The organism is Shewanella sp. SR1, assembly GCF_020447145.1.
GTDB classification, from domain to species: Bacteria; Pseudomonadota; Gammaproteobacteria; order Enterobacterales; family Shewanellaceae; genus Shewanella; species Shewanella baltica.
Genome location: NZ_JAJAEF010000021.1, coordinates 1 through 57,671, shown reverse-complemented (window position 1 = coordinate 57,671; position 57,671 = coordinate 1). Strand labels below are relative to the sequence as shown.

General features: G+C 47.1%; 45 protein-coding genes and 1 pseudogene (1 of these 46 running past the window's edge). 25 read left to right on the top strand and 21 right to left on the bottom strand.

Features of this window, described 5'->3' with window-relative positions; all coding sequences use genetic code 11:
• Positions 1–14, bottom strand: the 5' end (the start) of a protein-coding gene (locus tag KV201_RS17300; RefSeq protein ID WP_226060034.1) for an SDR family NAD(P)-dependent oxidoreductase. 769 nt of this gene lie to the left of the window's left edge; the window shows 14 of its 783 coding nt (coding positions 1–14); its start codon is at positions 12–14; its stop codon lies beyond the left edge, outside the window.
• Between the two features lie 102 nt (positions 15–116).
• Here KV201_RS17300 and KV201_RS17295 point away from each other — a divergent pair, with 102 nt between their 5' ends.
• The gene (locus KV201_RS17295) at positions 117–452 is read left to right on the top strand and encodes a helix-turn-helix domain-containing protein (RefSeq protein ID WP_006082956.1); all 336 of its coding nucleotides are present in this window, start codon (positions 117–119) and stop codon (positions 450–452) included.
• A gap of 113 nt (positions 453–565) precedes the next feature.
• Positions 566–976 carry a GFA family protein gene (locus tag KV201_RS17290; RefSeq protein ID WP_012586879.1) on the top strand — a complete coding sequence of 137 codons (411 nt, stop codon included), beginning with the start codon at positions 566–568 and terminating at the stop codon, positions 974–976.
• Between the two features lie 84 nt (positions 977–1,060).
• Here KV201_RS17290 and KV201_RS17285 read toward each other — a convergent pair whose 3' ends face one another.
• Both KV201_RS17285 and KV201_RS17280 read right to left on the bottom strand, forming a co-directional pair.
• A complete protein-coding gene (locus KV201_RS17285) occupies positions 1,061–1,522 on the bottom strand; it encodes a TIGR02444 family protein (RefSeq protein WP_226060033.1) in 462 nt (153 codons plus the stop codon).
• 54 nt (positions 1,523–1,576) lie between these two features.
• Positions 1,577–3,490, bottom strand: a complete 1,914-nt coding sequence (locus KV201_RS17280; protein WP_226060032.1) for an ABC transporter ATP-binding protein — start codon at positions 3,488–3,490, stop codon at positions 1,577–1,579.
• Positions 3,491–3,743: 253 nt separating this feature from the next.
• On the opposite strand from KV201_RS17280, the gene KV201_RS17275 reads away from it, so the two are divergent.
• The 5 genes from KV201_RS17275 to KV201_RS17255 all read left to right on the top strand — a co-directional run bounded on the left by KV201_RS17275 (position 3,744) and on the right by KV201_RS17255 (position 9,521).
• The gene (locus KV201_RS17275) at positions 3,744–3,947 is read left to right on the top strand and encodes a YheV family putative zinc ribbon protein (protein ID WP_012088350.1); all 204 of its coding nucleotides are present in this window, start codon (positions 3,744–3,746) and stop codon (positions 3,945–3,947) included.
• 816 nt (positions 3,948–4,763) lie between these two features.
• The gene (locus tag KV201_RS17270) at positions 4,764–5,111 is read left to right on the top strand and encodes a hypothetical protein (RefSeq protein ID WP_226060031.1); all 348 of its coding nucleotides are present in this window, start codon (positions 4,764–4,766) and stop codon (positions 5,109–5,111) included.
• Positions 5,112–5,570: 459 nt separating this feature from the next.
• Positions 5,571–6,428 (top strand): pirin family protein, encoded by an 858-nt coding sequence (locus KV201_RS17265; protein WP_226060030.1) that lies wholly within the window; start codon positions 5,571–5,573, stop codon positions 6,426–6,428.
• Between the two features lie 333 nt (positions 6,429–6,761).
• Positions 6,762–8,138, top strand: coding sequence for an ATP-dependent RNA helicase DbpA (gene dbpA, locus KV201_RS17260; RefSeq protein WP_226060048.1), 1,377 nt, complete (start codon positions 6,762–6,764; stop codon positions 8,136–8,138).
• Positions 8,139–8,423: 285 nt separating this feature from the next.
• The gene (locus tag KV201_RS17255) at positions 8,424–9,521 is read left to right on the top strand and encodes a hypothetical protein (RefSeq protein ID WP_226060029.1); all 1,098 of its coding nucleotides are present in this window, start codon (positions 8,424–8,426) and stop codon (positions 9,519–9,521) included.
• A gap of 221 nt (positions 9,522–9,742) precedes the next feature.
• On the opposite strand, the gene KV201_RS17250 is transcribed toward KV201_RS17255, so the two are convergent.
• On the bottom strand, positions 9,743–11,290 hold the full coding sequence (locus KV201_RS17250; RefSeq protein ID WP_226060028.1) for a DEAD/DEAH box helicase: 1,548 nt from the start codon (positions 11,288–11,290) through the stop codon (positions 9,743–9,745).
• A 582-nt stretch (positions 11,291–11,872) separates the two neighbouring features.
• Here KV201_RS17250 and KV201_RS17245 point away from each other — a divergent pair.
• The 4 genes from KV201_RS17245 (at position 11,873) to cyaB (ending at position 17,632) form a co-directional block, all read left to right on the top strand.
• Positions 11,873–12,919, top strand: a complete 1,047-nt coding sequence (locus KV201_RS17245) for a DUF3626 domain-containing protein (protein ID WP_226060027.1) — start codon at positions 11,873–11,875, stop codon at positions 12,917–12,919.
• A gap of 331 nt (positions 12,920–13,250) precedes the next feature.
• On the top strand, positions 13,251–15,203 hold the full coding sequence (gene cydD / locus KV201_RS17240) for a cysteine/glutathione ABC transporter permease/ATP-binding protein CydD (RefSeq protein WP_226060026.1): 1,953 nt from the start codon (positions 13,251–13,253) through the stop codon (positions 15,201–15,203).
• Positions 15,200–16,951, top strand: coding sequence for a cysteine/glutathione ABC transporter ATP-binding protein/permease CydC (cydC, locus tag KV201_RS17235; RefSeq protein ID WP_226060025.1), 1,752 nt, complete (start codon positions 15,200–15,202; stop codon positions 16,949–16,951). Before cydD ends, cydC begins: the two co-directional genes overlap by 4 nt.
• Before the next feature lie 93 nt (positions 16,952–17,044).
• Positions 17,045–17,632, top strand: coding sequence for a class IV adenylate cyclase (cyaB, locus tag KV201_RS17230; RefSeq protein ID WP_226060024.1), 588 nt, complete (start codon positions 17,045–17,047; stop codon positions 17,630–17,632).
• Positions 17,633–17,970: 338 nt separating this feature from the next.
• Here the strand turns inward: cyaB and KV201_RS17225 are convergent, their stop codons facing one another.
• Positions 17,971–18,147: a helix-turn-helix domain-containing protein gene (locus tag KV201_RS17225; RefSeq protein ID WP_006082937.1), complete on the bottom strand. Its 177-nt coding sequence runs from the start codon at positions 18,145–18,147 to the stop codon at positions 17,971–17,973.
• Positions 18,148–18,240: 93 nt separating this feature from the next.
• A complete protein-coding gene (locus KV201_RS17220) occupies positions 18,241–18,984 on the bottom strand; it encodes a DUF599 domain-containing protein (RefSeq protein ID WP_226060023.1) in 744 nt (247 codons plus the stop codon).
• A 630-nt stretch (positions 18,985–19,614) separates the two neighbouring features.
• Between KV201_RS17220 and KV201_RS17215 the strand changes: the two genes are divergently transcribed.
• From KV201_RS17215 to KV201_RS17205, 3 genes are read left to right on the top strand one after another with little or no spacing between them, the layout of a single operon-like run.
• Positions 19,615–21,174, top strand: coding sequence for an OmpA family protein (locus KV201_RS17215; protein WP_226060022.1), 1,560 nt, complete (start codon positions 19,615–19,617; stop codon positions 21,172–21,174).
• A gap of 22 nt (positions 21,175–21,196) precedes the next feature.
• Positions 21,197–22,807, top strand: coding sequence for a hypothetical protein (locus tag KV201_RS17210; RefSeq protein ID WP_226060021.1), 1,611 nt, complete (start codon positions 21,197–21,199; stop codon positions 22,805–22,807).
• The gene (locus KV201_RS17205) at positions 22,807–23,667 is read left to right on the top strand and encodes a hypothetical protein (protein WP_226060020.1); all 861 of its coding nucleotides are present in this window, start codon (positions 22,807–22,809) and stop codon (positions 23,665–23,667) included. Before KV201_RS17210 ends, KV201_RS17205 begins: the two co-directional genes overlap by 1 nt.
• 193 nt (positions 23,668–23,860) lie before the next feature.
• Here KV201_RS17205 and putA read toward each other — a convergent pair.
• From putA to KV201_RS17185, 4 genes and pseudogenes are all read right to left on the bottom strand, one after another.
• Positions 23,861–27,056: pseudogene (gene putA / locus KV201_RS17200) on the bottom strand (bifunctional proline dehydrogenase/L-glutamate gamma-semialdehyde dehydrogenase PutA).
• Positions 27,057–27,313: 257 nt separating this feature from the next.
• The gene (locus KV201_RS17195) at positions 27,314–27,862 is read right to left on the bottom strand and encodes a TIGR04211 family SH3 domain-containing protein (RefSeq protein WP_226060047.1); all 549 of its coding nucleotides are present in this window, start codon (positions 27,860–27,862) and stop codon (positions 27,314–27,316) included.
• A 227-nt stretch (positions 27,863–28,089) separates the two neighbouring features.
• Positions 28,090–29,379, bottom strand: coding sequence for an inorganic phosphate transporter (locus KV201_RS17190; protein ID WP_006082932.1), 1,290 nt, complete (start codon positions 29,377–29,379; stop codon positions 28,090–28,092).
• A gap of 25 nt (positions 29,380–29,404) precedes the next feature.
• Positions 29,405–30,085: a TIGR00153 family protein gene (locus tag KV201_RS17185; RefSeq protein WP_006082931.1), complete on the bottom strand. Its 681-nt coding sequence runs from the start codon at positions 30,083–30,085 to the stop codon at positions 29,405–29,407.
• Positions 30,086–30,316: 231 nt separating this feature from the next.
• Here KV201_RS17185 and KV201_RS17180 point away from each other — a divergent pair, with 231 nt between their 5' ends.
• Entirely contained in the window at positions 30,317–31,813 is a 1,497-nt protein-coding gene (locus tag KV201_RS17180) for an inorganic triphosphatase (protein WP_226060046.1), read from the top strand.
• Between the two features lie 145 nt (positions 31,814–31,958).
• Here the strand turns inward: KV201_RS17180 and KV201_RS17175 are convergent, their stop codons facing one another.
• From KV201_RS17175 to KV201_RS17140, 8 genes are all read right to left on the bottom strand, one after another.
• Positions 31,959–32,783, bottom strand: coding sequence for an ion transporter (locus KV201_RS17175; protein WP_126491239.1), 825 nt, complete (start codon positions 32,781–32,783; stop codon positions 31,959–31,961).
• Between the two features lie 155 nt (positions 32,784–32,938).
• Positions 32,939–33,268 (bottom strand): hypothetical protein, encoded by a 330-nt coding sequence (locus tag KV201_RS17170; protein ID WP_006082928.1) that lies wholly within the window; start codon positions 33,266–33,268, stop codon positions 32,939–32,941.
• Positions 33,269–33,369: 101 nt separating this feature from the next.
• Positions 33,370–34,023 carry a hypothetical protein gene (locus KV201_RS17165; RefSeq protein ID WP_006082927.1) on the bottom strand — a complete coding sequence of 218 codons (654 nt, stop codon included), beginning with the start codon at positions 34,021–34,023 and terminating at the stop codon, positions 33,370–33,372.
• A gap of 162 nt (positions 34,024–34,185) precedes the next feature.
• Positions 34,186–34,875 (bottom strand): PspA/IM30 family protein, encoded by a 690-nt coding sequence (locus tag KV201_RS17160; protein ID WP_006082926.1) that lies wholly within the window; start codon positions 34,873–34,875, stop codon positions 34,186–34,188.
• An 11-nt stretch (positions 34,876–34,886) separates the two neighbouring features.
• Positions 34,887–35,300, bottom strand: a complete 414-nt coding sequence (locus KV201_RS17155; protein WP_006082925.1) for a YjfI family protein — start codon at positions 35,298–35,300, stop codon at positions 34,887–34,889.
• Positions 35,301–35,378: 78 nt separating this feature from the next.
• Entirely contained in the window at positions 35,379–37,103 is a 1,725-nt protein-coding gene (locus tag KV201_RS17150) for a polyamine aminopropyltransferase (RefSeq protein ID WP_226060019.1), read from the bottom strand.
• A 4-nt stretch (positions 37,104–37,107) separates the two neighbouring features.
• Positions 37,108–38,007, bottom strand: a complete 900-nt coding sequence (locus KV201_RS17145; protein ID WP_012586899.1) for a DUF350 domain-containing protein — start codon at positions 38,005–38,007, stop codon at positions 37,108–37,110.
• Between the two features lie 13 nt (positions 38,008–38,020).
• Positions 38,021–38,995 carry a hypothetical protein gene (locus KV201_RS17140; RefSeq protein ID WP_226060018.1) on the bottom strand — a complete coding sequence of 325 codons (975 nt, stop codon included), beginning with the start codon at positions 38,993–38,995 and terminating at the stop codon, positions 38,021–38,023.
• Between the two features lie 238 nt (positions 38,996–39,233).
• Between KV201_RS17140 and glnE the strand changes: the two genes are divergently transcribed.
• Both glnE and KV201_RS17130 read left to right on the top strand, forming a co-directional pair.
• A complete protein-coding gene (gene glnE, locus KV201_RS17135) occupies positions 39,234–42,089 on the top strand; it encodes a bifunctional [glutamate--ammonia ligase]-adenylyl-L-tyrosine phosphorylase/[glutamate--ammonia-ligase] adenylyltransferase (protein ID WP_226060017.1) in 2,856 nt (951 codons plus the stop codon).
• A 105-nt stretch (positions 42,090–42,194) separates the two neighbouring features.
• Complete coding sequence (locus KV201_RS17130; protein WP_226060016.1) at positions 42,195–43,166, top strand: diguanylate cyclase; 972 nt, start codon at positions 42,195–42,197, stop codon at positions 43,164–43,166.
• A gap of 119 nt (positions 43,167–43,285) precedes the next feature.
• Here the strand turns inward: KV201_RS17130 and KV201_RS17125 are convergent, their stop codons facing one another.
• Positions 43,286–44,245 (bottom strand): sodium-dependent bicarbonate transport family permease, encoded by a 960-nt coding sequence (locus KV201_RS17125; RefSeq protein ID WP_226060015.1) that lies wholly within the window; start codon positions 44,243–44,245, stop codon positions 43,286–43,288.
• A 138-nt stretch (positions 44,246–44,383) separates the two neighbouring features.
• On the opposite strand from KV201_RS17125, the gene KV201_RS17120 reads away from it, so the two are divergent.
• The gene (locus KV201_RS17120) at positions 44,384–45,382 is read left to right on the top strand and encodes a LysR family transcriptional regulator (protein WP_226060014.1); all 999 of its coding nucleotides are present in this window, start codon (positions 44,384–44,386) and stop codon (positions 45,380–45,382) included.
• A 183-nt stretch (positions 45,383–45,565) separates the two neighbouring features.
• Here the strand turns inward: KV201_RS17120 and KV201_RS17115 are convergent, their stop codons facing one another.
• Both KV201_RS17115 and zapE read right to left on the bottom strand, forming a co-directional pair.
• The gene (locus KV201_RS17115; protein ID WP_226060013.1) at positions 45,566–47,191 is read right to left on the bottom strand and encodes a methyl-accepting chemotaxis protein; all 1,626 of its coding nucleotides are present in this window, start codon (positions 47,189–47,191) and stop codon (positions 45,566–45,568) included.
• A 691-nt stretch (positions 47,192–47,882) separates the two neighbouring features.
• The gene (zapE, locus tag KV201_RS17110; RefSeq protein ID WP_226060012.1) at positions 47,883–49,193 is read right to left on the bottom strand and encodes a cell division protein ZapE; all 1,311 of its coding nucleotides are present in this window, start codon (positions 49,191–49,193) and stop codon (positions 47,883–47,885) included.
• Positions 49,194–49,475: 282 nt separating this feature from the next.
• Here zapE and KV201_RS17105 point away from each other — a divergent pair, with 282 nt between their 5' ends.
• The 7 genes from KV201_RS17105 (at position 49,476) to KV201_RS17075 (ending at position 57,552) form a co-directional block, all read left to right on the top strand.
• Positions 49,476–50,279 carry a polymer-forming cytoskeletal protein gene (locus tag KV201_RS17105; protein WP_226060011.1) on the top strand — a complete coding sequence of 268 codons (804 nt, stop codon included), beginning with the start codon at positions 49,476–49,478 and terminating at the stop codon, positions 50,277–50,279.
• Positions 50,280–50,891: 612 nt separating this feature from the next.
• Positions 50,892–52,175 (top strand): OprO/OprP family phosphate-selective porin, encoded by a 1,284-nt coding sequence (locus KV201_RS17100; protein WP_226060010.1) that lies wholly within the window; start codon positions 50,892–50,894, stop codon positions 52,173–52,175.
• Between the two features lie 12 nt (positions 52,176–52,187).
• Positions 52,188–53,141: a tripartite tricarboxylate transporter substrate binding protein gene (locus KV201_RS17095; protein WP_226060009.1), complete on the top strand. Its 954-nt coding sequence runs from the start codon at positions 52,188–52,190 to the stop codon at positions 53,139–53,141.
• 10 nt (positions 53,142–53,151) lie between these two features.
• The gene (locus KV201_RS17090) at positions 53,152–53,619 is read left to right on the top strand and encodes a tripartite tricarboxylate transporter TctB family protein (protein ID WP_006082912.1); all 468 of its coding nucleotides are present in this window, start codon (positions 53,152–53,154) and stop codon (positions 53,617–53,619) included.
• Between the two features lie 2 nt (positions 53,620–53,621).
• Positions 53,622–55,142: a tripartite tricarboxylate transporter permease gene (locus KV201_RS17085; protein WP_011623841.1), complete on the top strand. Its 1,521-nt coding sequence runs from the start codon at positions 53,622–53,624 to the stop codon at positions 55,140–55,142.
• A gap of 15 nt (positions 55,143–55,157) precedes the next feature.
• Positions 55,158–56,771 (top strand): sensor histidine kinase, encoded by a 1,614-nt coding sequence (locus tag KV201_RS17080; protein ID WP_226060008.1) that lies wholly within the window; start codon positions 55,158–55,160, stop codon positions 56,769–56,771.
• A 100-nt stretch (positions 56,772–56,871) separates the two neighbouring features.
• Positions 56,872–57,552 (top strand): response regulator, encoded by a 681-nt coding sequence (locus KV201_RS17075; protein WP_012088376.1) that lies wholly within the window; start codon positions 56,872–56,874, stop codon positions 57,550–57,552.
• Positions 57,553–57,671 lie beyond the last annotated feature (119 nt).

Below are 57,671 nucleotides of genomic sequence, written 5' to 3'. Positions count from 1 at the left end.
GTATTAAATTGCATTTTCTACTCCTAAGTATTATCAAGGTGGTAATCTTAAGAACTCAATAACTGTTTGAACAGTAAGTACAAATAGGTAAGGCAGATACTTTTTGGTACATCTTTATGAATAACAATGAAAAAATTATTTCACGCAAATCGCCACCTGAGCGTTCCGCCCGTATGGTCGAGACGATTTATGGCTGTAAATGGTCATTAACGGTTTATCAGCTGTTGGCCAGTGGGGTACAAAGACCGGGGGAAATGGTGCGCTCCGTTGAGGGGCTCTCAACTAAGGTATTGAATCAATGTTTAAAAAAGAACATAGAATTTGGCATCTTAGATAAGGTCATTTATAACGAGCTGCCGCCGCGTGTCGAGTATCAAGTGACTGAGTTTGGCCAAAAATTTCTGCATATTTTGGATGAGCTGGAAAAGTTACAGCAAGAAATCGATGCTTAATTAACTTTCCTTTGTAGCGGTTCAATGTCGGTAAGGTAAATCGCAGCGGTTTATTTTATCGAGATGAAGCGCTACTCAAGGGAGCGTGCGGGTAGTCGGAAATAGGAGTGTGTATGCCTAAAAATACATTACGGGAAGGTGGCTGCTTGTGCGGCGCGATTCGTTATCAGATTGAAGGTGAACCCTTTGATGCGGATTATTGCCACTGCCGTTCGTGCCAAAAGAGTACGGGCTCTGCATTTGGGGCTTGGATGGATTTTAAAACAGGCCAAGTTAGATGGTTGAAAGGTCAGGTAACTGAGTTCGCATCGTCCGAGCTTATCCGCCGTGGATTTTGTGACCAATGCGGTACATCGTTAACCTACCGACATATTCAATATCCCGATTACTCGACCTTGAGCATAGCGAGTCTGGATGACGCCAACCAAGTTCAGCCTAAGTACCATATTTATACTGAGAGTCAGTTGAATTGGTTGGTGATCAAGGATGACTGTCAACGCTATCCACAAGGCCGCAGCTGTTAGCGGCTCAGATGATCATAGTGTTAATTTGATTGAGCTCGATCTAACTTAGCTGTGCTTGATTTAACGTGATTTGTTTGGATTAGATCAGGGCGCGATGAGGCCGATTTCGTTGGCGTCCATGTCACTGAGTCCAAACAAGCTTAAGTAGCTCACCAGATTCGTTGCTTGGCCGCTTGGGCTGAGTTCATTGAGTTTATTTAAGATAGTTCGCTGCGCTTTACGTTCCATCATCAGCTCAACGGCGAGCATTTGTTGATACTCTTGCTCATTCAGGCTGGACTTAGCGAGTTTGCGTAATTTGCGGTAGGGCATGAGGAATCTTTCATCCCATTCACCTACGGCATTCATCAGCGTCTGCCATTGGTCTGTGCTGTATTGCTGCGGCCCAGACACATCCATAGTGATATCTAAATATTGTGCCAGTAGCAGTAGATTGACGTTCACCTGACAGCTATTTTGCAATTCGAGGCAGAGCGCTTTGTTTTGCGCATAGCTCATATCACACCATTGCCAGAGTTGACTGTCGAACTGGGTTAAAACCGCCATACTATTTCCTTGTATTGCCGCTGCTACTGACTTTTATGTAAAAGAACGCTGGAGTTATTGTTGCTCCATGATCTCAAGTTCCATTGCATCTATTTCTTCTTGCAACTCGAGCCATTGCATTTCACTGTCTTCTAAGGTTTGCGTCAAGCTCGTTCGCTCAGTTAATACCGAGGTTAGCTTGGCTTTGTTATCTTGATCATACAATTCGCTATCGGCCAGCAAGTGTTCTAGCTCGGCGAGGCGTTCGCTCAGCTTTTGCTGTTCGGTTTCTAACTTAGTTTGTTTGCGCTTGAGCGGCGATACCTTTTGGCGGATTTCGGCCTCGAGGCGTTTTTGCTGCTTTTTATCGGCGGCAGGTTTGAGCTCGTCGCTGGTGCTGTTTTGATTCGAGTTGGCTTTCGCCGCATCGAGCAACCATTGGTGATAATCGTCTAAGTCACCGTCGAAGGCGCGCACTTCACCTTGATCGACCAGATAATAATCACTACAGGTTAAACGCAGTAAATGCCTATCATGCGAGACGACAACCATAGCACCTTCAAAGGTTTGCAGTGCCATCGTTAGAGCGTGGCGCATCTCTAAGTCTAAATGGTTGGTGGGTTCATCGAGCAGCAATAGGTTAGGGCGTTGCCAAACTAATAGCGCCAACACTAAACGGGCTTTCTCGCCGCCGGAAAAGGGGCGTACAGGTGAGAGCGCCATATCGCCGTTAAAACCAAAACCGCCTAAGAAGTTGCGCAACTCTTGTTCTCTGGCATTAGGCGCCAGCCGCACTAAATGCTGCATCGGCGTGTCGTCGAGGCGTAAAAATTCGATTTGATGCTGGGCAAAGTAACCGATATTGACGCCAGGGTTAGGCTCATACAAACCCGTCATTGGCGATAATTGACCCGATAACAGCTTGATTAATGTCGATTTACCTGCGCCGTTACGGCCGAGTAAACCAATGCGTGCACCCGGCACTAAGTTTAAATGCACTTTGCTAAGGATTGGCTTATCGCTATAACCGATCGCGACTTGCTCCATCTTAATCAGTGGATTGGGCAGGGCTTCTGGAGCACGAAACTCCATATAAAATGGGCTGTCGGCTTGAGACGGCAACAACTCAGTCATGCGCTCTAGCGCCTTTAAGCGGCTCTGCGCTTGTTTGGCTTTACTCGCCTTATAACGGAAACGGTCAACGAAAGACTGCATATGTGCACGTTCTTTTTGTTGACGCTCGAAGGCAACCTGTTGCTGTGACATGCGTTCGGCACGAATGCGCTCAAAGGCACTGTAATTGCCTTTGTAGAAATTGAGTTTTTGATTTTCAACGTGGACGATTTCATCAACGATTTCATCGATAAAGTCCCTATCATGGCTGATTAAAATCAGCGTGCCTTGATAGGACTTAATCCAACCTTCGAGCCAGTACATGGTATCTAAGTCTAAGTGGTTGGTGGGTTCGTCGAGGAGCAATAAGTCAGAGCGGCACAGTAACGCTTGGGCTAAGTTGAGGCGCATACGCCAGCCGCCCGAAAAGCTTTTCACTGGATTACTTTGATCGGCTTCACTAAAGCCCAGACCCGCTAACAATGAACCCGCGCGCGAATGAATCGCATAACCACCGATAGCGTCGATTTTGCCGTGTAAGAGTGCGATGGCATTGCCGTCGTTATCTTCTTGGGCCTTGTGTAATAGGGCTTCTAATTGACGATATTCGCTATCGCCATCGATCACATATTCCAGTGCCGAGACGTCGAGCGCAGGGGTTTCTTGGGCCACAGTGGCAATTTGCCAGCCAGAAGGCAGACTAAATTCACCTTTATCTAGGCTTAAGTGACCTAAAATTAATGCGAGCAGTGAAGATTTGCCTGTGCCGTTGGCACCGACTAAACCGACCTTATGGCCGGGATAAATCGTGAGAGAGGTCTCATCTAGCAGGGTTTTGCTGCCACGGATTAATTGCGCTTGGTTGATGCTGATCATTGACTACAACTTGGTTAGAACGTGAATTCGTCAGGGCACAGATAATAGCGTACAACCCAGTTTCAAACCACAGCCTGACCCGATAACTCGGACAATTATTCGACTTTTCAGGACGATCTTCAGCGAATCGCATTACATCGGCTTAAGGCCTCATACTTTCAGGTAACACTAGTATTCAATCATCAGTGTGGCAAAATAGCGCCAATTTCTTCGGCCGAGTCCCTTGGCCCTGCTATCTGGTCCTTTATCTATTATGACAAACACTAAAATCAAAAAGCGTTTCGTAGCCGGTGCTAAGTGCCCAAAATGCAGCGCTAAAGACAGCATTTTACTCTACAAGGAAAACGGCATCGAAACCGTTGAATGTACTGAGTGTGATTACCGTGAACAGCAAACCGATGAAAAGGTCACAGAAAAAGCCACCGGCGCTGTGATCGGCGTATTTAAACCTGACTAGGTTAAAGCTTCAATTCAAGTGAGAATCTGAATGTGACCACTTTTAAGGTCACATTCTGAAGCTTGGCTAACCATTCAAGATAACGGTCTCGTCAGTTGTGCAGCATGAATTGTTATTGTTTCCCAGTGACTCGCCGCCTATTTCTTTTAAAAGAAGCATCCCTGAGGACTCAACTAGAGCATTCCTGTTTTAGAAGGTCACTGGTGCAACAATACCAATCTACACTAACCCTTTGGTTGTTCGTTCAGCTAAAAAGCTATTGCTCCAAAGTGTGTTTCGTATTTTGAATGCTTTAATCAAAATCAAAGTCGTGGGGCTTCACCCCACACCCGACCAAGGAGGACTGCTCGTCCTATCCTCCTTGGATGCTCCAAGACGCCCCCAACGGAGTTGAAAGCCCCTTGGGCTCATTGACAAATTTGCTATCGCTTCCGAAGGATGCGTCCCTGCACCTGCGAAAGCTAGCTCGGCATCCATGCCGAACTCACGCAATTTGTCTATTCGCCCTGCGGCAACTCCGAGGGGAGGTGTATTCCTTGGAGTTTTGAGTCGTTAGATAGCAATTCATCAGCAAAAAATAAGCGCGAAAAATGAGAAAGCTAAAATGATATCAAGTGATTAGAGTCAAAGCTGTATAACAAACAGCTACCGCAAAAAAAGTAAATTCCTATAGCATCATTTATACCCATTTACACGGATGTGGCAGCGGCCATATTTGAGATTTAGTCCAACAAGCGATTTATGCCCTGCAAACAGCGCAGCGCATAAATACTAAGACGTTATGTGCCAATTTGAAATCGGAGTAATTTATAAAGCATGAGTATTACTGGAAAAGAGGCCGTTGTTTTTCTATCTACTATCGAAGATAGAGTTTCACTGTTCAAAAAAGATAACACTGATAAGTTTTGGAGTTACAAAATAAAATCAGCTAAAAAAACGGAATTTGCCTTTGACCCTAATACCAAAACTGGCCTGTTTATCCGGATTGATCGCGAACCTCCAGTTTTGGCTGGAGTGGAGAACGTTGAACGTATTTCCGGGAAGGATGTATCAACGGCACTTGGCAGAGTATTTTCTGGCGGCCTGCATAAAGCCAACTATCAGGCATCCATAAAAGACGTTTCGGTACTGGAATCATTAATTAGTTACTATGAAAGTTTGTAAGCACATAACAAGCGCATCATGGTGGGAATTTTACTCGCTGGAAAAGCGCTCCTAAAATCTCCATAGGCAAATCGTTACCCATAGAAATTTTAATTCGAAACTCACTAACTCGAGCTAAAAATCTAACTCGGAGATGACCAAAAGCGTGCTGCGTAAGGCTTTTAAATCTACAGGTTACGCTAAAGCCAAAAAGGTGAGTCATGGTGATTAGAGAGACGACCGTCCGCCCCATGGACGGACTGTCGTGAGTCGACGAGTCAATGCTATGGCAAACCTGTGTGAGTGGATATCAGCAATCTACCGTTCTATTTTTTCGAATGTTTAGGCCGTGATTTCGCGTTATTCTTTTGTAAACTTCATTGTTATTCTGCCTCCATCAGCAAAGCGTTTGCGTCTTGTGTTAGCCGTATGATTTTGGCGTTTCACGCACCGCTTTGCTCAACCGATAGGAGAGCAGCAATGAAAGTATTAAGTCAGTTTTCCGCCAAAGCCGCGATGGATGGCGATGGGGTCAATATTCGCCGTGTCGCCGATTTTGTGACGACTAAATTTGATCCTTTCTTGATGATCGACGAAATAAAATCCGATGATGAACAAGATTTTATTGGCGGCTTCCCCGCACATCCCCATCGCGGGATGGAGACCTTCACTTATATTCGTAAGGGCGGTTTTGAGCACCGTGACCAAATGGGCAATGTGAAGGCGATTCGTGCCGGCGATGTGCAGTGGATGAGTACCGGGTTCGGGGTAGTGCATTCTGAAATGCCACTTGCCGATGCTGTCGATGGTCTGCATGGATTCCAAATTTGGGTCAACATGCCCGCCAAAGACAAGCTGCGTCCAGCGAAGTATCAAGATACTGCGGGTAGCGCTAGCGTTGAAGCGACCAATAACACTGGCGCTAGCTTAAAAGCCTTAGCGGGTGATTGGGGCTTTAAAGAACAACCACTGATTAGTGCGGCTATCCAAGGATTAGCGGGTGAGGCTGCCATTGCTGATTTGAGCCTAGCGCCAAACACTGAGGCCACGCTTGATTTGTCTCAACATGAGTTTGTCGCCTTGTACTTGTACCAAGGTGACTTAAGCAAGGGTGAAGATTCACAGTGGTCATATCATCAGGGCGAGTTTTTAGTGCTTGATAGCCAAAGTGTGCTTAAGCTTAAAGCCGATGAGCGTGGCGCTGGGATGTTACTGTTTGCGGGTAAACCTATCCGTGAAAAAATCGTCCAGATGGGTCCCTTTGTGATGAACACCCAAGCGGAAATTCAGCAGGCGATTCGCGATTATCAAGAAGGGCGTTTCGGCCACATCGCGTAATTTGTTAAATCTGCCGCGCTGAGCTAATTCTAAACCCAAGCCTAAATCTAAGCCCTGTATTGCTACAGGGCTTTTTTGTAGTTGTTCACGCCTGCTATGTCTATTGCTTAAGGACTTGAGGCAAAAGCCGCGCTTTGTTGCTACAATAGCCGTGCTTTTGGGTTGAGCGAGCCTAGAGCTTAAATCTAAACTCAAGCTAGTCCAAAGCTAACCTGAATCTTGATAGAACAGTTTAATCGATAAGTAACGCAATTTCAGTAACCTAGCAGCCGCTTCGTTACCCACCACAGGATATTCACCTTGAGCAACTCTGATACTAAGCCTAATCCATCAATGGCTTTTTCGACTCTTAAGCTAAAACCCGAACTGCTTGAGAACCTTTCTTCTATGGGCTACAACGAGATGACGCCAATTCAGGCGCAAAGTTTGCCACCCATTTTAGCGGGGCAGGATGTGATAGGTCAGGGTAAAACTGGCTCGGGTAAAACGGCCGCCTTCGGCTTAGGATTACTGAACAAGTTAGACGTTAAACGCTTTCGTATTCAAACCTTAGTGTTATGCCCAACCCGCGAGTTGGCCGACCAAGTGGCGCAGGAAATCCGTACCCTTGCCCGTGGTATTCATAACGTTAAAGTACTGACACTTTGCGGCGGTGTGCCTATGGGGCCACAAGTCGGCTCGCTGGAACACGGCGCGCACATTATTGTGGGTACGCCGGGTCGTATCGTCGATCACTTAGATCGCAATCGCTTAGATTTAAGCAATCTCAACATGTTAGTGCTCGATGAAGCCGATCGCATGTTAGAAATGGGGTTCCAACCCGCCCTCGATGCGATTATCGAACAAGCCCCACGTGAGCGTCAGACGTTGCTATTCAGCGCGACGTTCCCGGAGCAAATTCAATCGATTGCTAAGCAAATCATGTATGACCCAAGCATGGTTAAAGTTGAAGGTAATCACGACAGCTTGAGCATCGCCCAACATTTTTATCATTTAGACGATGACAAGGCGCGTATGCAAGCGCTGCAATTATTGTTGTTAGAACATAAGCCTGAAAGCGCGGTGGTGTTTTGTAACACGAAACGCGAAACCCAAAAAGTGGCCGATGAGCTTGAAGGTTTAGGTTTTAGCGTATTGGCTTTGCACGGTGATTTAGAGCAAAGAGACAGGGACGAAACCCTGCTGCAATTTGCTAATAAGAGTGCCTGTGTCTTAGTGGCGACCGACGTTGCCGCCCGTGGTTTAGATATCGATGCACTGGATGCCGTGTTTAACTATCACGTCGCCTACGACACCGAAGTGCACATTCACCGTATCGGTCGTACTGGCCGTGCGGGCAGTAAAGGCGCCGCTTATACCTTCTATAACGACCAAGACGGTTACAAGATTGCCTTGTTAGAAGAGTATTTAGAGCGCGAAATTACCAGCGAATCACTGCCATCAGAAAGCCTGCTCGGCAACACGCCTGCAGCGCCAACCATGATCACTTTGCAGATCGATGGCGGTAAGAAAGAAAAACTGCGTCCAGGGGATATCCTAGGCGCGCTGACGGGCGAAAACGGTATCGAAGGATCACAGGTGGGTAAAATCCAAGTGACCGATTACCGCGCCTATGTGGCCGTTAATCGTAAGGTTGCCAAGAAAGCGCTGAGCAAGTTAACTGGCGGCCGCATTAAAGGTAAATCTTACCGCGCTTGGCCAATGAAGTAAGTTTGGCCTAGCTTGAGTTGAATCGTACCTCGATTTAATTCGCTCTATTTTTAAAGGGAATAAACCTGAGTTTATTCCCTTTTTTATTGGGTGATTAATGCAGTGACTGAGTCTGTTTGTTTTGTAAATGTTAATTCTGGCAGGAAGTTAAGTAACACTTTGTATTTGTCTGCTTAATTGATATGCCCCTCAGCTTGCCTGTGATAGAAGTGATTCAGGGTAAAAATAAATGAGCAGATTAACGACTTTGTCAGGTGATAAGGCCCGTATCGGTTTGGAGTATTTATGTTTCGATGGACGATTTTACTAAGCATCTTTTTGAGCGCAGCGAGCGCTGCATCAATTCAGCCAGAGTTGCAGCCAGCGTCACAACCAGAGCGGCAATTAGAGTCACAACCAGCGTCGCAACCGTTACAGCACTTCATTTATATTAATCATCGTGAGGAAAACGGAGAAAACATTCGTGCCGACAAGGCGCTGCGCGATCCCCGTTTTGGCGGTGCGCAGATTGTTTATACTTGGCGCAGTTTAGAGCCTAAGCAGGGCGAATATGATTTCAGCGCGATTAGGGCCGATATTGCGTATCTCGATTCGATAGGCAAAAAATTGTGGATCCAGCTTCAAGAGAAATCCTTTACGCCGAGGTTTAACGTGCCTCAGTATTTGCTCGATGCTCCGATTTATCAAGGCGGTGTGTTGAAGCAAAGCATGCTGAGCGCGCCAGAGCGTGATCCCAATAAACCTGTGACGGATGACGAATATGGTTGGTCTGCCAAAATGTGGGAGCCTGCAGTACGTGCGCGTTATCAGCAATTGGTGCGCCAGCTAGGCCAAGAGTTTGATGGGAAAATCACTGGTATCAACTTTAGTGAAAGCTCAATTGAAGTGGGGACTGAAAACGCTGACGGAACAACGACGTTCCCCAGTGATTTTAATCCTAAAGACTATATCGATGCGATTGGCGAAAACATGCAGGTATTAGCTGAGTCATTTCAGCATTCAATCGCTATGGTGTATTTGAACTTTTTACCAGACGAATGGCTGCCATGGAATGACAAAGGCTATATGCGAGGCTTATTTGCGCAAGCCAAAGCGCTCAATATGGGTGTAGGTGGCCCAGATTTAATGCCATATCGTAAAGGCCATATGGGACAGAGTTACGCCTTTATTAAAGAATATCCAGCGGCATTGGTGAAAGGCATGGCGGTGCAAGACGGTAATTTGCGGCAGATTAATCCCAAGACAGGTAAAAAGAATACTGTGCCTGATCTGCTGGATTTTGCACAAAACTACCTAGGGCTCGACTACATTTTTTGGGTTGAAGATGAACCCTATTTTACGGATGAAGTCCTGCAGCAGTTGCCAGATATTAAGGCGAATTAACTTAGGTTGCTGTTTAAAGTTTTTTTAAGGCAGTTGTTTAAAGTGGCGATTGTTCAAGCGAGTTATTGGTCAAAGTGTGGGTAACGCGCTAAACGTATTGTGCAGCTTGTTGAATATATAAACAAAGACAAACAAAAACGCCCAATTCCATGCGGAGTTGGGCGTTTCTTTTTAGGGCTTAATGCGGCTAAATCGCCTAGCGAGTTCGCTCAGCGTGTGCATTAATCCTGTGAATTTCTTGGACGACTCGCGCCGTTATTTGGGCGACGGGTGTTTTTCTTTGGGCCATTGGCGTAAGGGTTCTCACCCGCTTGGCCACGATTTTCGCCAGAACCTGAACGGCTTTCAGTTGGACGACTAGCGCCTGCGCTATTGGCACGGCCATCGTTTGAACGTGGTGGACGTGGTTTGGCTGAATCAGCACGAGGTGCGCTACTGGCTTCACCGCTGTGTCTTGGATTCTTGTCGTTTGGCTTGTGGCCGCGCGCGACGTCACCGCTGCGTTGACCGTCTTTATGCTCGGCGCTTCTTGGGGCACCATCGCGTGAGCTAGGTTGGTTTGAGCTGCGGGTATTTCTACGGCTTGGCACTGATTTACCGCTGCTTTTTCCGCCGCCACCTAAACGTGACTCAGGCAATACATGGTTAAAGCCTTCAACCATTTCTCGGTCTAATACGCGATTGATCAAACGCTCGATATCGTTCAGCAGTTTGATTTCTTCGTTACTCACCAGTGACACAGCTTGACCCGATGCGCCAGCGCGGCCAGTACGGCCGATACGATGCACATAATCTTCTGGCACGTTCGGTAAGTCGAAGTTAACCACTTGTGGCAATTGGTCAATGTCCAAACCACGGGCAGCGATATCGGTTGCAACCAGTACGCGAGCTTGACCATTTTTAAAGTCGGCCAAAGCTTTAGTACGGGCGGTTTGGCTCTTGTTACCGTGGATAGCGGCGGCTTTAATGCCCGCATCTTCAAGGCTTTTCGCCAGACGGTTAGCGCCATGTTTAGTGCGCGAGAATACCAGCACTTGTTGCCAATCGTTTTGCTTGATGAGTTGGATCAACAGTGCCGATTTTTGGCTCTTATCGACTGGGCAAACCCATTGTTTTACTGTGGTCGCCGCCGCGTTACGTGGCGTAACCGAAATTTCGACCGGATTATTCACTAAGCCTTTTGCCAGTTCACGAATTTCATCGGAGAAGGTGGCTGAGAACATCAGGTTTTGGCGTTGCTTAGGTAAAATGGCCAGGATCTTACGGATATCGCGGATAAAGCCCATGTCGAGCATGCGATCGGCTTCATCTAATACTAAGATTTCAAGCTGGCTGAATTTCACCGCTTTTTGATTGTACAAATCCATCAATCGACCTGGTGTGGCGACTAATACGTCGACACCGTGGCGCAATTTCGCGATTTGTGGATTGATAGGCACGCCACCAAATATTACCGCTGAGCGCATTGGTAAATTCTTACCATAGGTTTCAACACTTTCTGCAACCTGAGCCGCCAATTCGCGTGTCGGAGTTAACACTAATGCGCGCACTTGGCCTGCTTGGGCACGGTTACCTTTACTCAGGAGTTCGAGCATAGGTAGGGTGAAACCTGCTGTTTTACCTGTTCCTGTTTGGGCGGCCGCCATCACATCTTTGCCTTGAAGCACAGCTGGAATTGCTTGAGCTTGGATTGGCGAAGGTGTGTCGTAGCCTTGTTCGGCAACGGCTTTAAGTATCGGGGCCGATAAGCCCAGGGAGGTAAAACTCATAGATTGGTCTCTTGTGGCAACGCTTTGCTGCATTTATGGTCAATAGCCAGGTCTGCTGGCGGGCGTGCAGCTTACAGGATCGGGGCCCTAAGTGCCATCGAATAAAGACTTTTACAGCGGGTTTCATTCATATTGGCACATAAATCGCTTGTCAGCGGCTTTCACTCGGTCTCGCTTATCTTTTAGGCGCAAGTTTCCTCAGCCGAATTTGAGCTTATTGAGGGCGAATCTGCGTCCTACGAAGTGCCGTTTTGTATTGGTAGAGGCTTTGGGGGTGCACTTTTACTGTTATTTTGGGGTGCGGTTGAGCCTAATGGACTCACCAAATGTACAGTATGGCTATCAGGCTGATTCAATCAGCGAAACAGGCCGGTTTAAAGTTAACTCGTCGACTTTTTTATCTAAAAATTAGAGTGAGTTAGCGTTAGATCACGCTAGATTAATTTGAGTGGTATAAACTCAAGACGATGGGAGTAGAATTCTTCAATATCTATTCTCTGCATGCTTGCGATTACTCTCGTGTTTATTTTAGGATGAGCCAACGCGGGAAACGGTTAAACGCCTCTCATTTATAGGTGGATTATGACAGCGATACAGCATATTGAACGTCTTGCTCGAGGTCGCAGTGAACAGGCCGTCGCTGTGATTAAAAATGTGCAGCAGATGTCGAACATCCCCATGCATGAGATGCAACTCGCCCTCAAACAATTGCTCAACTGCGGCCGAATTGCGCTGCATTTTCACCCCGACAGAATCGACAGCCGTGGTATGACAGTGGCCGAAGGTTTGCTGCGCGATGGTCAATACCGCAGTCAGTTTGAGACCCATATTTCCAACGGTCAGTTATCCCCTGAATTAGGCGGCCCAAGGGATCACTGGGAAAATCAGCTATTTGGTGATGTATACAAGGGCACTAAATCTCGGCCTAAATATGGCGCACTCGATCTGGGCATGTGGCAGGACGGCCCCGCGCCGCGTTTTGGTAGCTGTTATTTGCTGACCCACGCCAGTGTGATGGCACGTTCAACCTTTTGTTATCTCGACTCGTACCGCAATCCGAAAGAGAAGGGCACGCTATCATACTTCGATGATGTGTTAGCGGCGCTGCTGACCGAGAGTTTTGAGCGTCACTATGCCTTAGGCAAATCCGACTTTAAGCCACTGAATGTGATTCATTATTTGGGGCATCAGCTCAATGCTTCCTTGCTGTCACGTTTCGAGCGGCCGTTATCGAATAATCTCGATCATTATATCGAGGCGCAGATCCACGGTGATGTTTCCCTCGATGAAGATATCGCCATGCTGGTGGCCGATCCAAGCTTTAAAGGCACTGATATTGGCGCCAGCTTAAGCAAGATTTGCGACAGATATGATATCGAGCTGCAATATCATGATGGTTTTAGCTTACATACGGCGCAGATCCCCAGCGATTTTCGCGGGCCGACTATGCCATCGCTCGCTAATCGTATCGCCATAGAAGACAGAGTCGATGCCTATGCCATAGGTGTGGCCGCGCGGGATTTATATCATTCACCCCAGCATTGGCGCGAACGCGGTAACCGTGCTCAAGTCGCCCACGAACTTAAGTTACTCTGGCATGTGTTAGTGAAATACGGCGCAGTGCAGTAAGTCTTCAATATAAACAACGAGCTAGCTTATGGTTAGCTCGCATTTTTTAAATACTGACTACTGCGATTCACTGATCAGAGTTAAATACTTTAAGTTTCCCCAAACAGGCTAGTGCTAGGGAAAGTTCCGTTAACTCAGGGATTTGTTTATCTTTAGCTCGTTTTTGTGAGTCTGCTAGCAAAAGTCTGTAATAGGGTTTCATCTGCTTTAGATGCCTGCGATACTGCGTCCCTATCGGAACTTTTTAACCGTTGCAAGCCCCCTTAAACTGAGTGTTATCGATAGCCGATCCCCGCTACGAGTCGCTTAATTGTTTTCTTGTTGGAGCACCATGGATAAGTCGTTAGAAAAATCCCTTCTTGTTTGGCTTAAAGCCCAAAAAAAAGCCTGTGGCTTGTTCCTTAAATTGTCGTTATGGCTTGGGATGATAAGCGCCGTCGCTATGGTGGCGCAGGCTTATATTATCGCGACGATTCTGGATGGCGTGATCATGGGGCAGCAAGTCATACCGCTAACTGCCAATGCCCAAATGGTCAGTTCCAGCGTGAGTATTGATACTTATACTCCTCATTTGATTGCGTTAATCGCCTTGATGTTACTGCGCGCCTTGCTGGCTTATGGCCGTGAACGCGCCAGTTTTGAGGCGGGTAAGCGCCTTCGTGGTCATATTCGCGCGGCAGTGATGGATAAGTTGACTAAGCTAGGTCCGGCGTTTATTAAAGGTAAACCCGCAGGCAGTTGGGCCAGCATAGTGTTAGAGCAAGTCGAAGATTTACAAGACTTTTATGCCAGATATCTTCCGCAAATCAGCCTTGCTGGTTTTATTCCCATCCTCATTTTAGCGGCGGTTTTCCCTATTAACTGGGCGGCAGGATTAATTCTGTTACTCACAGCGCCGTTAATCCCTATGTTTATGATCTTAGTTGGCATGGGCGCTGCCGATGCCAATCGCAAGAATTTCAGTGCGCTTGCAAGATTAAGCGGTCACTTTATGGATAGATTAAAAGGCTTAAGCACGTTGAAACTCTTCCACCGTGGTGATGCTGAGCTAAAGGTAATCGCCACTGCTTCGGAAGAGTTCCGTAGTCGCACTATGTCGGTACTGCGGATGGCTTTTTTAAGCTCGGCGGTATTAGAGTTTTTTGCGGCGGTTTCGATTGCTGTGCTGGCGGTTTATTTTGGTTTCAGTTACTTAGGTCACTTAGATTTTGGCTACTATGGCGCCCATGCCAATATCAACTCGAGTACAGATCCTCAAATAGTCGGTATTCCATTTAGCCTGTTTACTGGGCTGTTTATTCTGATTTTAGCCCCTGAGTTTTATCAACCGCTGCGGGATATGGGCACTCATTACCACGCTAAGGCGCAGGCCGTCGGTGCGGCGGAAGCCTTGATTACCTTGCTCGAACATCCCGAACCTGAGTTTGTCGGCCACGTGCGCATCAATAGCATAGAAACCCTGAGTGCCGACAATCTTGAAGTGTTTAGTGTTGATGGCACGCGTTTACTCGGCCCGCTGAGTTTTGAATTAAAAGACAATCAACGTTTAGCCTTAGTTGGCCCAAGCGGCGCGGGGAAAACCAGTTTACTCAATGCCTTATTGGGATTTTTACCTTACAAGGGACATTTGCTGATCAATGGCCATGAGTTATCCGCATTAGATTTAGCCCATTGGCGACAGCATTTAGCTTGGCTGGGCCAAGAACCGCAGTTATTCCACGGTACTGTGCGGGATAACGTAGCTTTAGCCGACCCAACTTTGCCTGACGATAGGCTGTGGCACTTGCTGGCAGAGGCCAATATTAGCGACTTCGTTAAGGCGCAGCCACTGGGATTAGATGCGCCGGTCGGTGAGCAATCTTCCGGTTTATCCGTCGGCCAAGCCCAGCGTATTGCCTTAGCAAGGGCGCTTGGGCAGCAGGCGAGTTTGTTTGTCCTTGATGAACCTACAGCCAGTTTAGATAGCCAGAGTGAGCAGGCGGTGAGTTCTGCGCTGAATCGCGCCATGGCGGGTAAGATGTGCATTATGGTGACCCACAGATTAGATCAGTTAGATCAAATGGATACTATTCTTGTGCTCGATAAAGGCTTGATAGTGCAGTGGGGCGACTTTACCACTTTGTCTAACACGCACGGCTTATTCCAAACCTTACTGCGTGAAAATGTTGAGTCCGTGGCGGATATTGAACTTGTACCGTTATCGGCAAGCGCAAGTGAGACGCAGATTGATAGTGACGCTCTACTCGACAGTGCCGCTGAGCCCACTAAAGGAGAGGCCCAATGAAAGTGCTAATCCCTTTTATTCGATTATTCTCACGCCAATGGCTGATGATGTCCGTGGGCTTGCTGCTGACCATTATTACCTTAATGGCTGGCATAGGTTTACTGTCACTGTCGGGCTGGTTTCTTTCTGCTACTGCGGTCGCGGGTTTGACGATAGTTACGGCCCAGTCATTTAACTTTTTTACTCCTGCGGGCGGCGTGCGTTTCTTATCAATTGCCCGTACCGCCAGTCGTTATGGCGAGCGTTTAGCGACCCATGAGGCGACCTTTAAGTTGCTGACTGAGCTTCGCGTTTGGGCGTGGCGAAAACTCTTGCCGCTAAGTGCTAAAAATCTGCAGGGGCTACGCCGTGGCGACATGCTCAATCGCTTAGTGGCCGATATCGATACCCTAGATCATCTATATCTGCGACTGCTCACGCCTATGGCGGCATCACTGCTGATGACTGGGCTCTTGTATCTGTTTCTTGCTTGGTTCGATGCCAAACTTGCCCTGAGTCTTTGCCTATTTTTAGTCGCCGTTTGGCTGGTGATGCCACTGCTATTTTATCGCCTTGGGCACATGCCGAGCCGGACTATGCTCGAAACCAAGCGTCATTATCGGGTGCAGTTGTTAGATATGCTGCAAGGCCAAGCCGAACTCAGCCTATTTGGCGCCAACGACAGATTCAGACAAAAACTAAACGAGGCAGAGGCAAATCTATTTAAAAGCCAAAGTGCGATGGCCAATATCACAGCGCTCAGCCAAGCCATGTTGATCCTCTCCACTGGCTCAGCCTTGATCATGATGCTTTATTTAGCCGCTCAAGGTGTGGGTGATGCGGTGCCGCCGGGCCCCATGTTTGCGCTTATGGTGTTTGCCACTATGGCCTGCGTTGAGATGATGATGCCGATTGCGGGCGCGTTTCAGCATTTGTCTGGCTGTGTATTGGCGGCGACACGGATTAACGAAATCACCGAACAAGAGGCCGATATTCAATTTGTTACCGATACTGGCCTTAAGGCAAAATATGGCGCATTGCAGATTGAAGATATCCACTTTGGTTATCGAGACGATCAACACGTGCTGCAAGGTTTGTCCCTTGAAATAAAAGCGGGGCAAAAAGTCGCGCTACTTGGGCCAACGGGTTGCGGTAAGTCGAGTTTACTGGCGCTGATTACCCGCGAGTGGCAAGCGCAGCAAGGGCACATAAAGCTCGACGGTCTCCCACTTGCAGAGTACAGCGAGCGCGGGCTTAGGGATGCGATGACTGTGATTAGCCAACGCATCTATTTGTTTGCGGGCACTTTACGGGAAAATTTAGTAATAGCCTTACCAGTTATCGAAGGCGAGAAACGCACGGCCCACGATAAGCGCTTGATTGATGTGTTACAGCGGGTTGGACTTGGCGCTTTACTCACGGGTGATAAGCCGCTGGATATGTGGATTGGTGAAGGTGGACGTCAGCTTTCGGGTGGCGAGCAGCGCCGTATTGGTGTAGCAAGAGCACTGCTGCGTGATGCGCCGCTGCTATTGCTCGATGAACCAACCGAAGGGCTTGATAAGCGTACCGAGCGAGAAATTTTAAGTTTACTGTTTGAGTTTGCTCAGGATAAAACCTTGCTGATGATTAGCCATCGTTTAACTGCTATGGCGAAGATGGATCACATTCATCTACTCGGTCAGGGTAAGATTATTGCGTCTGGCACTCACCAGAGCTTAATTGAAGACAGTGCAGAGTATCAGGCCTTATACCAAAGACTCGCTTAAGCCTCCTGTATTCAAGCCTTTATCGCTCAAACCTTTGACGTTCAATATGATGAATAGCGATATTTTTTACCCATTAAAAGCGGATATAAATCGATGAACCCTGCGATGCCAGAAGCGTTAGCCCCACAAATCAATGCCCATTTTAATGGTAAATTTGAGGTCGAGCTTAAATATCGCTTATTGGATCGCCACGCTTTTTTCGCTGCCTTGCAGATGAAAAATCCTGAGATCATGCTCGAAGATAATTTTGAGCATGACTGTTACTTTGATCTGCCATCACAATCACTTAAAGGCGAGCACAAGAGCTTGTGCATCCGTGAGATGCAGCCATCGGGGATTATGCTGTGGATAGTGAAAGGGCCGGAAAAAGACCGCTGTGAAGCCGTTAATATCACTGAAGCGCCCAAGGCAAAAAGTATGCTGCATACCTTAGGTTATAAGTGCGTACTGGAAATTAAAAAGCGCCGCAGTATCTATTTTCTCGGTGAATTTCATCTAACAATCGATCATCTCGAAGGCTTAGGAGATTTTGCTGAGCTTGCGATTATGACTAACGATGAAACCTTGTTGCCTAAGTATGAAGCGCAATTACAACAACTCGCCGCCGATTTGGGTTTAAGTGAAACGCAGCGGGAGTTGTTATCCTATCGGCAGTTGCAGCAGGCTTTAAATGATCAGTGATGGTTCAATCTTGTGGGATTCATAGCTTAAGGTTCATGGCTTAACATTTAATAGCTTAACGTTTAGTAGCTTAAAGATTAGCGGCGTAAGTTTAATGGCCGGATGCTAAATCCGGCTAAGCAATCTCTCGCAACAAACCGCTATGGCTAAGTTCAAATCCCTTTGAGCGTCACTGTCCATATCGCATTCAAGGTTTGTTTTAACTCGCTATCGACGACTTAAACTTAAGCCTTGTATTTAAACTTAAGCATCGCATTTACATTCAAGCCACTTTCACAAACTTAAACGATTAAGCAGCGGTTATCCCGCTTTATTTGCCGTTAATTGCCAAATGCGTTTTAGCCTAAGCGTTGTGAAAAGGCGAGATAGCGTTTCACTTCCGCTTCAGGAAATTTCAATTCGTCACCATCTTGAACACTCGAAAGTAAATTCTCCCGAGCGAAACGTTTGATGGTCGCAGGTGTTTTATCTAACATTTTGCACACTTCATCTAAGGTTAATAAGTTATCGCTCATAGCACTCTCCCAGTATTTCAATAGAAACATAACCCAAAGAGTATAGAACAATAATTTCAACCAAGATGATACCTGCGACCTAAACCGCTAAGGTTATGATTCTATTTTATGGTTGCGTGCCGTTTCCCGCACTTGACTCTCTATTTGCAGATGGCCTTTTGCCGCAGTGATCGCCAGAACCGCGCGGGACTTAAACTCGCGGCGATATAAGGTCGCGACCACAAATAAGCTCGCTGAGATAAAGAGTATCGGGTGCACAAACCAGCACAATACTGCCATCGAAAAGTAATAGGCGCGTAAGCCATAGTTATAGGAGTGCGCCGCTTGATCTTGTACCGTCGCCATCTGTCTTGCGTAGGATTTGAGATTGTCGTTTGAGCCATCGCTGTCTAAAGGACCCGCGCCTATCATCACGTTCACAAAACCGTATTGGCGCATCGACCAAGTAAACTGGAAGAAGGCCATCACAAAAATACTGACTAGCAAGGCGAGCTTGACTTGCACCAACGCATGATTCGGTGGCGTGGCGAAGGGAATCGTCGCAATAACACTTTCTAGTCGCTCAACTTGTGCAAATAAGGTCAGCACACCCGCGAGCACAAACAGCGTAGTCGAGGCAAAAAAGGCAATATTGCGCTCAAGGTTGGCCAGCAGCGCCGCATCACCCACACGCACACCGCGGGTCATCACCTCAAGCATCCAGTAAATTCTATGCTTATGCAGACCACGGGCAATACAGTCGGTATCTTTCGCCTTACGACGGGCAAAGGCGGTATAGCCAGCCCAAGAAACGATAAACCACACCAATGCAGAAATATCTAACAGCGAAAATGTCATAGCCACCTTAGTAAAATGTAATATCAGCAGAAAAGAGAGTATTCGTTATTTGCAGATTATGGGGTCTATGAAAGACTCGGTGCAACTGAGAAACGATTTCCTGTAATGATTTTTTTGCATAGTGATTGTTATCTCACATTAGGGCATGTTGACGTTTCAGGGTTATTTTTGCCGTGATTTGGCTGGCTTTTATGCAAGGCAAAGCCCGTGTGGTGTAGTTATTCTACATAAACGGGCGATAACGCGGCAGAAACGACAGCCAAACGTTGCCCGAAGGGTTCGTCTGGCAAGCTATTGCTCTTACTTTACTATTACACAAGCCGCTCGTCATTTGAGTTGAATAACGACACTTCACTCCTCGTTTCGCGATCACTAGCTTGCCAAAGCGAACAAAAGTTAATCTCGAAACGTCAACACGCCCTAGTATGAAGTCGTTTTATGACAGCGCTAGGTGTCAGTTATTTAGATATCCTTGATATAAAGTAACTTACAAATTTCAGCCTTAATTAATGTTTTGATTACATTGGTATCAACTTTAGATTGACTTTTATAGGCTAATTTCTTCTAATCCTTAACTTAATTGATTGTATCTAAAATTCAATTTTGAATTTTTAAAAGTTAGGGATGACTATGACGTCTAATTTAAAATCCATATCGCTTGCGGTGGCTGGCGTATTATCACTTAGCAGTTGTGCTATCACTCAATCCGTCGAAAACAATAAAGAAACGGTTATTGGTTGTGCTATTGGTACTGGTTTAGGTGTATTGATTGGGAATTATTTGGGTGGCAAAGAAGGTATGCTTTATGGCGGTGCCGCTGGTGCCGCGATTGGTTGTACCGTTGGTTATGATTTTCAACAAAAGCGTGAAGCATTAGAACAGTTAGCGAAAACAGAAAATCTTGATATTCAATTTACTTCAATCAGTGCTTCGAAAGCATCCGATGAGCAGCAAAGTAGTTTACTGATCAGCTCAACCGAACAAACGATGTCGAAGGAAGATTCAGATAAATACGCTAATTACCAAGTTGTAGGAATGGCTGCAACGGTTTCGAGCAATAGTGAAGTGATGTTTACTTCAGGATCTTCAGAGGCGACGCCAAAAGCTAAGCAAAAATTTCAAAAACTCGCCGCTATTTATAAAGACTCAAAACAAAACATCCTGATTACTGGGCATACCGATGCCAGTGGTGGAGAGGCGTTAAATCAAGAGCTCAGCGAAGCAAGAGCACGTTATGTGGCTACCCTATTTAATCAAGCAGGCATTCCTACAGAGCGATTATTCTTCCAAGGTGCGGGTGAATCACAACCCGTTGCAGCTAACAGCGATGACGCTGGCAAGGCAAAAAATCGTCGAGTAGAAATTGTTGAGATCGATGGCAAACCCGACCAATTACTGGCCTATTCTTATAAGCAGAAGACTAACTTAAGTTATTTGTCTCGCCGCTCACAGGATAAAGTTGCCACAGTCAAACCCACTCAAGTGGTAAAGCAGCCTACAACTCAGTCAAGCAAACCGAGTATCTCTACCTCCGAACCCGCTCAAATACAAATGACTCAGTCGGAAATCGTCAAATTGCTTGAGCCAGTGAAGCTGCAAAAAGCCTTAGTCGATTTTGGCGGTAAAAAAATGCTCGATCCATCGACGAATTTCACCCAGTTAGTGGGTGTTAAGAAAGAGAGCGGTTTTGCATTGTTCAGCAAGGCCTATGCATCTGAAGTTTCGAGCTTAAACTGCGCAGTTGAAGGACCTCGGGTTACTGGTGATGTGAAGAGTTTAGCTACGGGTGAGAGTTACAACCGTAATGACTACAACACTGCTGATTACTTACCGGGCATGAACGGTACCGTTTGGGTAAATAAAGTGAATGGTCACTATATTGGCTTAACCCCTGTGGCTGTGATTAAAGACACTGGTACGGCTGTCTCTGCGCCTAAAGTGAATATTTGGAAGAACTACAAAGGTTCAAGTAAAGATGCGCCTAACTATCAGCTCACTAGCCATGTAGAAACTTATTATGGTGATAAAGGCTTGTTATATCGTGTTTTTACAACAGAAAAAGACTCTCCAGTGCGCTGTATGGATGTTGTGATGCCAATTGATCGTTCCGCGACCGCGATTGCTGGCAAGTTGTATTATGAAAAGAATAAAACGGTTTATGAAGCCGATTTTGAACCTAAATTGTTATAAGCAATACGCCTAGGAGTGGGAAATGGATTTTGTGTCTATGTTGTTTAATGAGTATCGCGCGCTAGTGTCGCTGTTACTTTCGTTGATGGTTCTTGTGGTCGTGATTACGGTTTGGTGGGATAAAGTCAGTTTTTGGTGGCTTAATACATGGTATGCCTTTCCATTAATCGGCAAGGAAAGTCGCTTAGCGAAAGATTATGAAACTCAAGTTAAGATCTACGACAAGGACTGGTTAAATACAGAAGTCGCACTTTGTACCGATTTTGCTGCTCATTATGAGAAAGTGAATAAGGACGAAGAGCTTTTCAGTAAAAGCCAAGATTATTTGGGCAAAGTGACTGAAAACGGCCGTAACAACTTACATATTTTGGGTTGGATATTGATTGCTGCCTTAGTATTTGTTGAGGCTATGGGATTCAGTTATGTACTTTCTGGTTTTACCATCCCTGGTGCATCGGAAAAACTCCAGCAACAAGGTGCCGTGGGTATTGCCTTTATCATTTCGGTTTTACTGGTTGGTTTGACTCACTTTACTGGGCACGAGCTGCATGCGAACTCGCTCATTAAAAAGGCCAAAGTATGGTGGAAAAATGCTAAAAACCGCGATAAGGCTACACCAGAGTTAGCGCCTAATACTCGTATTAATTTAGATAAAACCTTTGAAGATGATGATGAACCGCAATATAAGCAAGTCATTAATCGGATTTCTACTAATGCTGAAGTTAAGCCTCGCTATTTCATTACAACAATTACTGCTATTGCGATTTTAGTGATTGCTGTATTGGCTACCTATGTGCGTGGTCAAGTACTTGAAAAGATGCATATTGACGAAGTTAATATCCAGCAAAACAGTGGGCTTTATCAAGAGCAAGACCCTTATGCCGAAGCACCGCCTGCATTCTTAGTGGAAGAGTCTAAAAGTGCCGATGCTAAAACCGATACTGACATATGGGAGCGTGAGCAGAAAGGCGGTTGGGGGACTTTTATATTTCTTGCCTTCCTATTCATTTTATTGCAAATTTTCGGTATTTTAATCGGTTTTAAAACGGGATTTGCTGGCAAACATTCTAAAGATGCCCGTAAAGAAATTGGTAACTTTAAAAGTGAGCGCGAGTTCAAAACACACTATTCTCGTTTAAAGCAACAAGTCGCGCGTGTGGCCCAGAAACGCTTAACTAACTTGCAGCAAAGAATGAATCAAAAAGCCGAAACTAATTGCCAAGATCCTAAGGTTTTAGAGGTATTGGAGGCATGTGGTGATCGTTCATTCCTGACGTACATGGAAGATTTAGGCAATGCGGAAAGCCGATATGATCAATCTGTACGTTTACGCGAGCATCAAACGTTAGCTAGTCATCAGGCGATGAAGAGTACTCCTGTAGTAGCAACGACGAATGCTGTTGAGGGAGTAGAGGCTCCTGAAGCGGCAGAAGCGATGGAAGCAAGATTGAAAGCAGAGCTTGTTGCAGAAGCGAGCGCTAAAAAGGCCGCTGAAGCTGAAACGCCAGAACAAGCTGAACAGCGTATTCGACAAGAGTTGCTTGCTGAAATCGCTCAGCGGAAAAAGCCTGTCGAAACTGAAGAGCAGATGCGCGATCGTTTACGCAAAGAGATGCTTGGAGAGTTGAGTTAATGACTGAAATGACAACGCTCGCTAAGTTGGCGCTTACTGGCTTGTTTGGCACACTAGCTATGTCTATGTCTATGTGTTTGCCGGCCGTAGCTGCCGAGAGAAATGACATTAAAAGCTGCTACGAATTTGCCAAAATTGATCCACTGACAGCGACGACGGTATCTAGCCGACACTTGTTTGTGGCGATTGATGGAACTTTCTCACCAGATATTAATATTAAAAAGCTAGTTCATGAGAAGGTGCATCTCTTTCTTCAACCTGGGGATAAGATCACTATCATCAGCTTTAGTGCTTATGTGAAAGATTTTTATACCGATGTCTTGTTTAGCGGCAGGTTGGATACTGATATTGCTGACAGAGATGATGTATCGAAGAAAAATTTAATGACCTTTGATAGCTGCATGAATAAACAGGCTCAGTTTGTTAGAAGTAAGATTGATGCCCATATAAAACATGCCTTTAAACCTAATGATGTGGATTTGCCTAAAACTGAAATCCTCAGTAATTTATCTCAGGTTATTGCGCCGCAAGTGGCTGCTGATACCGAAGGACGTCGGGTATTGTTACTGGTGTCTGATATGGTTGAGAATTCAGACGTGACCAGTTTTTACAGTAAAAATACCTTAAAAGTCATCGAGCCTGAGCAAGAAATGCTAAAAATCCAAAACGCGAATATGCTGAGTGACTTTAAGCAGGCAGATATTTATGTGTTAGGTGCGGGTTGGGTACCTGCAACGTCAAAAGGATTTAGAGGCGGCCAAGTGATGTTGCCGTTAAAACAGTTTTGGCAGCAGTATTTTGAGTCCTCCCATGCTGAACTCAAAGGTTTTGGACAACCTGTCTTAATGACGGATATGTAGTGAAGTATGTGTCATGATCGAGATGTCATAATGAACAAGGTTAGTTTGATGCAAGGCTAAGTGAGCTCTTGCAATACACCCAAGTGTCGTTTCACATCCCAATAAAAAAGCCAGACTCAGTCTGGCTTTTTTGTTGTTTAGTTATCGCGACCCAAGATGCATCGCGGTAATCTAAAACGAGGGTTTAGTATGCTTATTCTTCGCCATCACCCAAAGACAGTAACGTCGCGTTACCACCGATGGCGGTGATGTTGTTAGTGCGAGTCTTTTCAGTCACAAAACGGGTTAAGTAGTGTGGGCCACCGGCTTTAGGGCCAGTGCCTGACAGGCCTTGACCGCCGAAAGGCTGTACACCCACCACTGCGCCGATTTGGTTACGGTTGATATACACGTTACCCACGTTCACTTTATCTGCAACTTCAAGGGCATGGCCTTCGTTACGGCTGTGGATACCTAAGGTTAAGCCAAAGCCTGTGCTGTTGATCTCGTTGATCACTTGGCTTAGCTCGGCTGCTTTGTAGCGAATAATGTGCAGGATTGGGCCAAAGTGTTCTTTCTCAAGCACTTTAATCGAATCGATTTCAACCGCCGTTGGCGAAACGAAGTGACCGTTTTCAGTGCCAGCAGGCAACGGCATTTGCTTGATAAGCTTGCCGACTTGCTTGATATGGTCGATGTGCGCATCTAAGTTGGCTTTGGCGGTTGCGTCAATCACTGGGCCTACGTCAGTTTTCACTGAGCTTGGGTTGCCAATCACTAACTCATCCATCGCGCCTTGCAGCACTTCGATCACGCGATCGGCGATGTCTTCTTGGAGGAAGAGTACGCGCAATGCTGAACAGCGTTGACCTGCGCTAGTGAATGACGATGAAACCACATCGTTAACCACTTGCTCAGGTTGTGAGGTTGAGTCCACTACCATGGCATTTTGACCGCCAGTTTCGGCGATTAAAGGAATAATCGCGCCATCACGGTTGGCTAGTGTACGGTTAATCAGTTTTGCTGTGCCAGTTGAACCGGTAAAGCATACGCCGCCGATACGTTCATCGGCCGTAATTGCGCTACCCACAGTCGCACCCGTACCCGGTAGGAATTGCAGAACCTCGACAGGAATACCCGCTTGGTGAGCAAGTTGCACTGCACGGTAACCAATAATTGAGGTTTGCTCCGCAGGTTTCGCGATAACTGTGTTACCCGCCGCTAATGCCGCAGACACTTGGCCGAGGAAGATGGCCAATGGGAAGTTCCATGGGCTAATACACACGAATACGCCGCGGCCTTGGAGGAAAAGTTCGTTCAGCTCTCCTGTTGGGCCAGGAAGCAGTTCAGGCTTTGCCATCATCTTCTTAGCTTGAACTGCGTAGTAACGACAGAAATCAACGGCTTCACGTACTTCGTCGATACCGTCTTGAATGCTCTTGCCCGCTTCACGGGTACACAAGGCGATCAATTCTTCGCGGTTTTCTTCTAATAAGTCAGCGAGTTTTTGTAGCGCAGAGGCACGGGTTTCAACCGGCGTACGTGCCCATGAGGCAAACGCCGCTTCAGCAGACGCAAGTGCTTGTTCTATGGCCGCATCATCGGCAAAGGCTACTTGACCCACTGTTTGGGTGGTGTCGTATGGGCTGACTATGGTTTTGTGCTCACCGGTTAAGGTTTTGCCGTTAACCAGAGGGCCTGCTTGCCATTGGGTATTTTTAAACTGTTCTATTGCCGCGAAAAATGGCTCAGATTCGGAAATGATGTTCATATTGAGTCCCTTGGAATTTTTGCGATCACTACCGAAAATATCGGCAGGTAAAACGATTCTATTGTTAGCCAGGGTTTTATAGCCCGTCAGCGTTTTTTAGCGGATGCACCACTAATGAGTCGATTGGGGTTTTAGGATCAACGAGCTTGTGGACGAACGAAGTGTTGGCCCCGTTTTCCAGCAGACGACGCACTAAGTAGGGCAGTAGATCCTTATGGGCACCTATGGGCGCATAAATACGTACCGATTTGGCGCCAGCTTCCGACAAAATCGTGTCGTACAGCTCTTGTCCCATGCCGTGTAAGCGTTGGAACTCATGGTGACGATCGCCCGCCATATCTGAAATCGCCGCAACGGTTTGCGCATTGTGGCTAGCAAACTGTGGGTAGATAGCGCCGCGAGTCGCATCCGATAACAAGTAGCGGGCGCAGGCGAGGTAAGAAACGTCAGTACCGGCTTTGCGAGTGTAAAGTGGGTAAGCGGCTTCGCCAGCTTGTTGGGCCCATTTCAGTTCGCTATCCCAATAGGCGCCTTTTACCAGACGTAAGGGGATTTCATCTCCTTGCTCTTTCGCAAGGCGAGTTAACCAAACCAGTACGGGTAGGGCACGCTTAGAGTAAGCTTGAACCACAATACCGAGTAATCCCCAGCCTTTTGCCGCTTCTGAATTAAACAGTTTTTGGAACAGTTTCAGTGACAACTCGAGGCGATCGACTTCTTCAGCATCGATAGAAATACCGATATTTAAGCCGCGAGCCAGTGTAATAAGGCGGATAACTGTGTCGTACAGTTCAGTTAAAACGCGGTCTTCATTGGCCACTTCGTAACGTGGGTGCAATGCCGATAGCTTGATTGAGATCGTTGGGCGCGGTGATTCATTTTCGTTATAGCTTTGAGCACCGAGCTCAGTGATCGCATTGGCGTAATCGGTATAGTATTTTTCAGCATCTTTGCGAGTTAACGCCGCTTCGCCCAGCATATCGTATGAATGGGTATAGCCTAACTTACGCTTGTCTTCACTGTTCTTCAGGGCTTCTTTCATGTTGCGGCCCAGCACAAACTGCTTACCCATGATCTTCATCGCGGCCATCATGGCTTGGCGGATCACTGGCTCGCCGAGACGATTAACTAAGCGGCTGAGTAAGTTACTTGGGGTGCCATCGATTTTTTTATCGAGTTTAACAATCTTACCCGTGAGCATAAGGCCCCAGGTCGATGCGTTAACGAGCACAGAATCACTCTTACTCATGTGCTCATCCCACTTAGCGCCTGAAAGCTTGTCTTCAATCAGTGCATCGGCAGTGGCCGCATCAGGAATACGCAGCAGCGCTTCGGCTAAACACATCAGGATAATGCCTTCCTGTGTTTCTAAGCTGTACTGTTGCAGGAAGGCATCTATGCCAACCATCAGACCTTTTTTATCGAATTGACGAACCTTGTTAACCAGTTTGTGGGCACGACGAGTGACGCGCTCTATGGCTTCATCACTTGAGGGAACTAGTTGGATCAACTCTGACAAGTATTGTTCTTCATCGACAATGTAGTTGTCGCTGATCGCTTTGAACAGTTCGTCGAGATTGGCAGAATCGTAGCGGCCTGCCAGCACTTCACTCGCTTTGAACATAGTTATCGCTTCCATCTTGGCCGTTATTGGGGCGCTATTGTTGAAACAAATTGGGAGGCGCCAAACGCATTTGATATTTTGTATACAATATGAAGGTTTGCGCGCGCCGATTATACAACCAAAATGTGACGGACAACACTATAGCGTGAAAGATTGTGAAGCTTGTTTGATTGGCTTGTTAATAAGTAGATGTAACGCTTGATTGACAAAAAAGCCAGTGTTTGAAAACACTGGCTTTTGGAAGGTAAATTAAGACTTTTTGTGTGTCAGACTCACATCCAACGTTTTTTACTGCGACGTTGTGGTCTGGGTAAATACACTAAAATAATGCCAAGGATTAAACCTAAACCTGCGATTAATCCACCTTGACGCCAAAGCTCAAAACGCTCGTCTTGGGCGGTGCGATCTACAGCATTCTTCAGTTGATCACGCTCTTGAGTGGTTTTGGCTAGGTTTGTTTCTAACTCGCTTAGCTTAGCCTTCAGTTCGGCAACTTCGTCGGCGTGGTTATCCGTTGAACTTAATACTTCCGCTAGCTTAGCTTTAGCTTGTGCAAGCTCAGAGGTTAACGCTGGCACTTGTTCACGGAAACTCTGAGTCGAGCTGATTAAGTTAGTTTGTACCCAACCTTCACGGCCTTTATGGTCGATGATTTTAGAGTAATCACCTTGGGTTTCGTTGAGCAGTGTCACAGGTTGACCGGCTTCAATCGAGCCAAGAATTCGAAACTCAGTACCAGGGCCACCTAAAAGATAAAGAAACACGTTATCCGAGATGTAACGGGATTGGCCTTCGGCCAGCAGGTTGGAAGACAGTAACATCATTCCTACCAGAGTCAGGAGTCTAAACACTTTTGTATTCTCATCAACGAAATAGTCTGCACATGCTAGGGATTTGAGGCCTGTAATGCAAGAGGGAAGTCATAGACTTCCCTCAACTTTACTGCATCCATGCTATGACCATTCCCTTTTCACTCAATCTTTCCTATGACCTTCTAGTCCTAGGTGCTAATGCTACTTAACTTCAGCAACTTATTTAGCGAAACTTCTTAATTAAAGATACCTTTAATCATGTAGAAGAAGATGATTGATAGGCCTGCGCCGGCAGGTAGGGTCACAACCCAAGACACAACGATATTACGCACTACACCGATGTTAATCGCTGCGATACCACGGGCCATACCCACACCTAATACCGCACCGACTAAGGTTTGTGTGGTAGAGATAGGTAAGCCTGTGCCCGATGCGATAACCACTGTCGAAGCCGCTGCTAATTCAGCCGCAAAACCACGACTTGGCGTCAGGTGAGTGATGTTTTTACCGATGGTTTGCATAACGCGCTGACCAAAAATCGCCAGACCCATCACAATACCTACGGCACCTAAAGGTAAAATCCACCAGACTAATGGTGATTTTGATGCAATTTCACCGCCGCTGTTAACGACAGAAACAACCGCTGCTAAAGGACCAATCGCGTTGGCAACGTCGTTTGAACCATGGGCGAAAGCCATACAACAGGCTGTCAGTACCATCAGGATCGCAAACACTTTTTCAACGTTTTTGAACTGAGTTTGACGGTCAGTTTTGTCGCTCATTTTTAAACGTGAAATCGCCACTTTACCCACTAGACCAACCACAACCGCGATTGCGCCCGCTAACATATAAGCTTCAGCGCCGCTTAAGTGAATACCCACGTGGGATAAGCCCTTAAGGATGGTCACTAAAGACATCATAAAGCCAGCAAATGCCATGTAGAAAGGCACATAACGCTTAGCATTACTCAATGGGTCATCAGTGTTGAAGATAAGCTTCTGTACGCTTTGGAATATGATAAATGCCATAAAGCCTGAGATTGCAGGGGTAATCACCCAAGAACCTACGATACCGCCCACTTTACCCCATTCAACCGAATCAGTGCCTACACCAACAGCCGCGAAACCAATAATGGCGCCGACAATAGAGTGTGTAGTCGATACTGGCCAACCTAAAGCAGACGCGACGACTAACCAAATACCTGCCGCTAATAGCGAACCTATCATGCCGTAAACCAGCAATTCAGGTGTATTAGTGAAGTAACTGGGGTCAATAATCCCATTACGGATTGTACTGGTGACTTCGCCACCCGCTAAAAACGCGCCCGCAAACTCAAAGATCATCGCGATAATAATCGCTTGTTTGATCGTAATTGCGTTTGAACCTACAGAGGTTCCCATCGCATTGGCAACGTCATTCGCGCCAATACCCCATGCCATGAGAAAACCAAATGCAGCCGCAACGGCAATAAGCCACGGGCCATTGGTGACTAAGACGTTAGCCACCTCAATACCTGCATCAACCATATTGATACCTTGATAACCTTATTTGTTAAACGCGAGCCAGCATAAGCTCAAGACGTGAACCGACGCGTTCGGCGAGATCTGCAAGACCACCGACCCACTCAATCGTTTTGTATAGGAACATCACATCGACAGGATTCAATTCAGATTCCATGGCGAATAACTGACGGCGTAACTGAATTTGTAGATCGTCAGTATCTTCTTCGATGATATCGAGTTCGTTGATCATTTTTGCCACTAAGTCGACTTCACGACCACGGAAACCTGTTTCTAACAGATCTTCGAGTTCATTAATGACTTGCTTTGCTAGTGCTACCGCATCAATACAGCGTTGTAGATAAGCAATAAAAGGGACTTGCATGACCTGAGGGATTAACAGCTGACGGCCGATAACACGACCAGAAATATCTTTTGCTTTGTTGGCAATCTTGTCTTGTTGAGTTAAAAGTTCCAATAAATCTGTACGTTCTACTGGCATAAACAAACCGCTTGGCAGAGTAAGGCGAATTTCACGCTTTAGTGAATCTGCTTGCTTCTCGGCTAAACTAATTTGCTTACGTAATTGAACCGCACTGTCCCAGTTACCTGTGATAGTGGCTTCGAAAAAGGCGACGAGTAACGATGCACAATCGTGTACTTTGTCCATGTGCTCTTGAAGAGGCTTAATTGGCGATTTTGCAAACACGCCCAAAATAGAGTTTACTGGCATTGCCGTTTACCTATTTAGATTGTTCCATTATTGGAAAAAGCGGGCGCATGTTAACCTATGCGTCCGCGTATTGAAACTGTGTTTTTTCAGAAAAAACGACAGGTTTATTCTAACGGGTTATATACCAACTGCAAAACCAAATCCTACGGGATTTTTATGACACATTTGTGACATTATGAACTAAAGATGACGCATCAATGAATGTTTGATGACAAAATGAGCGGTAACGCAATGAATGCTGAGATTGAATTAAAACTGTTTTTCCTGCCGATATATCAAGAATCCCTGATAAATAAGTTAGATAGTCTCGATAATGCCGTACCTCAAGGTAAACGTCGTTTGGCGAATGGTTACTTCGACACCCCTGACTTACAACTGCGTCAGTGGGACATGGGGTTGCGGGTGCGCGGTTACGATGGGCACAGAGAGCAGACCATAAAAACCGCAGGGCAAGTCGTGGGTGGGATTCATTCGCGGCCCGAATATAACGTGACTATCCAAGCTGATAGCCCAGATTTAAGTCTATTCCCAGCCAGTATTTGGCCAGCCGATGCCGATTTAGCGGCCACTCAAGCCCAGTTGACCTGTATATTTCACACCGATTTTTATCGCCGCGCTTGGCATGTCCAAATTGATAATAGCGTGGTCGAAGTGGCGTTGGACATAGGTGAAATCACCGCCAATGGTCAGCAAGAAGCCCTGTGCGAGTTAGAGTTTGAACTCCTCAGTGGCGATACTGAAGCGCTACTTAAACTGGCAATGCAAGTGGCTAGTGTGGTGCCCGTGCGTTTAGGCAAAGCCAGTAAGGCGCAGCGCGGCTATCGATTGGCGGGTAAAGCTAAGCCGCTCGATTTAACCGCGTTAGAATTTCTGCCTCTTGCTGAACCCCACGATTCTTCTACACAGGATTTAACCGCAAACTGCCAAATCTTGCTTGAAACCGCGCTTGAGCGTTGGCAATTATTAGAAAGCATGATTGCAGAGGAAAGCAAACCCGAAGCTTGTGTGGCGCTGTGGTGGCGGATGCGCGCCTGTATTCGTTTACTGCGGATGACCTTAAGTCAGTTCGAATTATTGAATGTGACACTGTCGAGTCAATTCATGTCGATTGAAAAACAGCTCGATTTTATCGAGCAAGCACAGGCGCTAACCGCCTTGCTTGGGAGCCAAAGGGGCTTATTCGCAAAACTTGGCCAACATGCCCAAGTTAAAGCGCGGCTCATGGCGCAGCTGAGTGAAATGAATCTAACAGAACGTTTACTCTCCTTGTGGCAGCAAACTGAATATGGACAATTACAGCTGGCGATTGTCGAGATTTTGCTTAAGGTCAGTGCCGGTGAAGTGGATATCAGCAATCAGCCTAGCTTACGCCAGCATGCTGACCGCGCCCAGCAAGCCTCTTGGATGGCGATCGTTGAGGTAATGCCACTCAATACTGTCATGACTACCGCAAATTACCTGCAAGTGGCTGCAGTGCTTGATGAGAGCATCTTAGTCGGTCACGCCTATGGCAGTTTATATGAGGCAAAATCACGGGATGCATTTCGCGCACCTTGGCAAGATCTGGTACTCGGGATTAAAACCTTAGCTTGTTACCGCGCGGTGCAGGATGCGAGCCGAGAGTTGGATATCGATTTAAATGAATGGCTGGAAGATAAACAGCAGAGTTTGTTATTTGCCATGGAGTCGACGCGTCGTAATGCGATGCAGCAACAGGTCTATTGGTAGGGTTATGTTTATAACTTTGAACTGCTCCTAAGTCTATTGACTGGCGCAGCACTGATTCTAGCTCGGCACTGAAAAACACTAAGGGCTCAATCCAATATGGAATGAGCCCTTTCTTTTGTAGATTGTTAGCCCATTATTCGCTAAATCAGCTATTTTTTGTTTCGATAACCTGTTTAAGCTCTGCAATTTTGGCGAGCATTTGCGCTTGGTTCTGTTCCATTTTCTGCTGGTTTTCTTCCATTCTCGCTAAGGCTAATTCAAGCTCTGATTTGATTTCGGCTTTATGGGCCTCTTGACGTTCCTGACGCTCAGTTTCATCGGGCGCGACAAATACCGACGCCATATAACCTGAGATCACCCCGAAAAAACTCACGCCGCTGACAATCACAATACCGCCTATGATATGGCCAGCTGTCGTCACCGGATAATAATCGCCGTAACCGACAGTCGAGATAGTGACTAACGCCCACCAAATCGCTTGTTCTGCGGTTTGGATATTAGCGCCTTCGGTGCCGCTTTCGACGATCAAAATGATCACTGAGGCTAAGGTCAGAATCGTCACCATGGCGACGAGCAAACTGGCTAAGGTGGCTTGTTTACGTTGTTTGATCAGCGGCAGCAGCAGTGAACGACTCATACGGATCAGGCGTATTACCCGCAGTATTTGGAACAGCCGCGCCATGCGCAGGGCTTCAATTGCCGGAATACTGGCAATAAAATCAATCCAATGGTGCCGAATGAAAAAGCGCTTATCGCGAGCACGGACCAACCCAATAAAGAAGTTGATCATGAAAATCATACAAATGCTGGTATCGACGAAAAAGAGTAAGCGGTAGGTTTCGCTATCGAGGCGACCGAAGGTCATAACGAGCACTATGATCACCGACAGCAAGGATAACAGCATCATCGCCATTTCGAATGGAGAAGGGGTGCCAAGGGTGCGAAGTGACCATGGGGTTTTATCTGTCATGCCAAACATGATCCCTGTTAAGTGCGGCGAATATCTCAACTAAAGTAAAAGACTTTAGGCTATGAGTAAATTGTCTTAGTCAATAAAAGGGCTATTTGTCGATTAATCACGCCAGCCATTCACATAAAGGGCTGGCGCGTGAAGTGATTGCGGCGTTAGGTTTCATCCACAAAGTGAACTAAATCGTCGAGTACACGGCGTTTAATTTCTAGCTGCGAATCGGCGCTTAACCCATATTTTTCTGCCAGTTGCACATAATCATCGGCATTGAGTGACACGGTAAGGCGCGGACGCGATGGCCGCTTCGATACGCTCAAGCCCAAAATAGTGCGAATTTGATCCGAAGGGCTCACGCCTGCATCTAACGCGGCTTTACGAATTGAGTATTGAAATTTTTCATCGAGATCGAAAGCCACTTGCGTTGCTTTTGCGGCTTGTTGGTTCTTCAACCATTGCTCGGGGAGAGGGTGTTTGGTTTTACTCATGGCGTATTACCTATTGCTATCAACCGTTTCTAGCGCTTATCTGTGAGATTGTATTGGGATTATCGATAAAGTGCGAGCACGCACTTTATCTTATTTTCGGGTTATTTCGCTGGCCAGTAATCTCGAATATCCGTCAGTGGACGATATAGGGTCAAGACAACATCTGTGTCGCCACCTTCGTAGACTTCCACTTCGACGGCGCAGCTTTCATCGTCATCGAGCAGTAAATAATACTCGAAGGGCTCACCCGTGGCGCCATTGGCGTCTTGTGGTGGTTTTTGACCGCGGTAATCCTGACGATGGAAATAGCCAAAAGCGGCAAACGTTACTTGGTGATATTGCTTTCCAAGCCATTGTTCCAGTTGTTCCGCTAAGTCGGCCGGTAATATTTGAGTGGTTAACTCGGCATGGCCCGGTTCATCGAACAGGGCGCTGAACTGCTCAAGATCGAATAACTGTTCCACTTGGGCGCGGGAAATCTTAATCGAAAAGGCGAGATAGGTTTCGTCGTCTTCTTCGATACTTAAAAAGAGTGTGTCGCTGCCATGACCTTTGAGTAACCATTCGGTTTGCTGTTTACGTTCAGACTCGTAGGTATGTACGGCTTCGACCCTCAATTGTTGACCACGAAGTTGTGGCGGCAGGGCAAAACTGTCATCAATTGAGATCATGTCGCCCACATTGAGCTGGGATGGGTGATTGAGCTCGCGCTGTGGCGCTGCTTTCTTACCAAAAATACTATTGAAAAATCCCATAGTGACTCCTGCTGACTATGCTCGCGTGCGGCTTCAAATCGATTGGCTGCGGATCGTAACGGGCAATAGTGGTCAATTATTTTATGCGGATGAAACAAAAAAATGCCGAGGTCAGTAGGGGGTGATGATCCCACTGAGACTCGGCATTCGGTCAATCATTGCTTAGCTTTTACGTGCTTTGATTCGGTCTAGCACAGCATTTGCATTCGACTTTTGTTCACCAATACCGGCTTCGGCTAGCTTAGATTGCAGTGACTTGTCACTGTTTTCATCGGCTAAGGTTTCTGCCGCTTTGAGACGGTCGTCAAACTGTTGCTGACGAGCCTTGATGCGCTCGAGTGAATCTTTAGCGTTCAGCAGCTTAGAGTTGCTAGACGCGAACGAATCAGTAATGGTTGCCGTGGCTTTTTGCACGCTTTCAGTGGTTTTAACCATGCTCAGCTGACGTTGATAATCAGACAGTTGGCGCTCGGTTTTCTTCACTAAGTCTTTCAAACGTGCAGCATGGGCGCTAAAGCTATCGTTGGCGCTTTGTTGCTCAGACAGCTCTTGATCTAACTCGGCAATCTTCTCTGCAATTTCAATTGCTAAGGCTTCATTACCTTTGTCCAATGCTTGAGTCGCATAACCTTCGTGTTCGGCAATCGAACGTTTCAGGCGGTCGATTTCACGGCTGGCTTGCATTTCTTTCGCCATAACATCGGTCAGTTCACGTTTAGCATTGGTTAAATGCTTTTCTGCGTCACGGATTTCCTGTTCGAAAATACGGGTTGAGTTTGCGTCAACGATGCCTTGACCCACTTCGGTAGCACCACCACGAAACGCTGTTAAAATTTTATTCAGAATGCCCATTTTGTGGCTCCTTATTTCAGATAATCGACCATTTCATCGATAACTTCTAAACAGTTATCGGATAAAACTGATAATTCTTGCTCGATTTCGAGCATGCTAGATTGTAGTGATAGCGCACCGTAAACTACGTATTTGTCATCAATTTTTGCAAAGGATGACAGAGGCATTGGAATGTTGAGCTCTAGCATGGTTTCAAACATTTCACTGCGACGATCTTGGTTTACTTCGTTCTCGCCCCACAGGTAGCTGATGCAGAGCACTTGGTTGTCCGTCACCGATACAAATACCGGGATTTCTTCACGGCCAACCACATTCACTTGCAACACTTCGACTTCACCATCGATTGGATAACAATCAAATTGAAAGCCAGTTTGGCTGGTGTTGCCAAGACTGTTGAGGTGATTGGCAATGGTATGGATATTCATATTTGTCCTTATTGACATATTATGTCTGTGTTCAAAGATAGCACTGAGACATAATATGTCAAGCACTATCTCATCCTATTAAAAAAGATTCAGTCCCTGATTCTCGGACCAATCTTGTAAATGGTAGTGATACAGCTGCAACGAACCCAATTCATTGGGTTTTATTTTGGCGGCATCTTGATAAAAATTTGCTGGAAACTCAAAGGCGCCATCCACTAAACCTAAGGTGAGCCAGTCATCTTTGATGGGCAGCTCAGTTAACTTAGCTAATCTGTGTTGTGCATCGAGTCCGCCTGCGGTGGCTATACTCCAGCCCCATTCGCCAAAACTGGGCACATTATGGTGGTACTGTTTGACGTCAAATCCTGCCAATGCCAAGGTTTTTGCTACCGAAATAAAGGCCTTAGGGGCATGGTAAGGCGATGTTGACTGTACAGTCAGAGCGCCATCACTGCTCATAAGTTCCTTTAATTTACGGTAGAAATAATCCGAATACAGCTTATTAAGATCGGGATGGCTCGGATCGGGCAAGTCCACGATAATCGCATCGTATTTCACGCCTGTGGCAATCAGCTTATCGACGCCATTAAATGCATCGTCGTTGATCACAGTAACACGGGGATCGTTTAGCGCATTGCCGTTGAGCGTCAACATAGCGCGGCTCAAACGCTCGGGCATATCTGTATCGGGCGACTTAAACAATTGCACTAGGCCGACATCGAGATCGAGCAGCGTCACTTGCTCAGGCTCCCAGCGCAGCACTTGCTTAAGACCGAGTCCATCGCCACCGCCAATGATCAACACCTTGTTATGACGGGCACTGGCTGCAAGTGTGGGATGCACGAGAAACGCATGGTAAATGTGTTCGTCTATGCTAGAAAACTGTAAGCGACCATTGATGTATAACGCATAAACGGGCGGCAGACCGTTACCGCGTAGTCGCTCGGTGAAGGTCAACTGTTGGAAGCGTGTCGCCTTGGCGTAAACCACTTTGTCTTTATAGAGCAAATTATTAAATTCTTGTTCCCAGCGTGGTCCGTGGATGGCTAACACGAGTAAAATGCCAGTCACGATAAAATGCCCAGTTAAAAGCAGTTTAGGGCGGCGGATTTTAGGCCAGAAGCGCCAGATAAACACAAAACCCGCCAACAGGTTAAAACTGGCGGTTAAGGCAGCGGCAAGTTGGATATCGATGGCGAGCATAAAGCCCACCCAAATGGCGGCACCTATGCCTGCGCCTATGTAATCGGCGCCGTAAATTGTCCCCGCGTTGTGCAGTAAATGTTCGTCAGAGAGGGATTGGCGCACCCTGGCGATCAGTGGGATTTCCATACCAATCATCAGGCCCAGTAACACGCCCCACACATAGGGTAAGTATTCGCTAAGTTTTTGCAGCAAGCCTATCATGCCGCCTTCAGGCAGTTGATCTGGCGGTAAACCTAAGGTGTTGGCAATTATCAAGGGCAGTTGTTGGCCGAAACCAATCACCGCCGCTGTGATTAAAATGGCGAGTGAGCCACAGAGTGCGACTGTGAGTTCTAAGATCACAAAACCGGTAAAGGCATCACGGATCTTACGGGCGGCGAAGGCACCTAACCCCATGGAGACTATCATCAAGCCAATCATGGTGTAGATGGCGGCTTCTAATGCGCCTAAAATGCGCCCCGCATAGTGGGATAAAAGATATTCGTAAATCAGGCCGCAGCCTGCTAATACGGCCATGATGCCCAATAATAGGACATCGTCGAACCAACCTAGGCGGCTAGGTTTAGCCGCCGAGGGGGTTAAGCTGGTTTCTTGCATTCGATTAGGCCATCAGTGCCGTGAGGATAAGTGCGATAGCGATACTGATCGCCATTTCAACGGCGGCGATGCCGATATTGTGTTGTCTTTCTACTTCATCGGCTAAATCGATACGGGCTAATACCAGTTTCTTCACCACGAACAGCAGTAAGGAAAGCGCGATCAGCATGATGACTGAGAACACTAACCAACCGATCACGTTAGTCACATAAGCCGTTGGATTGAATATAATAAAGTGGCTGGCAGCGTTAAAGCTCAGCGCCATTGCGATCATATAACCCGCATGACGCAGTGCTAATGCCGTATGACCTTGTACTAAGGCTTGCTGCATTGACGAGTCTTGATTGCGGCTCGCAAAACGGTTTTCACGCCAGCGCGTCAGTAGCACTAACATTAACTGTGAAATCGCAAAGGCACTGAAGATAGCGATAAAGGTATCTATGGTTAAGTCTTCTGCCCATAACAACACGGCACGGATAATAATCGCAGTGGCGATAGCGGCGCTGGCATCGACAATCGCGACAGACACATTGCCTTTGATGATTTGCTCGTTCTTATCGAGCTCGTTTAAGGCAATCTTATCGTGGAGGAAACGACCCAATTTTATCAGCACTAAGCCGAATAAACCGTAGGCGCTCATGCCAATGGCTTCATTAAGATAAGAGTGCGCAGCAGCACCAGTGATAGCGCCCGTTAGCACTATACCCAATGCGGCAACGGCGCCCGCGGTACTGATACCGAAGGCAAAGTTATCACGCTCCGCCAGTTCTTTACTGCTGTTAACCTTTACGCTCCAACCTTGCAAATAACGCATTAGCGTTAGCAAAATCACGGCTATGGTGAGATCGATAGCCAGAATGATGGCTAGCTCTGGTGTGATACCGAAATCCTGAAATAGTGTCATTGGAAATCCTTAGTTACTTGCCCCGGCGCACACTGCGGGTCGTGCGATTACTGGAATTACGGAAACTGCTGTCTTTAGCATAGTTAGAGCGGAACTTACTACTCGAACTCTTGCTTGCGCTCGTGGTGTTGCTGGCCTTTGGCGTGCTGGTGCTTTCACGGGATAACGCCGTGCCACCGGTACGCGGTTTGGCATAAGGGCTGTTGAAGCGCTTACCTTGGGAATCGAAACGTTTTTTCGTTTGTTCGAAGGTCTTATTTTGCGCATCCGCTTGTTTGGGTGAGGTATAGCGATAACGACCTACGTCATTGTAATAGCTATAACCCCGGTTACCCGACCAACGATCGTAGGAAACTGGGCGATTGAAGACATTCGAAAACATCGAATACATGCCATACCAAGCCCAAAACGACGTGCCGCTCGAGTCGGTTTGCCAGTTACCGTAAGACGGATTACCAACTAGCTGACTGCCTGGACCAAAATCTTCGCCGCCATTGGCTAATGTTGCTGCCTCACGGCTAATCGCATTCACGCGGGCCAGTTTGCCGTCGGACATATCGGCGACCACGTTGACAGGATCTGACAACATATCGTTAAACAGACTGGGATCTGCGGCTTGATAAAGATTTTCCGCTTCGGCCAGCTGTTGATCGAGATCGGCAAAGTTACTCGCCACTTTCGACTCATCTAATCGACGTTTCAGCGAGGTATACATGGGACCTTGGGTGCCAGAATCCTTTGCTAATTCATCAAGTAATGGGGCTAAATCAGGTTTCTGCTGCTTTAACAGTGTGGTGTATTGTTTTAAGAGGTTAGCGTTACGCAACTGCCCGTCATCGATCATCGTCGTGAGCGTAGCGAGACGTTGCTGCGTGAGTTGTTGATACTTCGCGATTTTATCCGGTCTCTCATCGCCACATCCCGTCAGCGATAGCATAACGGCTAAAAAGAGGATCGATGTGAGAACACGGGTTAGCATTCCTGCCATGTTTTCTCCAAATGGTAATGAAATAAAACTCAAATACTCGCAGGCAATAATAATCTGCTTGCCCAATATGCCTGCTGCGCAGGTTATAGTACCCTTAAATGCCACAGATAAAAGGGAATACCTTTATTTGTGTGCTACATCAGGTAGCTGCAAGTCTCGTCGAACATAACATGATGTGGCGTCAATCTATATCATTTACGACATAATATGTCGATAGCTAAATTTGTTAGGGATTATTATGACCATGCAAAAAGACAGTAATAAGTCATTGTCTATTCTCGTTAATCAAACCGCTGAGCACAACTGGCTGCGGTTAGAGGAAGTATGGTCCGAAGGACTCGCGCAATTAACACCTGCCCAGCAGCAAGAACTCAAAACGGTTCTAGGGCTCAGTGATTACGTGGCGGCCCAGTTATGCCGACATCCCGAGTGGATTAACAGGCTGTTTGCCGGCGAGTTAAGCCTGATTGAGCGTAAAAACTTCGATCTTGAGTTACACGAAGTGCTGAGCAGCGCCACAACTGAAGAGATGGCAAAAGCCAGCTTGCGACGGTTTCGTAACTATCAAATGGTGCGCTTAGCCTGGCGTGACTTTTTAGACTATGCCAGTTTAGAGGAATCTCTGCTCGATCTGTCGGCGCTTGCCGAAGCGTTAGTGATTTGCGCCCGCGACTGGCTCTATAAAGATATGTGCGCCCAATACGGCACGCCGATGGATAAAGAAGGTAATGCACAGCCATTGCTGATTTTAGGCATGGGCAAGTTAGGCGGCCGCGAGCTCAATTTCTCCTCTGATATCGACTTGATTTTCACCTTCCCTGAACATGGTGAAACCGTCGGCGGTCGTCGCAGTTTAGACAATCAACAATTTTTTATCCGCATGGGACAAAGGCTAGTGAACTTGCTCGACCAAGTTACCGTCGATGGTTTCGTGTTCCGCGTGGATATGCGTTTGCGCCCCTACGGAGAAAGTGGGCCGCTGGTGGTGAGTTTTAGTGGCCTTGAGGATTATTACCAAGAACAGGGCCGAGATTGGGAACGCTATGCCATGGTCAAGGCGCGTGCGCTCGGACCTTGGAGCCATTTCTCCGATGAATTACACAGCCTGCTCAGACCCTTTGTGTATCGCCGCTATATCGACTTTTCAGCGATTGAATCCCTGCGAAAAATGAAGCAACTCATCGCCCAAGAAGTGCGACGTCGTCATTTGACCGACAATATTAAACTCGGCGCGGGCGGTATTCGTGAGGTCGAGTTCGTGGTGCAGAGTTTCCAATTAATTCGTGGCGGCCGCGAGCCTGCACTGCGCCAGCAGAGTTTATTCGGTGCTATCGATACGCTCTACAGCTTAGGGCAATTTGAGTATTTGGCGGTCGATGAGCTTAAACACAGCTATTTACTGCTGCGCCGAGTGGAGAATTTACTGCAAGGCATAGACGATAAACAAACCCAAACCTTGCCGAATAATCCGCTAGATTGGGCGCGATTGTGTCATGTGCTCGATATGGCCAACGAGGTCGATTTACGTACCCATATTGAAGCGGCGATGAGCAAAATTCATCGTCATTTTAAAGCGACTGTGGGTGGTGAAGAAGGCGAAGAAAAAGCCGAACACTGGACGGCGCAGCTGTGGCATGTGCAAGATGCTGATGATGCCGTCGCGCTATTGGCCGAACAGCAAATCGACGATGACAAGCTGTGCCCTATGCTCAGCAGCTGGCGTGAGACTGTCACTAAGCGTTCTATTGGTCCACGCGGGCGCGAAACCTTAGATAAATTAATGCCAAGATTATTGGAAGAGTTGATTAATCAACAGAGTCCATCGGCTGCCTTTGAGCCCGTGTCTAAGGTGCTGGAGCAGATTTTAACTCGTACCACTTACCTTGAGCTTTTATGTGAAAACCCTGGCGCGCGGCAACAGTTAGTGAGCCTGTGCTGCGCCAGTCCTTGGATTGCCGCGCAGTTAGCTAAATTTCCCATGCTGCTCGATGAGCTTATCGATCCCTCGCAGCTTTATGACACGACCTCCATCGATGATTATCCTAGCGAGCTGCGTCAGTACATGTTGCGGGTGCCCGAGGATGATATGGAGCAGCAGATGGAAGCGCTGCGACAATTTAAGCTGTCACAACAACTTAAAATCGCCGCCGCCGATGTCACTGGGGTTTTACCCGTGATGCAAGTGAGCGATCACTTAACCTTTTTAGCCGAAGCCATCATAGAACAAGTGGTGATGCAGGCGTGGCAACAGGTTTCAGTGCGTCACGGTGTGCCCGCTCACCTTGAGGGCAGTGACACTGGCTTTGCCGTTGTCGGTTATGGCAAGCTCGGTGGGATCGAATTAGGTTACGGCTCAGATCTCGATTTAGTTTTCCTGTGTGAAAATAAAGCAGATAACAGCCGGACCAATGGTGAACGCCCGATTGAAGTCGGCCATTTCTACCTCAAACTCGCCCAGCGTATTCTGCATTTGTTCTCTACTCGTACCACTTCGGGTGAGTTGTATGAAGTGGATATGCGCCTGCGTCCTTCCGGCGCCTCGGGTTTGATGGTCAGTGAGATTGAACGCTTTGGCGAATACCAAGCTAACGAGGCGTGGACGTGGGAACATCAAGCCTTAGTGCGCTCGCGTTTTGTTTTCGGCGACAATAGTTTAGCGGTCAAATTTAGCCGAATTCGCGCCTCGGTATTGGAAAAACCACGGGATAAAACTGAGCTGCAAAAAGCAGTACGTGAGATGCGTCAGAAGATGCGTGATCACTTGCTCAAAGCCAGCGATGGCATGTTTGATCTAAAACAGAGTCCCGGCGGTATTGCAGATATCGAGTTTATCGCCCAGTACTTAGTGCTGGCTAATGCCTATGAGTATCCTGAGCTGACGATTTGGTCTGACAATGTGCGGATTTTTGGTGTGTTGGCTGAGCTTGAACTCTTACCTATGATGAGTGCCCAGCATTTAACCCAAACCTATTGCTTACTCAGGGATGAAAATCATCGCCTGACTCTGCAACAAAAGGCGGGGCAGTTACCTGTGTTAGAGGTTGAGGAACATGCCGAGCGAGTGCTCAATATCTATCGCGCTGTGCTGGAATAGTACAGTCATCTAAAGGGAGTAAGGCTGAAACGAATATCAGCCTTAACACCGCAAGAATGCACAATTTAGGCTAGAGTTTAATGAGAGCAGTTAGCAGAGAGCACCATGCAATTACCTACTATCCCTGAAAACGAGCTGCAACGTTTGGCCACGTTACGCGCACTCAATGTGCTCGACACCGATGCCGAGGAACGTTTCGATCGTATTACTCGGCTCACGCGCAGAATTTTCTCTTTGCCGATTTGTGTTGTGACCTTAGTGGATGCCGAGCGGCAGTGGTTTAAATCTCGCCAAGGATTGGAGGTGGCTGAAACACCACGGGAAATTTCATTTTGTGGCCATGCGATTAATCAAGACGATATTTTTATCGTAAACGACGCCCTCAAAGATCCGCGCTTTAGTGACAATCCTCTGGTGACTGAGCAGCCACATATTCGCTTTTACGCTGGCTATCCCTTAACCATTCATAGGCAATATCGGGTCGGGACCTTGTGTTTAATCGGCACTGAACCGCGAGAGTTTACGGCTGAAGATATTGAAACCTTGACGGATTTAGGCGAAATGGTGGAGGCGGAATTACTCTCTATCGCGCAAAACACCTTAGATCCTTTGACCACGATTTCGAATCGGCGTGGATTTGAGTTACTGGCCCATCAGGCGCTGGCGAGTTGTCGACGTACCGAATCTGAGGCGGCCTTACTCTTCTTCGATCTCGATTTCTTTAAGGAAGTGAATGACAACTTTGGTCACCTCAAGGGCGACCAAGTGTTATACGATTTTGCCCATATCTTGATGACCGCTTTTAGGGAGTCGGATGTGATTGCAAGGCTTGGCGGTGATGAGTTTGTGGTGCTATTAAGTTTTGTGCATAGAGATACAGTCGATCGCGTGATTGAGCGTTTTAAGCAATTACTTGAGCAATATAATCAACAGCATCCTAAGCAAAATAGCTTAGCGACCAGTATTGGTATCGCCCATTGGACGCCAGATTCTGATGTGAGCTTAGAGGATCTGTTAGATTCCGCCGATAAAGCCATGTATCAGGATAAAGCCGCGCACCACAGTGATGCGCCTTAAATTATGTGCACTAAATGATGCGCCTTAAATCATGTGTGCTTAAGCAAGATGAAAAGGGAGACAATAATGTCTCCCTTTTCATTGGTTTTTATTCGGCGAAGAAGTACTAAGCTACGCCATTAAGCCGTAATGAGCATGACCCAGTGTTGATATAAAGGTAAGCCAATTAACACATTAACCGGAAATGTAATGCCGAGTGAGGCCAGCATAGCCAGTCCAATATTGGCTTCGGGTATTGCGGCTCGAATGGCCGCAGGCGCTGCGATATAAGATGCACTGGCACTTAATGCCGCTAGCACTAAAATGCTGCCAGAAGGTAAGTCCAACCATAATCCTACGGCAATACCGCACCAAGCCAATACAAAGGGCGTTACGGCGGCGAACACCAATAAGCGCCATTGTTTTAGTGGTAGCGGCAAACACACTTTGGCCGTCACTAAGCCCATTTCCAGTAAAAATAATGCCAGTAAAGTTTTGAATCCGCCTAGTAGCACAGGTGTGAGCGGCGCAAGCCCCGTTGGGCCGTAAAGCCAACCTATCACTACTCCACCCACGAGTAAGACAACGCCGCGGCTGGTTAACGCTTCGTGCAATACGCTCGATTGAGTTTCATTCTTGGGTGATGTTTCAATTGCTTTTTTGGCGCTTAAGTACCTGTGTAGCCAGAGCATCACGACGATCGCCGGCAGCTCCAGCAGCACGAGATACAGGGTGGTTTCGGGTCTTAATATCAACCCTGATTTTTCCACCATAGCCATCACCACCGCAAAGGTTCCCGCGCTAACGGAGCCGTAATGGGCGGCAATGCTAATGGCATCTGTGTGACCAATGCGAACCAGCCGAGTTAACACTGGGTATAGGGCCAAGGGGATAATAAAGCCTAAAGCAACAACCGCTAACAGCTCAGTGATCACTAAGTTTTGGGTGTGACCGTGGAGCGCCATTCCGCCCTTTAAGCCCAAAGTGAGCATTAACAGTATGGATAGGGTTTCGTAGATCGCGGGGGGGACTTTAAGATCTGACTTCGCTAGGCCAGCTAACAAGCCTAAGGCGAAAAAGGCAATGACAATATCGGGCATAAGTATCTCATTAAGTTTGATTTTTAAGCCGTACAAAACAGGCTTAATTGTCGGGTGATCCTGATGGCTGGTGATTTTGGACCTAATTGGTTATATTGAAAAATAAATTGTTTACCACTTAGGTATAGATAATTGTCTATGGATAAGCGTTCGTCATCGACTCAGCTTAAATTGCGGCACTTGAGTTTCCGTTTGCTGCAGGTGTATGTGCAAGTGGTGCGGTTAGGCAATATTTCCGCAGCGGCGAGGGCCTTGCATTTAACCCAACCCACAGTGTCATTACAGCTTAAAAAGCTGGCCGATGTATTGGGTGAGCCGTTACTCGAGAGTCGTGAAGGCCGCATGTTACCGACCTTGATTGGCAATGAACTCTACCGCGCCGCCTGCGATACCTTGAGTCGTTTTGAGGATTTCGATGCCTTTATGCAGCAGGCCAAAGGTGGCAGCGTCGGGCATATTAATATCGGTATCGTCACTACCGCCAAATACGTGTTACCACGGATTTTAGGGGCTTTTTATCGGCAGTTTCCGCAGGTTAAAGTGACCTTAAACATAGGTAACCGTGCCCATGTGTTGGGCCGATTTGAGCGCCAAGAAGATGATTTATATCTGTTTAGTCATCCTCCTAGTGGCGATAACGTCTTATCTGCGCGGATCATTAAAAACCCGCTGCAATTGATTGCGCCAAAAGATCATTGGGCGGTGGGCCGTGAACAAGTGAATTTTAACGATCTTAAAAATGAGCGTTTTATCGTGCGCGAGCCAGGTTCTGCCACCCGCTTGATGTTCGAGTCTTGGTGCAGCGGTCAAGGCATCACGCTTAGTGACACTATGCAAATTGAGAGCAATGAGGCGATACGCTTAAGCGTCGCGTCGGGCTTAGGCTTGTCTGTGATTTCGGCGCACACGCTGCAAGAAGGGCGCGAAAAACCGGCTATTTTGCCGGTAACGGGTTTTCCGCTCGAAAGTAACTGGTATCTAGTGGGCCGCAAAGATCGCCGCTTGCCCTATGCCGCCATGCAGCTGGTGGACTTTATGGCTGCGCATTTGGCCGAGTGTATCGAGCCTGAATGGGTTGCCGCCGATATCAGTGAACTGGCTATGCACTTTAATCATGCGCCGCAAACTCTGTCTTAGCTGAGTTCATGTTTTTGATACTGAATGATTTTATTAAGTTAGAGATGTGGTTATACATTGAGGGTAACGTTTTTTCGCACACCTTGTGCAGTTACCCTCTGGTTCCCTTGTAAAACGAGATTTGACCTCAAATCGAAAAGCGAGGCTTTTGGCCTTAAATCGCGACGACTTTACCTGGTGACTTTATACCTTAAAGCGCGTCAGCAAGTTGTTCAGTTCAACCGCTAACCTTGATAGTTCATGTGCCGATGCACTGGTTTGCTGGGCTCCCGCGGCGCTTTGGCTGGCGAGATCGCTAATGTTCACAATGTTTTTATCGACCTCACGGGCGACTTTCGCTTGTTCTTCGGCTGCGCTTGCGATGACCATATTGCTGTTGTTCATCGTACTGATTTGAGTGTTGATCGTGTTCAATGCATCCCCAGCGAGCCTTGCGACAGCGAGTGCTTGCTCTGCCTTTTGGCCGCTGTGCTGCATCGATAGCACAGCGGTTTCGGTGCCGTGCTGGATCTTGTTGATCATGTCTTCAATTTCACGGGTCGAAGACTGAGTACGGTGGGCTAGTGCGCGCACTTCATCGGCAACCACCGCAAAACCACGGCCAGTATCGCCCGCTCGCGCCGCTTCAATGGCTGCGTTGAGGGCCAGTAAATTCGTTTGCTCGGCAATTGCGCGGATCACATCTAAAACTTTACCAATATCGACAGCTTGCATGGCTAAGGTTTGGACAATTTGCGAACTTTGCGTCACATCCTGATTCATGTCGAGAATGGCGGCGACGGTTTGATCTACCTGTTTTTTACCTAATTCAGTATTGCGGGCAGTTTCTTCTGAGGCCTCTGAAGCGAGGACTGCGGTATTAGCGACTTCATCCACCGCCGAACTCATCTCGGTAATTGCGGTTGCAGCCTGTTGTATTTCATCATTTTGTTGCTGTATACCGCGGGAAGCATCTTCAGTCACAGAATTGAGTTCTTCGGCGGCGGAGGCGAGTTGGTTAGAGGAGTTTGCGATGTGGGATAAGGTATCGCGCAGGTTCTGCTGCATCCCTGCTAATGAACGCATCAGCTGACTGGTTTCATCATTGCCATCTGTACGGATTTTCTGCGTTAAATCACCGCTTGCGACCGTCACTGAAATATCTACTGCTTCTTTCATCGGCTGCACAATACTGCGGGTTAAGAGTGTGGCCACGACAAATGCGGCAATCAAGGAGGCTATTATCACTACGCTGTTGAGTAGCTTACTTTCCTCGTAGGCTTGTGCGGTGATCTCGCCCTGTTTGCCTGCATATTCGGTATTTAAGTCGCCAATGCTGATAAGCGTTTTAGTTATTTTATCAGCTTGTAACGTCATCACTTCATCCATTATCCGTTTAGCTTCAGTCGTGTCATTGGCCTGCAGCTTACTGATCATTTGATCTTGATTCTGTAAATACAGCTCTAAATTATGACTAAAATCCTGATACAGGGCTTGCTCACCAGGCAAACTAATTAAAGGCTCGTAGGCCTTTTGATCCGTTTTAATGTTCTCGCGAATTTGCCTTAAGGTTTCGAGCCCTTTGTCACGCTCAGCCGCCGAATCGGCGAGTAATAGACGAAATGTAAATACCCTAGCGCGCATCACGTTAAGATTGATGCTCGACAGCGTGACGAGCGTTGGTAGGGTATTTTTTTCAATTTCTTCTGAGGAGACTCGCATGGATGACATCGTTTGTAATGACATCAGCCCCTGAAGTAACAAGACTAGACCGAGTAAGCCAAACGCAGTAATGAGTCGTGAGCCAATCTTAATTTGTCGTAACCACATAAGCGAATCGTCCCTGTATTTAAATTAGTTCCGTCTAAGGTCGTTCTTACTGCTTTTTAGTTAATACTTTCGAATTACTAATATCGAGCCATGAAGTTCGAGTAAATAGTAAAGTTGAACTTATGCTTCCTAACTTTAAAACTAAGCGTTATAACGCAGAGTCGGAACTATGAGTCTTTGGTTTAATACACTATAGATTATATTTTTAAAATTTCTTGTCGTAGAGTGTAAATTTAATTGATTAAAACCTGTAGGGCGTAAATTAGCATAATTGAAACTAAGTTATACCGTACCTTAAATATCTAGGTTAGCAAACCGTATTGCTGAATTGAGTGGGGTAATGCCTTTGGTTTTATTAAGGTTAGTAGTCTAAATAAAGGAGTGAACTGTGATTAGTATTTTGATTTTAAATGGTTAAAGTGAAGTTTTGTGCTGATTTTATAAGGTTTTAGATTGGCAATCTAGGTCATTAGTCTCATGTTTCATGTTTCATGTCGGTCGTTTTAAAGGTGTTATTCAAGCTTTTACTATTCTGATAGTACAAGTTACTTCGTAATCTACTGTTCCTTTGGACGTTTTTATTTTTTGCTAATGATTGTCCAATAATAGTTTGAGCAAAATTTTGGTACTTATTTCTTGTCTCTTCCTTGTCTATTTTCTTGTTTATGCGAAGCGATAAATCATAAATCTTTTACGCTAATTCATGTCGGCTCATTTCTATTAATCGGCTGTAGGTGCGGCGGAATTCAAAACTAAGTGCGCCACCTTGGTAGAGTTCGCTCAGTGGCACGTCGCAGCTGAGATAGAGGCTGACATTTTGATCGTATAACTCATCAATTAAGCTGATAAAACGTCGCGCAGGGTCGTCGTTGGCGGCGTAGGATAGTTTGCGCTCGCCCGTAGTTGCGGCTTGGTTTTCTCCTGTGCCGTCCTCCGTGCCGCGAGCACGGATCCAGCCTTTCACTTCGCCGCCTAATTTGGGAACGCCGCTCACCATTAAGATCTTAAATCGACTGGCGATCTCGATGTAATCGAGTTGGGATCTCGGGCCGTCACACAGGGCATAAAAGTCGAACCAAGCAACAGCGTTGTCTATGGGCTCTAAAGCTGCGCGGATCACTGGGATTTCACGGTTGCAGATGGTGAGGCTAGCATTGCTCATTCTGCTATCACTCATGCTAGAACCGCTAATACCAGTATTACTAATGCCAATAGCACTCATACTGAGCGCATTTGGCATTAACCCATTCACTAGCTTGTCAAAAATCCGCTCAAAATCGAGTGTTCCGGTAATGCCGATATTGCGGGAAATCGAGGTACTCATTTCAGCGCTATCAATGCCAATCTCGTTGTTTAATACAGCATTGATGGCGTGCATCCTGTGGTCTTGGTTGCCATCGAGATGCAGCATTTGCGTGTGTGTTTGCAGCAGTTGGATACAAGGTAAAAATCTGTGTCTGGCTAAGCCGTTCTCATATAAGCGCTCAATAGGAATATTAGAGGTCGCGACTAGCACCACACCTTGTTCGAATAGGCACTCAAATAGCCCTGCGAGTATCATGGCATCGCCAATGTCTGAGACAAAAAACTCATCGAAACACAGCACCTTGCACTCTTTCGCGAGATTTTTAGCAATCAGGGTTAGCGGATCTCGTTTACCCGAATGCTCACGCAGTGCATTGTGTATCCGTGCCATAAAGCGGTGGAAATGCAGTCTTAACTTGCCTTCACTTTGCAAACAATCGAAAAACAAATCCATCAGAAAGGTTTTACCCCGACCGACATCACCCCACAGATACAAGCCTTTGATGGATTGTGAATGGGAGAGGCGAGCTGAATAGGCTTGTGGCATCAAGTGTTTAAATAACATATCGAGCGCCAACACCGCCTGTTGCTGCGCCGGATCGTCAACTAGATTTTCGCTCACTTTGGCGCGATACACTTCCAGTGGCGTCATCATTGGCGTTATCGATTGCGAGCTAGCGGAGTTTGAATGAGCCATGTCGGGGTCTCGTTGGCGGTTGTTTTAGGTGTTTACTGCAGTCAGTGTGTGCTTTAGCTTTGATTAAGTGCGATATCAGCGCTCGCCTTTTGAGGCATCATGCTACTCATACTTAGGTACTCGGGAGCCATATTGCAAGATTCTCAGGGTAACATAGTCGCTGGCGTGACTTAAATCCCGCTCTGAGGCTTAGGTCAAATACTAAACGAAACCAGTGCTTTATTCTCGGGGACTTTTACCTTAACATCTTTGTCACAAAAATAATGATATGGAATGAATCCTATGGCTAGCAAAGGCAATGGCATTACTTTTATCAGTGCACAAACCTCGATTGAGGGTGACATCCAGTTAGAGAGCACGGCATTAATTGCGGGTAAATTGCAGGGCAAGATTGGCTCAGCGGGACAAATTAAGATCGAACTTGGCGGCGAGATCTCCGGTGAAGTCAGCTGTGATGAGTTGCGGGTGTGCGGCGTATTTAGTGGTCGAGTCTGTTGTAATAAGTTGATTATTACCAGTTCTGGAGTGGTTGACGGTGAAGTTGCTAGCCATCAGATGGAGATTTACGAAGGCGGCCAGTTTATTGGTCAGCGCATTAAAGGCCCTGAGCTTGATGCCTTGCCTGATATGCTAAAAGCGATCGCCCCAGCGGCTCAACGCTCGGATGCGCACCTATATGCCAGTGAGAGCGGTTCATTAAGAGGCGATAATCGGGCGATTCGCCCTTGGTTGTATGTTGCTGCGGCAACTGTCGTCATCGCCTTGGGCTTTAGTTTTGGACCCGAGCAATTGCGTGAGTGGTTACCGAATGTGAGTGATAGCCCGCTCAATACTGAAGTGTCTCCCGTGACTCAGGAGCTGGATGTTGAAAAGGGTTTCAATCCATTACTCACAGAACAAATGACTGCCCCAGATACCGCGAATGCCGACAATACGGCGGCGTTATCCGCAGATCCGGATCCGCTGGCTTTATCGCAGGATTCTGCGATGGAAGATTTACAGCAAATGGAACAAGGCCATGCACAGATGGCGCAGGGTGATAATGGCACCGCTCCCACCAGCGAGAATGCAGGCAATAAGCTCTGATTGCTAAGCGATAAGCTCGAATTTATTAGCTTGAATCAATTAGCTTGAATTTATTAGCTTGAATCAATTAGCTCGAATAAATAGGTGCTCGCATCGTTGGGTCGAGCATTTGGTGTTTTTTGTTCGACCACAGTTATTTGCTCATCGTTGCTAATGCTTATCGCCCAATATCCTACTCAATATCCCTTCAAGTATTGATGCTAGTTCCCTCAGAAGCGCTTAATGGCGCTTTGCTTTTATTGATGGCTTCTATGCTTAATTTAACGTTATAAGGGCAAATTCGTCCTATTTTTCTGCTATTTCACTCATTTGTTAACATTCAGCGTTCGCTAATATTCCTGTCATATTTTCATTGAGTTATCTCTCATTCTTACCCGTTTTGTGCACTTCAAGCCGTTTCCCTTGAGTTAAGTTCATTTTGTTCATGAACTTTATGATTTTTAGTCACCTTAAGTCCCTTAATGAAGATTAAGTGCGTTAAATATCTTTAACGAAATGTTAACGATACATTTCATCCTCTGGGCGAGGAAGTAGTCCGTCACAGACCTGACACAATTCTAATAACACAGGCATTCCCACAGGGAATGGCAGACTGCAATACAGGAGGCATTGATGCCTAGATTGACCTTACTTGCCGCGGCAACCGCTGTGGCTTTTACAGGTTTTGCGAATGCGCAAGACTTAACGCCACAAGAGCTTCAAGCACAACTCACCCAATTGACTCAAGAAGTTAACCAGCTAAAACAACAGCAGGCAGCGAATGCCACTGCGACTTCATCATCTAAGCCTAGCGCGCCAGCTTTTGAGATAGGTGGTCGCATTCAGCTCGATTACAACCTCTTCAATGGTGCCTATAACGCCGAACATAACGGCAGTAGCGCGCAGGATATTTTCCCTCGCCGAGTCCGTACCTTTGTTGAAGGCGAATTACAGGATTGGGATTACAAGCTACTGCTTGAATTTGCTGAAAATACCGCTGAAATCGTCATGGCTCGGATGCGTTATTCGGGTTTTGAGAATGGCCCTAAACTGCAATTTGGTAAGTTGCGTGAGGATATCAGCCTCGATGCGCTCACCAGCAGTAATCACATTGCGCTGATCGAACGTTCTAGCCTCGCCGATACTATGTCACCGTACTTCCGCTGGGGTGTTTCTGCATATCAATATTTCCCCAGCACAGGTTTACGTTACGCCTTGGGTGTTTATAAAAACGATGCCTTTGGTAGCGATGGCAAAGATGAAACCGATGATTTGAACTATGCCCTGAGCTCGCGAGTGACTTGGTCACAGGCCAAAGAACCGGGCCAAGTGTTACATGCGGGCTTGTGGTACTCAGCACGTCAAATGGGCGGCGATGACTTGTCTGCCAGCTTTGCCCGCGGCGAACTGCGCGAGACTAATACTCGCCTGATTAACTATGTCGCCGGTGGTGAAACCGCAGCGATTGATAATCTAAACCAAGCGGGTTTAGAACTGGCATTTCAACATAAGGCTTTGTTACTACAAGGCGAATACGCTCAGCGCAGTTTAAACACCCAAGATCCTCAGTCAGTGCTCGATGGTGAGCGTTATCAGGCGTATTACCTGCAGGCGAGTTATTTCTTAACGGGCGAACAGCGCAGCTATTCCAAGGGCAGCGCGGTGTTTTCTCAGCCTAAGGGCGTAACCGATGCATGGGAATTGGCGGCACGTTTTTCTAGCGTGGATGCGAGCTCCGACTTCCAAGGCACTAAAGCTCAGACCTACACCTTAGGCGTGTCTTACTACTTCAATCCAAAAATCAAAGTGATGGCTAACTACATCCATTCTTCCGTCGATGGCGCAGGCACGATTGCCTTAGTCGGCAATGAAGATGTGGGCGATGCCTTCGCTGCCCGTTTGCAATACGTGTTTTAGGAGTAATGAATCATGTTGAAAATGAAATCTTTAGTCATGAGTGCGCTGTTACTTGGTGCCTCTGGCATGGCGAGTGCTGATATCCACTTTATCATTCCTGGCGGTCCAGGCGGTGGTTGGGATACCACAGCGCGCGGTGTCGGTGAAGCTTTAGTGAAGTCGAAAATCGATGGTAATGCCTCTTTTGAGAACCTCTCGGGTGGCGGTGGCGGTCGTGCGATTGCCTCTATGATCAAATCGAAAAACAAACAGGGCGATATTTTACTGGTTAACTCGACTCCGATTGTGCTTCGTGCACTTTCTGGGCAAATCCCGTTTAGTTATCGTGATTTAACGCCGGTTGCAGGCATAGTCGCCGATTACGGTGCCTTTGTGGTTCGTAACGATTCACCGTTGAAAAACTGGGACGATGTGTTGGCGGCCTTTAAGGCGGATCCACAAAGATTCAATATCGCTGGCGGCTCGGCGCGCGGCAGTATGGATCACTTAGTTGCGGCGCAAGCGATTGCGGCGGCGGGCTTAGATGGCGGTCGTTTACGTTATGTTCCCTACGATGCGGGTGGTCAAGCTAAGGCTGGCTTACTTTCGGGCGAAGTCGATTTATTGTCGACGGGATTCAGTGAAGCTTTAGAAATTGCGGGCAGTGGTCAAGGTCGGATCCTTGCGATGACGGCGCCAGAAATCGTTGCCGAGCATCCAGAGGTTCCGACGATTAAATCCCTCGGTTATGACATGACGTTTACTAACTGGCGCGGCTTTTTCGCGGCACCCGATACGCCTAAAGCCAAAGTTGATGAGTATGTGGCCAAGTTTGCGGCGCTGATTAAGACGCCTGAATGGGAACAAGTGCGTGCACGTAATGGTTGGATCAATCTGTTTGAACCCCAAGCCGAATTCATTAAGTCATTGGAAGCACAGGAGCGACAGCTTAAAGCCACTATGTTGCAACTGGGCTTTATTAAGTAAGGAGTGACAGATGTTGAATCGTGATCTGATTGGTTCCTTGCTATTTGTCGCCGTGTTTACCGGATATGGCGTGCTGGCATGGCAAATTCCCTTATTGCCGTTTGAAGAATTTGAAGTCGTGACGTCTTCCACTATGCCGAAGATTTATGCTGCCATGGGGCTGATGTTTAGTCTGTTCTCTCTGGTTGCCGTCTTGCTAAAAGGAAACACGGTTCAACAGCGGGGGGCGCTGCTGACTAAAGCCGCCTTACAACAAACCGCGGCGCTGATTGTGCTGATGGTCTTGTATGCCGCCGGACTCGAACCGTTGGGGTTTGTTGTCGCTACCTTATTGTTTTTGGTCGCTGGATTTTGGTTGATGGGAGAGCGCCGCTTTAAGATTTTGCTGCTCGCCTCTGTGCCCGTGGTGTTGGTGTTCTGGGTGTTGATGACGCAAGTCTTAGGTATCTACTTGGCCTCAGGTTCTCTTTGGAGTTAACTATGTTCGATGCAATGTTTATTGGTCTATCGACCGCGTTTGAATTGCAAAACCTCATGTATGTGGTCTTAGGCTGCTTGGTCGGCACAGTGATCGGTATGCTGCCGGGATTAGGGCCGATCACAGCGATCGCTCTGATGATCCCTGTGACTTACAGTATTGGCCCCAGTTCAGGGATGATCTTAATGGCGGGCGTGTACTACGGCGCTATTTTTGGTGGGTCGACTTCATCAATTCTGATCAACGCCCCGGGCGTGGCAGGAACGGTTGCGACGTCATTCGATGGTTATCCGATGGCGCAAAAAGGCATGGCGGGCAAAGCATTAGCGATTGCGGCCTATGCTTCGTTTACCGGCGGCACTATCGGCGCCATTATGTTGATGGTCGCGGCGCCATTATTAGCGCAAGTATCACTGAGCTTTCAATCGGGCGATTATGTGGTCTTGATGTTCCTCGGTTTGACGGCCATTGCAGCGTTTTCGAATCGTGGCGATTTCCTCAAGGCCATGATGATGACTCACTTAGGTTTGTTGCTCTCGTCAGTGGGGATCGATCCTTTCTCGGGGATGGAACGCTTCACCTTCGGTCAGCCAGATTTACTCGATGGCATCAGTTTTCTGTTAATCGCTATGGCAACTTTTGCCCTGTCGGAAGCGTTAATGAATGTGATTAAGCCGCCGAAGTCGACAGAAAACATCAACTTTTCAGCGCAGCCTATTGGTAGCACTCGCTTAACCAAAGAGGAAGTGAAAGAGATAGCGCCTGTGATTGGTCGCTCTTCGATTTTCGGTTTTTTGATTGGGGTATTACCGGGCGCAGGCGCAACGATTGCCAGCTTTATGGCCTACGGCACTGAGCGTAATTTATCCCGCGGCGCGAAACGCGATGAGTTCGGTAAGGGCTCGATTCGCGGTGTTGCGGCGCCTGAGTCGGCTAACAATGCGGCCTGTACTGGCTCATTTGTCCCCTTATTAACTTTGGGTATTCCGGGGTCGGGTACCACAGCAATCATGCTCGGTGCATTGATCGCTTATGGTATTCAACCTGGCCCTATGTTGATGCAAGAGCGTCCAGACGTGTTTTGGTCTGTGATTATCTCTATGTATTTCGGCAATATTATTCTGCTGGTACTGAATTTACCGCTGATCCCTTATTTTGCCAAAGTGCTGGCTTTGCCTAAGTCGATTCTGACTGTGATGATTTTGTTCTTCAGTTTGATTGGGGTGTATTTAGTCTCATTTAATACCTTCGATCTGTTCTTGATGATAGGTTTTGCGATTGTCGCTGTGGTGCTACGTTTGCTGGCATTCCCAATGGCGCCGCTGCTACTGGGCTTCATCCTTGGGGATATGATTGAGCGTAACTTCCGCCGTGCTATGATCGCCTCCGATGGTTCTTTGAGCTTCCTGTGGGAACGCCCGCTAACACTGACTATCTTGATTGTGGCAATTGCGATGCTGGCTGTGCCATTGATCGGTTTTATTCGTAGTCATCGTAGTGATAAATTGGCGAAAGCCTCTTAATGTAAAGGTAAGCTAATGAGACGCCCTAAGCGCTTAGAAACGTGGTTAATCAGTGGGGTGACTTGCCTGAGTTTGTTGCTGTGCGCCTTATTTGGCGGCATCAGCTATCAAATTTTGAGTCGCAGTATTACTGAGCAATCGGGCGCTAAGGCATTAGGGCTGGCCCATGCGGTCGCGACACGGACCGATGTGATTACTGCTTTGCAAACGGGGCATTCGAGCCCCCAATTACTGGCCGCGATAGAAGGGATCCGTCTAGCGTCTAAGGCCGATTTTATCGTGGTGGGCGATACCCATAAATACCGTATCGTGCACCCAGATTCAGATAAAATTGGCAAGAAGATGGAGGGCGGTGATAGTCAAGCGGCATTAGAAGGGGAGTCTTATATCTCCGAGGCGCAGGGCAGTTTAGGTCGCTCTATTCGCGGTAAAGTGCCAGTGCTTGACGAGCAAGGCCAAATTATCGGCTTGGTTTCCGTGGGCTTTTTGAGCCAGTCCGTGGGCGCGTTAATCGATAAACGTATTCCTGAAATCATCATGACAGTCCTAGGGGTGTTATTGATGGGCGTGCTGGTGGCTTTTTGGATGGGGCGGCAAGTACGGGAGATGTTGTTCGGCTTGCAACCTGCTGAAATTGGCCGTTTATTTGTCGAGCAGGACGCGATTCTTAACACAGTGCGAATGGGTGTGGTGGCATTGGATGCCGATGGTCGTATCCGCAAGTTGAATCAAAGGGCGCGGGAGATCTTAGCCTTATCTCCGACCTGCCAACCTAATGATCTAATGTTGAGTGATTTATTGCCGCAGCACGCCGATTTTCTACTGACGAATCAAAACAAAACCATCAGGGGATTCGAGTTATTTGCCAATGAGCAATGGCTGGTGATGTCGCGGGTGCCGTTTCAGGTGCGGGATCAAAATGATGGCTTGCTGCTGACGATGCGCCCAGCCGATGAAATTGAGCGCTTGAGCCAACAACTGGCAAAAGTGCAAGAGTTTGCCGAAATGCTCAGAGTGCAAACCCATGATTACTCGAATAAACTGCATACTCTAGGCGCCTTGTTGCAACTCAAAGCCTACGACAAAGCGGTCGAATTTATCGGCCAAGAAAGCCAAGGTTGGCAGGCTCAAATCCATTTATTACTGTCGCAAATCCATGAGCCGACGATAGCCGGATTACTCTTGGGTAAGTACCACAAGGCGAAAGAGCTGAATATTGAGTTTCAAATCAGCCCAGATAGTCAACTTAGCGATGTGCAAGACGCCATTATGCTTGAGCGGATGGTGTCGATTATGGGCAACCTTATCGATAATGCCATTGAGGCCGTGCACAGGGCGAACAATCATAAGCCCCGCCGCGTGGTCGTAACTTTAGATGAAACCGCCTCTAACCTGATTTTTGATGTGGAAGACAGTGGCGATGGGATATCTAAAACCGAGTACAGCACGATATTCGATCCAGATTACAGCTCTAAGCAAGGGGCGCAGCACGGTGTGGGCATGTATATCGTCAATACTTACCTGTGTGCCTGCCATGGCAGCTTAGAGTTTGCCGACTCAGATTTAGGTGGCGCGCGTTTTTCTGTGTATATTCCCACTAAACCTTTACCTGAAGTAGGTACCGTTTAATGCATACCGTCATGATTGTTGCGGACCAAGTTGCGCGTGTTGCTGAGTTAACCGCACCGTATTTGTTTCCTGAACTTCTGCCTGAAGTAGGTATTGTTTAATGCATACAGTGATCATCGTCGAGGATGAAGTCGAAGTCGCCCATTTGGTTGCGCAATATTTGTTTTCGACTAATCGTTATAAAGTGATTGGCATGGCTAGCGATATCAGTACGGCGCGATCTTTATTGGGCGCCATCACGCCTGACCTCTTACTGCTAGACGTGTATTTACCCGACGGTAATGGTTTGAATTTACTGGCAGAATTACGCAGCCAAGGGATCCGCAGCGAAGTGGTATTGCTCACTGCGGCCAAGGAAGTGCAGATTTTAGAAAAAGCCATGCAGCTGGGGGTGTTCGATTTTTTGGTGAAACCTGTACTCTTGAGCCGGTTAGACCAAGCTTTGAGTCGATTTGAGAGCCGCCAGCTTAAACTTTCTGCCACAGAAGAGCTGACTCAATCCGTGGTCGATGCCTTTATGGAAGTGCCGACAGGGACGACCAAGGCTGCTGCTCGTTTGCCAAAGGGGGTCGATCAATTGACCCTACAGAAAATCCGTGAAGTGTTTGATGCTAAGCCGCAAGATAAACTCACGGCGCAAATGGTGGGTGAAAAGCTAGGCGTTAGCCGTTCTACCGCGCGGCGTTATTTAGAGTTTTTGTTGGAATGTAACGAGTTAGCGGCGGATCAGAGTTATGGTTCCATCGGTCGCCCCGAACGTTGCTATCACAGAGTGCGCTAGTCTTACTATTTAGCTTTTAGCTTTTAGCTTTTAGCTTTTAGCTTTTAGCTTTTAGCTTTTAGCTTTTAGCTTTTAGCTTTTAGCTTTTAGCTTTTAGCTTTTAGCTTTTAGCTTTTAGC

Coding starts and splice junctions, on each gene's coding strand:
- KV201_RS17295 (WP_006082956.1), top strand. CDS start 117: ATGAATAACAATGAAAAAATTATTTCACGCAAATCGCCACCTGAGCGT.
- KV201_RS17290 (WP_012586879.1), top strand. CDS start 566: ATGCCTAAAAATACATTACGGGAAGGTGGCTGCTTGTGCGGCGCGATT.
- KV201_RS17285 (WP_226060033.1), bottom strand. CDS start 1,522: ATGGCGGTTTTAACCCAGTTCGACAGTCAACTCTGGCAATGGTGTGAT.
- KV201_RS17280 (WP_226060032.1), bottom strand. CDS start 3,490: ATGATCAGCATCAACCAAGCGCAATTAATCCGTGGCAGCAAAACCCTG.
- KV201_RS17275 (WP_012088350.1), top strand. CDS start 3,744: ATGACAAACACTAAAATCAAAAAGCGTTTCGTAGCCGGTGCTAAGTGC.
- KV201_RS17270 (WP_226060031.1), top strand. CDS start 4,764: ATGAGTATTACTGGAAAAGAGGCCGTTGTTTTTCTATCTACTATCGAA.
- KV201_RS17265 (WP_226060030.1), top strand. CDS start 5,571: ATGAAAGTATTAAGTCAGTTTTCCGCCAAAGCCGCGATGGATGGCGAT.
- dbpA (WP_226060048.1), top strand. CDS start 6,762: ATGGCTTTTTCGACTCTTAAGCTAAAACCCGAACTGCTTGAGAACCTT.
- KV201_RS17255 (WP_226060029.1), top strand. CDS start 8,424: ATGTTTCGATGGACGATTTTACTAAGCATCTTTTTGAGCGCAGCGAGC.
- KV201_RS17250 (WP_226060028.1), bottom strand. CDS start 11,290: ATGAGTTTTACCTCCCTGGGCTTATCGGCCCCGATACTTAAAGCCGTT.
- KV201_RS17245 (WP_226060027.1), top strand. CDS start 11,873: ATGACAGCGATACAGCATATTGAACGTCTTGCTCGAGGTCGCAGTGAA.
- cydD (WP_226060026.1), top strand. CDS start 13,251: ATGGATAAGTCGTTAGAAAAATCCCTTCTTGTTTGGCTTAAAGCCCAA.
- cydC (WP_226060025.1), top strand. CDS start 15,200: ATGAAAGTGCTAATCCCTTTTATTCGATTATTCTCACGCCAATGGCTG.
- cyaB (WP_226060024.1), top strand. CDS start 17,045: ATGAACCCTGCGATGCCAGAAGCGTTAGCCCCACAAATCAATGCCCAT.
- KV201_RS17225 (WP_006082937.1), bottom strand. CDS start 18,147: ATGAGCGATAACTTATTAACCTTAGATGAAGTGTGCAAAATGTTAGAT.
- KV201_RS17220 (WP_226060023.1), bottom strand. CDS start 18,984: ATGACATTTTCGCTGTTAGATATTTCTGCATTGGTGTGGTTTATCGTT.
- KV201_RS17215 (WP_226060022.1), top strand. CDS start 19,615: ATGACGTCTAATTTAAAATCCATATCGCTTGCGGTGGCTGGCGTATTA.
- KV201_RS17210 (WP_226060021.1), top strand. CDS start 21,197: ATGGATTTTGTGTCTATGTTGTTTAATGAGTATCGCGCGCTAGTGTCG.
- KV201_RS17205 (WP_226060020.1), top strand. CDS start 22,807: ATGACTGAAATGACAACGCTCGCTAAGTTGGCGCTTACTGGCTTGTTT.
- KV201_RS17195 (WP_226060047.1), bottom strand. CDS start 27,862: ATGTTACTGTCTTCCAACCTGCTGGCCGAAGGCCAATCCCGTTACATC.
- KV201_RS17190 (WP_006082932.1), bottom strand. CDS start 29,379: ATGGTTGATGCAGGTATTGAGGTGGCTAACGTCTTAGTCACCAATGGC.
- KV201_RS17185 (WP_006082931.1), bottom strand. CDS start 30,085: ATGCCAGTAAACTCTATTTTGGGCGTGTTTGCAAAATCGCCAATTAAG.
- KV201_RS17180 (WP_226060046.1), top strand. CDS start 30,317: ATGAATGCTGAGATTGAATTAAAACTGTTTTTCCTGCCGATATATCAA.
- KV201_RS17175 (WP_126491239.1), bottom strand. CDS start 32,783: ATGACAGATAAAACCCCATGGTCACTTCGCACCCTTGGCACCCCTTCT.
- KV201_RS17170 (WP_006082928.1), bottom strand. CDS start 33,268: ATGAGTAAAACCAAACACCCTCTCCCCGAGCAATGGTTGAAGAACCAA.
- KV201_RS17165 (WP_006082927.1), bottom strand. CDS start 34,023: ATGGGATTTTTCAATAGTATTTTTGGTAAGAAAGCAGCGCCACAGCGC.
- KV201_RS17160 (WP_006082926.1), bottom strand. CDS start 34,875: ATGGGCATTCTGAATAAAATTTTAACAGCGTTTCGTGGTGGTGCTACC.
- KV201_RS17155 (WP_006082925.1), bottom strand. CDS start 35,300: ATGAATATCCATACCATTGCCAATCACCTCAACAGTCTTGGCAACACC.
- KV201_RS17150 (WP_226060019.1), bottom strand. CDS start 37,103: ATGCAAGAAACCAGCTTAACCCCCTCGGCGGCTAAACCTAGCCGCCTA.
- KV201_RS17145 (WP_012586899.1), bottom strand. CDS start 38,007: ATGACACTATTTCAGGATTTCGGTATCACACCAGAGCTAGCCATCATT.
- KV201_RS17140 (WP_226060018.1), bottom strand. CDS start 38,995: ATGGCAGGAATGCTAACCCGTGTTCTCACATCGATCCTCTTTTTAGCC.
- glnE (WP_226060017.1), top strand. CDS start 39,234: ATGACCATGCAAAAAGACAGTAATAAGTCATTGTCTATTCTCGTTAAT.
- KV201_RS17130 (WP_226060016.1), top strand. CDS start 42,195: ATGCAATTACCTACTATCCCTGAAAACGAGCTGCAACGTTTGGCCACG.
- KV201_RS17125 (WP_226060015.1), bottom strand. CDS start 44,245: ATGCCCGATATTGTCATTGCCTTTTTCGCCTTAGGCTTGTTAGCTGGC.
- KV201_RS17120 (WP_226060014.1), top strand. CDS start 44,384: ATGGATAAGCGTTCGTCATCGACTCAGCTTAAATTGCGGCACTTGAGT.
- KV201_RS17115 (WP_226060013.1), bottom strand. CDS start 47,191: ATGTGGTTACGACAAATTAAGATTGGCTCACGACTCATTACTGCGTTT.
- zapE (WP_226060012.1), bottom strand. CDS start 49,193: ATGGCTCATTCAAACTCCGCTAGCTCGCAATCGATAACGCCAATGATG.
- KV201_RS17105 (WP_226060011.1), top strand. CDS start 49,476: ATGGCTAGCAAAGGCAATGGCATTACTTTTATCAGTGCACAAACCTCG.
- KV201_RS17100 (WP_226060010.1), top strand. CDS start 50,892: ATGCCTAGATTGACCTTACTTGCCGCGGCAACCGCTGTGGCTTTTACA.
- KV201_RS17095 (WP_226060009.1), top strand. CDS start 52,188: ATGTTGAAAATGAAATCTTTAGTCATGAGTGCGCTGTTACTTGGTGCC.
- KV201_RS17090 (WP_006082912.1), top strand. CDS start 53,152: ATGTTGAATCGTGATCTGATTGGTTCCTTGCTATTTGTCGCCGTGTTT.
- KV201_RS17085 (WP_011623841.1), top strand. CDS start 53,622: ATGTTCGATGCAATGTTTATTGGTCTATCGACCGCGTTTGAATTGCAA.
- KV201_RS17080 (WP_226060008.1), top strand. CDS start 55,158: ATGAGACGCCCTAAGCGCTTAGAAACGTGGTTAATCAGTGGGGTGACT.
- KV201_RS17075 (WP_012088376.1), top strand. CDS start 56,872: ATGCATACAGTGATCATCGTCGAGGATGAAGTCGAAGTCGCCCATTTG.